This is a genomic window from Variovorax sp. 10N432 (assembly GCF_056394465.1).
Genome location: NZ_JBFTHX010000005.1, coordinates 222,406 through 278,797, shown reverse-complemented (window position 1 = coordinate 278,797; position 56,392 = coordinate 222,406). Strand labels below are relative to the sequence as shown.

General features: G+C 69.3%; 51 protein-coding genes (2 of these 51 running past the window's edge). 31 read left to right on the top strand and 20 right to left on the bottom strand.

Going from position 1 to position 56,392, the window contains the following annotated elements; genetic code table 11:
- The 15 genes from AC1DF3_RS08980 to AC1DF3_RS08910 form a co-directional block, all read left to right on the top strand.
- Nucleotides 1-132, top strand: partial view of a cyclase family protein gene (locus tag AC1DF3_RS08980; protein ID WP_286535397.1) — the 3' end only. It extends 681 nt beyond the left edge of the window; 132 of the gene's 813 nt are visible here — the last part of the coding sequence; its start codon lies beyond the left edge, outside the window; the stop codon is at nt 130-132.
- Nucleotides 129-866, top strand: a complete 738-nt coding sequence (locus AC1DF3_RS08975; protein WP_478139398.1) for an SDR family oxidoreductase — start codon at nt 129-131, stop codon at nt 864-866. Before AC1DF3_RS08980 ends, AC1DF3_RS08975 begins: the two co-directional genes overlap by 4 nt.
- A gap of 146 nt (nt 867-1,012) precedes the next feature.
- The gene (locus AC1DF3_RS08970; RefSeq protein WP_286535399.1) at nt 1,013-2,167 is read left to right on the top strand and encodes an ABC transporter substrate-binding protein; all 1,155 of its coding nucleotides are present in this window, start codon (nt 1,013-1,015) and stop codon (nt 2,165-2,167) included.
- Between the two features lie 153 nt (nt 2,168-2,320).
- Nucleotides 2,321-3,463 carry an ABC transporter substrate-binding protein gene (locus AC1DF3_RS08965; protein ID WP_286535401.1) on the top strand — a complete coding sequence of 381 codons (1,143 nt, stop codon included), beginning with the start codon at nt 2,321-2,323 and terminating at the stop codon, nt 3,461-3,463.
- Nucleotides 3,464-4,774 (top strand): aromatic ring-hydroxylating dioxygenase subunit alpha, encoded by a 1,311-nt coding sequence (locus tag AC1DF3_RS08960; RefSeq protein WP_478139397.1) that lies wholly within the window; start codon nt 3,464-3,466, stop codon nt 4,772-4,774. It begins immediately after the preceding gene.
- Entirely contained in the window at nt 4,771-5,241 is a 471-nt protein-coding gene (locus tag AC1DF3_RS08955) for an aromatic-ring-hydroxylating dioxygenase subunit beta (protein ID WP_301805207.1), read from the top strand. Before AC1DF3_RS08960 ends, AC1DF3_RS08955 begins: the two co-directional genes overlap by 4 nt.
- A gap of 42 nt (nt 5,242-5,283) precedes the next feature.
- Nucleotides 5,284-6,441, top strand: coding sequence for an ABC transporter substrate-binding protein (locus AC1DF3_RS08950; RefSeq protein WP_286535406.1), 1,158 nt, complete (start codon nt 5,284-5,286; stop codon nt 6,439-6,441).
- A gap of 217 nt (nt 6,442-6,658) precedes the next feature.
- Nucleotides 6,659-7,714 (top strand): branched-chain amino acid ABC transporter permease, encoded by a 1,056-nt coding sequence (locus AC1DF3_RS08945; protein ID WP_286526745.1) that lies wholly within the window; start codon nt 6,659-6,661, stop codon nt 7,712-7,714.
- On the top strand, nt 7,711-9,495 hold the full coding sequence (locus AC1DF3_RS08940) for a branched-chain amino acid ABC transporter ATP-binding protein/permease (RefSeq protein ID WP_478139396.1): 1,785 nt from the start codon (nt 7,711-7,713) through the stop codon (nt 9,493-9,495). The genes AC1DF3_RS08945 and AC1DF3_RS08940 overlap by 4 nt, the downstream gene beginning before the upstream one ends.
- Nucleotides 9,492-10,229: an ABC transporter ATP-binding protein gene (locus tag AC1DF3_RS08935; protein ID WP_286535410.1), complete on the top strand. Its 738-nt coding sequence runs from the start codon at nt 9,492-9,494 to the stop codon at nt 10,227-10,229. The genes AC1DF3_RS08940 and AC1DF3_RS08935 overlap by 4 nt, the downstream gene beginning before the upstream one ends.
- A complete protein-coding gene (locus AC1DF3_RS08930) occupies nt 10,219-11,817 on the top strand; it encodes an ATP-dependent acyl-CoA ligase (protein WP_478139395.1) in 1,599 nt (532 codons plus the stop codon). The genes AC1DF3_RS08935 and AC1DF3_RS08930 overlap by 11 nt, the downstream gene beginning before the upstream one ends.
- A 3-nt stretch (nt 11,818-11,820) precedes the next feature.
- Nucleotides 11,821-12,570, top strand: coding sequence for an SDR family NAD(P)-dependent oxidoreductase (locus tag AC1DF3_RS08925; protein ID WP_478139394.1), 750 nt, complete (start codon nt 11,821-11,823; stop codon nt 12,568-12,570).
- 56 nt (nt 12,571-12,626) lie between these two features.
- A complete protein-coding gene (locus AC1DF3_RS08920) occupies nt 12,627-13,400 on the top strand; it encodes an SDR family NAD(P)-dependent oxidoreductase (RefSeq protein ID WP_286535414.1) in 774 nt (257 codons plus the stop codon).
- Complete coding sequence (locus AC1DF3_RS08915) at nt 13,400-13,936, top strand: MarR family winged helix-turn-helix transcriptional regulator (protein WP_286535699.1); 537 nt, start codon at nt 13,400-13,402, stop codon at nt 13,934-13,936. Before AC1DF3_RS08920 ends, AC1DF3_RS08915 begins: the two co-directional genes overlap by 1 nt.
- Nucleotides 13,933-14,367, top strand: coding sequence for an acyl-CoA thioesterase (locus AC1DF3_RS08910; protein WP_286535415.1), 435 nt, complete (start codon nt 13,933-13,935; stop codon nt 14,365-14,367). The genes AC1DF3_RS08915 and AC1DF3_RS08910 overlap by 4 nt, the downstream gene beginning before the upstream one ends.
- A gap of 10 nt (nt 14,368-14,377) precedes the next feature.
- Here the strand turns inward: AC1DF3_RS08910 and AC1DF3_RS08905 are convergent, their stop codons facing one another.
- Both AC1DF3_RS08905 and AC1DF3_RS08900 read right to left on the bottom strand, forming a co-directional pair.
- Complete coding sequence (locus AC1DF3_RS08905; protein WP_286535417.1) at nt 14,378-15,439, bottom strand: phenylacetaldoxime dehydratase family protein; 1,062 nt, start codon at nt 15,437-15,439, stop codon at nt 14,378-14,380.
- A gap of 25 nt (nt 15,440-15,464) precedes the next feature.
- Nucleotides 15,465-16,514: a carbon-nitrogen hydrolase family protein gene (locus tag AC1DF3_RS08900; protein ID WP_286535418.1), complete on the bottom strand. Its 1,050-nt coding sequence runs from the start codon at nt 16,512-16,514 to the stop codon at nt 15,465-15,467.
- 171 nt (nt 16,515-16,685) lie between these two features.
- Here AC1DF3_RS08900 and AC1DF3_RS08895 point away from each other — a divergent pair, with 171 nt between their 5' ends.
- Both AC1DF3_RS08895 and AC1DF3_RS08890 read left to right on the top strand, forming a co-directional pair.
- A complete protein-coding gene (locus tag AC1DF3_RS08895) occupies nt 16,686-17,651 on the top strand; it encodes an AraC-like ligand-binding domain-containing protein (protein WP_286535419.1) in 966 nt (321 codons plus the stop codon).
- A 67-nt stretch (nt 17,652-17,718) separates the two neighbouring features.
- Nucleotides 17,719-19,158: a DUF2252 domain-containing protein gene (locus AC1DF3_RS08890; protein ID WP_286535420.1), complete on the top strand. Its 1,440-nt coding sequence runs from the start codon at nt 17,719-17,721 to the stop codon at nt 19,156-19,158.
- 11 nt (nt 19,159-19,169) lie between these two features.
- Here AC1DF3_RS08890 and AC1DF3_RS08885 read toward each other — a convergent pair whose 3' ends face one another.
- The 7 genes from AC1DF3_RS08885 to AC1DF3_RS08855 are packed head-to-tail and all read right to left on the bottom strand — an operon-like array spanning nt 19,170 to nt 28,906.
- Entirely contained in the window at nt 19,170-20,387 is a 1,218-nt protein-coding gene (locus AC1DF3_RS08885) for a CaiB/BaiF CoA transferase family protein (RefSeq protein ID WP_478139393.1), read from the bottom strand.
- 5 nt (nt 20,388-20,392) lie between these two features.
- A complete protein-coding gene (locus AC1DF3_RS08880) occupies nt 20,393-21,379 on the bottom strand; it encodes a tripartite tricarboxylate transporter substrate binding protein (protein ID WP_478139392.1) in 987 nt (328 codons plus the stop codon).
- A 16-nt stretch (nt 21,380-21,395) separates the two neighbouring features.
- Nucleotides 21,396-23,216: an acyclic terpene utilization AtuA family protein gene (locus tag AC1DF3_RS08875; RefSeq protein ID WP_478139391.1), complete on the bottom strand. Its 1,821-nt coding sequence runs from the start codon at nt 23,214-23,216 to the stop codon at nt 21,396-21,398.
- Nucleotides 23,213-25,225: an acetyl/propionyl/methylcrotonyl-CoA carboxylase subunit alpha gene (locus AC1DF3_RS08870; RefSeq protein WP_478139390.1), complete on the bottom strand. Its 2,013-nt coding sequence runs from the start codon at nt 25,223-25,225 to the stop codon at nt 23,213-23,215. The genes AC1DF3_RS08875 and AC1DF3_RS08870 overlap by 4 nt, the downstream gene beginning before the upstream one ends.
- 12 nt (nt 25,226-25,237) lie before the next feature.
- Nucleotides 25,238-26,089: an enoyl-CoA hydratase/isomerase family protein gene (locus AC1DF3_RS08865; protein ID WP_478139389.1), complete on the bottom strand. Its 852-nt coding sequence runs from the start codon at nt 26,087-26,089 to the stop codon at nt 25,238-25,240.
- A gap of 16 nt (nt 26,090-26,105) precedes the next feature.
- Complete coding sequence (locus AC1DF3_RS08860) at nt 26,106-27,272, bottom strand: acyl-CoA dehydrogenase family protein (RefSeq protein WP_478139388.1); 1,167 nt, start codon at nt 27,270-27,272, stop codon at nt 26,106-26,108.
- Nucleotides 27,273-27,286: 14 nt separating this feature from the next.
- Nucleotides 27,287-28,906, bottom strand: a complete 1,620-nt coding sequence (locus tag AC1DF3_RS08855; protein WP_478139387.1) for an acyl-CoA carboxylase subunit beta — start codon at nt 28,904-28,906, stop codon at nt 27,287-27,289.
- Nucleotides 28,907-29,174: 268 nt separating this feature from the next.
- Here AC1DF3_RS08855 and AC1DF3_RS08850 point away from each other — a divergent pair, with 268 nt between their 5' ends.
- The 3 genes from AC1DF3_RS08850 to AC1DF3_RS08840 all read left to right on the top strand — a co-directional run bounded on the left by AC1DF3_RS08850 (nt 29,175) and on the right by AC1DF3_RS08840 (nt 33,883).
- Complete coding sequence (locus tag AC1DF3_RS08850) at nt 29,175-31,388, top strand: eCIS core domain-containing protein (protein WP_478139386.1); 2,214 nt, start codon at nt 29,175-29,177, stop codon at nt 31,386-31,388.
- A gap of 27 nt (nt 31,389-31,415) precedes the next feature.
- Nucleotides 31,416-32,816, top strand: coding sequence for a DUF1254 domain-containing protein (locus AC1DF3_RS08845; RefSeq protein WP_478139385.1), 1,401 nt, complete (start codon nt 31,416-31,418; stop codon nt 32,814-32,816).
- Nucleotides 32,817-33,115: 299 nt separating this feature from the next.
- Nucleotides 33,116-33,883, top strand: coding sequence for an IclR family transcriptional regulator (locus AC1DF3_RS08840; RefSeq protein WP_478139384.1), 768 nt, complete (start codon nt 33,116-33,118; stop codon nt 33,881-33,883).
- Nucleotides 33,884-35,079: 1,196 nt separating this feature from the next.
- Here the strand turns inward: AC1DF3_RS08840 and AC1DF3_RS08835 are convergent.
- Entirely contained in the window at nt 35,080-35,412 is a 333-nt protein-coding gene (locus tag AC1DF3_RS08835; protein WP_478139383.1) for a hypothetical protein, read from the bottom strand.
- 583 nt (nt 35,413-35,995) lie between these two features.
- On the opposite strand from AC1DF3_RS08835, the gene AC1DF3_RS08830 reads away from it, so the two are divergent.
- The 5 genes from AC1DF3_RS08830 to AC1DF3_RS08810 all read left to right on the top strand — a co-directional run bounded on the left by AC1DF3_RS08830 (nt 35,996) and on the right by AC1DF3_RS08810 (nt 39,965).
- A complete protein-coding gene (locus AC1DF3_RS08830; protein WP_478139382.1) occupies nt 35,996-36,925 on the top strand; it encodes a DUF6502 family protein in 930 nt (309 codons plus the stop codon).
- On the top strand, nt 36,922-38,268 hold the full coding sequence (locus tag AC1DF3_RS08825; RefSeq protein WP_478139381.1) for a DUF5666 domain-containing protein: 1,347 nt from the start codon (nt 36,922-36,924) through the stop codon (nt 38,266-38,268). The genes AC1DF3_RS08830 and AC1DF3_RS08825 overlap by 4 nt, the downstream gene beginning before the upstream one ends.
- A gap of 123 nt (nt 38,269-38,391) precedes the next feature.
- On the top strand, nt 38,392-38,574 hold the full coding sequence (locus AC1DF3_RS08820) for a hypothetical protein (protein WP_286535436.1): 183 nt from the start codon (nt 38,392-38,394) through the stop codon (nt 38,572-38,574).
- A gap of 111 nt (nt 38,575-38,685) precedes the next feature.
- Nucleotides 38,686-39,489: a DUF2092 domain-containing protein gene (locus AC1DF3_RS08815; RefSeq protein WP_286535438.1), complete on the top strand. Its 804-nt coding sequence runs from the start codon at nt 38,686-38,688 to the stop codon at nt 39,487-39,489.
- Nucleotides 39,490-39,509: 20 nt separating this feature from the next.
- Nucleotides 39,510-39,965, top strand: a complete 456-nt coding sequence (locus AC1DF3_RS08810) for a hypothetical protein (protein WP_286535439.1) — start codon at nt 39,510-39,512, stop codon at nt 39,963-39,965.
- 305 nt (nt 39,966-40,270) lie between these two features.
- Here AC1DF3_RS08810 and AC1DF3_RS08805 read toward each other — a convergent pair whose 3' ends face one another.
- Entirely contained in the window at nt 40,271-42,595 is a 2,325-nt protein-coding gene (locus AC1DF3_RS08805; RefSeq protein ID WP_478139380.1) for an acyl-CoA dehydrogenase, read from the bottom strand.
- 155 nt (nt 42,596-42,750) lie between these two features.
- Here AC1DF3_RS08805 and AC1DF3_RS08800 point away from each other — a divergent pair, with 155 nt between their 5' ends.
- The 6 genes from AC1DF3_RS08800 (at nt 42,751) to AC1DF3_RS08775 (ending at nt 49,283) form a co-directional block, all read left to right on the top strand.
- Entirely contained in the window at nt 42,751-43,533 is a 783-nt protein-coding gene (locus AC1DF3_RS08800; RefSeq protein WP_286535441.1) for a citryl-CoA lyase, read from the top strand.
- An 11-nt stretch (nt 43,534-43,544) separates the two neighbouring features.
- Nucleotides 43,545-44,408, top strand: coding sequence for an HTD2 family dehydratase (locus tag AC1DF3_RS08795; protein WP_478139379.1), 864 nt, complete (start codon nt 43,545-43,547; stop codon nt 44,406-44,408).
- Between the two features lie 5 nt (nt 44,409-44,413).
- The gene (locus AC1DF3_RS08790; protein WP_478139378.1) at nt 44,414-45,574 is read left to right on the top strand and encodes an acyl-CoA dehydrogenase family protein; all 1,161 of its coding nucleotides are present in this window, start codon (nt 44,414-44,416) and stop codon (nt 45,572-45,574) included.
- Nucleotides 45,574-46,764, top strand: a complete 1,191-nt coding sequence (locus AC1DF3_RS08785; RefSeq protein ID WP_478139377.1) for a CaiB/BaiF CoA transferase family protein — start codon at nt 45,574-45,576, stop codon at nt 46,762-46,764. Before AC1DF3_RS08790 ends, AC1DF3_RS08785 begins: the two co-directional genes overlap by 1 nt.
- A gap of 32 nt (nt 46,765-46,796) precedes the next feature.
- Nucleotides 46,797-48,164 (top strand): MmgE/PrpD family protein, encoded by a 1,368-nt coding sequence (locus AC1DF3_RS08780; protein ID WP_478139376.1) that lies wholly within the window; start codon nt 46,797-46,799, stop codon nt 48,162-48,164.
- Between the two features lie 294 nt (nt 48,165-48,458).
- Nucleotides 48,459-49,283 (top strand): HpcH/HpaI aldolase/citrate lyase family protein, encoded by an 825-nt coding sequence (locus AC1DF3_RS08775; RefSeq protein ID WP_478139375.1) that lies wholly within the window; start codon nt 48,459-48,461, stop codon nt 49,281-49,283.
- Between the two features lie 13 nt (nt 49,284-49,296).
- Here the strand turns inward: AC1DF3_RS08775 and AC1DF3_RS08770 are convergent, their stop codons facing one another.
- From AC1DF3_RS08770 to AC1DF3_RS08730, 9 genes are all read right to left on the bottom strand, one after another.
- Nucleotides 49,297-50,004: an arylmalonate decarboxylase gene (locus AC1DF3_RS08770; RefSeq protein ID WP_478139374.1), complete on the bottom strand. Its 708-nt coding sequence runs from the start codon at nt 50,002-50,004 to the stop codon at nt 49,297-49,299.
- Between the two features lies 1 nt (nt 50,005).
- Entirely contained in the window at nt 50,006-51,016 is a 1,011-nt protein-coding gene (locus AC1DF3_RS08765) for a Bug family tripartite tricarboxylate transporter substrate binding protein (protein WP_478139373.1), read from the bottom strand.
- A gap of 32 nt (nt 51,017-51,048) precedes the next feature.
- Nucleotides 51,049-52,203, bottom strand: coding sequence for a mandelate racemase/muconate lactonizing enzyme family protein (locus AC1DF3_RS08760; protein ID WP_286535450.1), 1,155 nt, complete (start codon nt 52,201-52,203; stop codon nt 51,049-51,051).
- A gap of 108 nt (nt 52,204-52,311) precedes the next feature.
- On the bottom strand, nt 52,312-52,683 hold the full coding sequence (locus AC1DF3_RS08755) for a hypothetical protein (RefSeq protein ID WP_478139372.1): 372 nt from the start codon (nt 52,681-52,683) through the stop codon (nt 52,312-52,314).
- Nucleotides 52,684-52,714: 31 nt separating this feature from the next.
- Nucleotides 52,715-53,608 carry a LysR family transcriptional regulator gene (locus AC1DF3_RS08750; RefSeq protein WP_286526433.1) on the bottom strand — a complete coding sequence of 298 codons (894 nt, stop codon included), beginning with the start codon at nt 53,606-53,608 and terminating at the stop codon, nt 52,715-52,717.
- A gap of 5 nt (nt 53,609-53,613) precedes the next feature.
- The gene (locus tag AC1DF3_RS08745) at nt 53,614-54,516 is read right to left on the bottom strand and encodes a LysR family transcriptional regulator (protein WP_478139371.1); all 903 of its coding nucleotides are present in this window, start codon (nt 54,514-54,516) and stop codon (nt 53,614-53,616) included.
- A 31-nt stretch (nt 54,517-54,547) separates the two neighbouring features.
- Entirely contained in the window at nt 54,548-55,453 is a 906-nt protein-coding gene (locus AC1DF3_RS08740) for an SDR family NAD(P)-dependent oxidoreductase (RefSeq protein ID WP_478139370.1), read from the bottom strand.
- A gap of 100 nt (nt 55,454-55,553) precedes the next feature.
- Complete coding sequence (locus AC1DF3_RS08735) at nt 55,554-56,375, bottom strand: thioesterase family protein (RefSeq protein WP_478139369.1); 822 nt, start codon at nt 56,373-56,375, stop codon at nt 55,554-55,556.
- Nucleotides 56,376-56,385: 10 nt separating this feature from the next.
- Nucleotides 56,386-56,392: the end of a class I adenylate-forming enzyme family protein gene (locus tag AC1DF3_RS08730; protein WP_478139368.1), read on the bottom strand. The gene runs 1,502 nt beyond the window's last position; the window shows 7 of its 1,509 coding nt (coding positions 1,503-1,509); the start codon falls outside the window, past its right edge; its stop codon occupies nt 56,386-56,388.

Genomic DNA, 56,392 nt, shown 5'->3' with positions numbered 1-56,392 from the left:
GGCCTGCAGTGCTTGAGCAACCTCGACCTGCTGCCGCCCGCCGGCGCGGTGCTGATCTGCCCGCCGCTCAAGATCGAGAAGGGCAGCGGCAGTCCGCTGCGCGTGCTCGCCCTGGTGGGAGCTGCCGCATGACGCCTGTGTCCGCCAACAAGGTCGCGGCCGTCACCGGCGGCAGCGCCGGCATCGGCAAGGTCATCTGCGAAGACCTGCTCGCGCAAGGGTACGAAGTCGTCTCGCTGGCACGCCGGCATTGCGATATCGATCATCCGAAGCTGCACAGCATCGAGGTCGACCTGGCCGATCGCGCCGCCACTGCGCAGGCCGCGGCCGAACTGGTGCGGCGCTTCGAAGTGACCACCGTGGTGCACAACGCCGGCGTCATCCGCCCGGCGCTGATTTCCGACGTCAAGCTCGACGACCTCGACGCACTGGTCGACCTGCACCTGGGCTGTGCCATCCAGCTGGTGCAGGCGGCACTGCCGGCGATGCGCGCGCAGCACTTCGGCCGGGTGGTGCTGCTTTCGTCGCGTGCGGCGCTGGGGCTGCAGACGCGCACCAGCTATTCGGCGACCAAGGCCGGCATGCTGGGCATGGCGCGCACCTGGGCACTCGAGCTCGCGCCCGAAGGCATCACGGTCAACGTGGTCGCGCCGGGGCCGATCCGCACCGACATGTTCTACGACGTCGTCGAGGCCGGCAGCGAGCGCGAGCGCGCGCTCGCCGCATCGGTGCCGGTGCGACGCCTTGGCGAGTCCGCCGACGTGGCACGGGCCGTGCGTTTCTTTGCCGATCCCGTGAACGGTTTCGTCACGGGGCAGGTGCTGTACGTGTGCGGCGGAACGAGCGTCGGCAGCCTCGCGCTCTGATACCGATCGACCGCGAACTCAGGGGTTCTTTCGCTTGCCATCGCAGCATTGCTTCATTAGCATTCTTGACACTTAAACATTTCATAAATCATGTTCTTGTTTGAAGTCCCCGCTTCGTCGTTTGCATCCAACCTGAGGAGGTTTGCATGAAAGTCTTGACCCGACTCTGCGCACTGGCGGGCCTTGCGGCCGGCTTCGGCGCCTTCCACGCCACGGCACTGGCCGCCGACCTCAAGGTCGGCTTCATCACCTCGCTGTCGGGGCCCGTGTCCTCGCTGGGCATCCCCTACGAGAAGGGCATGAAGGCCGCGGTGGCCTACAAGTCGGAGCTCAACGGCCGCAAGATCCAGCTGGTGCAGCTCGACGATGCCTCGGACCCGTCGACCGCTGCCCGCAACGCGCGCAAGATGATCGACGAGGACAAGGTCGACGTCATCATCGGCACCGCCGGCTCGCCCGGAGCGCTCGCGATCGCCGCGGTGGCGCGCGAGACCAAGACGCCGTTGATCTCTATCGCCAACGCCAACCTGCCGGGCGACGACGGCGCCTGGATGGTCACGCTGCCGCAGCCCGCGCCGCTGATGGTCAGTGCGGTGGTCGAGCGCATGAAGAAGTCGGGCGTCAAGACGGTGGGCTACATCGGCTTCTCCGACGCCTGGGGCGACCTGGTCTACGACGCGCTCAAGAAGAGCGCCGAGCCGGCCGGCATCCAGGTGGTGTCGAACGAGCGCTATGCGCGTGCCGATTCCTCGGTCACGGGCCAGGTGCTGAAGATCGTGGCGCTGAAGCCCGATGCGGTGATCACCGGCACCTCGGGCACACCCGGTGCCTTGCCCTACCTGGCGCTCGCCGAGCGCGGCTACAAGGGCCAGATCTACGGCATGCACGCCCTGATCAACCCCGACTTCGTGCGCGTCGGCGGCCCGTCCGTCGAAGGCCTGCTGGCCCCGACCGGCCCGGTGATCGTGGCCGAGCAGCTGCCTGACTCGAACCCGATCCGCAAGGTCTCGATGGACTTCCGCACGGCCTACCAGAAGGCCAACGGCGCGCCGCCGACCGATGCCTTCTCGGCCTATTCGTTCGATGCCTGGCTGCTGTTCCTCGATGCCGCCGCGCGCGCCAAGGGCGAGCCCGGCACGCCGGCCTACCGGGTGGCGCTGCGCGACGCGATCGTCAACACCAAGGAGCTGGTCGGCACCCACAGCGTCTACAACTTCAAGCCCGACGACCGCTACGGTTCGGACGAGCGCTCCCGCGTCATCGTGAAGCTCGAAAAAGGCCAATGGAAGCTGGTTCCTTAGCTCGCCCCCAGGTTGGCTCACTTCGTGTAGCCGCCCACCCCCGACCGGGGGCAATACCAGCGGCCCGGCATAGCCGGTTCCGCGGTATTCCTGGAATGTCCCTTGCATTGAGTGCGGGCGGTTGACCGCTTTGCATACCGGAACAAATTGATCATGCGTCCCTTCCTTCGATTTCTCAGCGCCACGGCAGTTGCCTTCGCTGCTGCTCAAGCCACAGCCGCGGACCTCAAGGTCGGCTTCATCAGCTCGCTCTCGGGGCCGGTGTCGGCGCTCGGCATTCCCTACGAGAAGGGCATCCGCGCCGCGATCGCCGAGCACCCGGCGCTGGCCGGCCACAAGGTCGAGCTGATCGTGCTCGACGATGCCTCCGATCCGACCACCGCCGGGCGCAATGCGCGCAAGCTGGTGGTCGAGGACAAGGTCGACGTGCTGATCGGCACCTCGGGCGTGCCCGGCGCAATGGCGATCGCGGCGGTGGCGCGCGAGCTCAACACGCCGCTGATCTCGCCGACCCCGGTCACCATTCCCGGGCCCGAGGGCGCATGGACCGTGACCGTGTCGCAGCCCTTCCCGCTGATGGTCGCGGCGGTGGTCGATCGCATGAAGAAGTCGGGCGTGAAGACGGTCGCCTTCATCGGCTTCTCGGACGCGCTCGGCGACCTCGCCTACGACTCGCTCATGAAGAGCGCCGAGGCGGCCGGCATCAAGGTGGTGGCCAACGAGCGCTATGCGCGCAGCGATTCCTCGGTCGCCGGCCAGGTGCTCAAGATCATCTCGACCCGCCCCGACGCGGTGTTCGCGGGCAACTCCGGCACGCCCGGCGCGCTGCCCTACCTGGCGCTGGCCGAGCGCGGCTACAAAGGACAGATCTACGGCACGCACGGCCTGATCAACGCCGACTTCGTGCGCGTCGGCGGCGCCTCCATCGAAGGTCTCCAGGTGCCGAGCGGCCCGGTGCTGGTGGCCGATCAACTGCCCGACAGCAACCCGATCAAGAAGGTCTCGATGGCCTTCCGCAGCGCCTACCAGAAGGCCAATGGATCGGCGCCGAACGACGCCTTCTCGTCCTACACCTACGACGCCTACCTGCTGCTGGCCGACGCGGCGTCGCGCACCAAGGGCGAGCCCGGCACGCCGGCCTATCGCACGGCACTGCGCGATGCGATCGTCAGCACCAAGGAGCTTGCCGGCACCCACGGCATCTACAACTTCAAGCCCGACAATCGCTACGGCTCCGACCAGCGCGCGGTGGTGATCGTGCGCAGCGAGAAGGGCCAGTGGAAGCTGGTTCCGTAGATGAACTATCGCGACCGGCCCGATGCGATTGCCGCGCTCGTCCAGGACGATCGCGTGCATCGTGACCTGTACCTGAGCGAGGAGCTGTTCGCGCTCGAGCAGGAGCGCCTCTTTGCCCGCACATGGCTCTACGCGGGCCATGCGAGCCAGGTGCCGAACAGCGGCGACTTCTGGTCGCTGGAGCTGGCCGGCCGGCCCGTGATGATGGTGCGGCAGGCCGATGGCGCGGTGCGCGTGTTCTACAACCGCTGCGCCCACAAGGGCAGCCGGCTGGTCACCGACGAGAGCGGCAACACCGGCAAGTTCTTTCGCTGCCCCTATCACGCCTGGACCTACAAGCTCGACGGCGCGCCGCTCGCGATCCCGCTCAAGAGCGGCTATGAAGGCACGCGGCTGAAAGAGTGCGAGTCGGGGCAGGGCCTGACCGAACTGAAGCACACGGCTGTGTACCGCGACTTCGTTTTCGTGCGGCTGTCCGACGAGGGGCCGGGCTTCGAGGAATTCTTCGGCGAGGTGGTGGGCGCGATCGACAACATGGTCGACCGCTCGCCCGAGGGCCGGCTCGCTGTCGGCGGCGGCGTGCTGCGCAACATCATCCACTGCAACTGGAAGATGTACCTCGAGAACATCAACGACACGGTGCATCCGATGTCGACCCACGAGTCGGCCACGCAGGCGGCCGATGCGCTGTGGCAGGGCCGCGCGCCCGATACGCCCAAGCCGATGGCGATGGAGCAGATCCTGCCCTTCGGCTCGGGCTACGACTTCTTCGACAAGATGGGCGGACGGGTGTTCGCCAACGGTCACAGCGTGCTGGGCGTCAACTTCAGCATCCACTCCAACTACGCCCAGCTGCCCGACTACGAGCAGGCGATGCGCGATGCGCACGGCGCCGAGCGCGCCGTCGAGATCCTGCAGCGCTCGCCGCAGAACTCGGTGTTCTTCCCCAGCCTGTCGGTCAAGGGTTCGCCGCAGGCGATCCGCGTGATCCGGCCGCTGGCCGCCAACCGGACGCTGATCGAGGCCTGGAGCTTCCGCGCCGCCGGCGCGCCCGACCTGCTGTTCGAGCGCGCAATGAACTACAACCGGCTGGTCTTCTCGCCGATGTCGGTGGTGGCCCACGACGACGTGCACCTGTTCGAGAGCATGCAGCAGGGCCTGCGCGCCGATGGCAACGAGTGGGTCAGCCTGCACCGCGATTTCGATCCCTCGGAACTGCAGCAGTCGACGATCACGACCAACGGCACCAACGAACTGCTGATGCGCAATCAGTTCCGCGCCTGGGCCCGGTACATGGCGGCTGCCGCATGACGACGCCGGAAGACTTCGTCGCGGCCGAGGCCGCCTTGCTCGACGCCGGCCGTTTCGACGACTGGCTGGCCCTGTTCACCGAGGACGGCCACTACTGGGTGCCGCTGCAGGGCGCGGCGCAGGCCGACCCCTACTCCCACAACTCGATCGCCTACGAGGACCGGCTGTTGCTGCAGCTGCGCATCGAGCGTCTCAAGAACCCGCGCGCCCATTCGCAGCATCCGGCGAGCCGGTGCCAGCACGTGCTGCAGCGTTCCCGCATCGAGAGCGACGACGCCGCAGGCGGCGAGCTGGTGCTGCGCACCCCCTTCCTCTATGTCGAGGCCCGCGGCGAGCAGCAGCTGATGCTCGCCGGCAGCTATCGCCATCTGCTGGTGCGCACGGCCTCCGGCTGGGCGATCCGGCAGAAGCGGGTCGACCTTCTCAATGCCGGGCAGGCGCTGCCGGCCATCCAGTTGTTCATCTGAGCGATCCGCTCATTTCATTTCCACCCACCAGGAGCCCACGACATGAAGAGCTTGATGCAGACCTTGACCCGCAGCGCGCTGGCGGCCGCGCTGGGCGTCGGCCTCACGGCGACGGCGATCGCCGCCGACCTCAAGGTCGGCCTGAGCGTGTCGCTCTCCGGCCCCAACTCCTCGCTCGGCGTGCCATACGCCAAGGGCATGCAGGCCGCGCTGGCCTACAAGCCGGAGGTCAACGGCCGCAAGATCCAGCTGATCGTGCTGGACGACGGCTCCGATCCGACCACCGCCGGGCGCAACGCGCGCAAGCTGGTCGAGGAGGACAAGGTCGACGTGCTGATGGGCACCTCGGGCGTGCCGGCCGCGATCGCGATGGCGCAGGTGGGCCGCGATGCCAAGGTGCCGATGATCGGGCTGACGCCGATCCAGCTCGATGCGGCCGAGAACCCGTGGGTCTTCACGGTCGCCCAGCCGACCCAGCTCATGATCGACGCGGTGGTCCAGCGCATGAAGAAGGACGGCGTCAAGACGGTCGGCTACATCGGCTTCTCCGACGCCTGGGGCGACCTGGTCTACAACGCGCTGATGAAGTCGGCCCCCGAGGCCGGGATCAAGGTGCTCGGCAACGAGCGCTATGCGCGCGCCGACGCTTCGGTCACCGGCCAGGTGCTCAAGCTGGTGGCGATGAAGCCCGACGCCGTGATGACCGGCGGCGCCGGCACGCCGGGTGCGCTGCCGTTCCTGGCGCTGACCGAGCGCGGCTTCAAGGGGCCGGTGTATGGCCAGCACGGCCTGATCAACCCCGACTTCGTGCGGGTCGTCGGCGCCTCCGGACAGAACGCGCTGATGCCCACCGGCCCGGTGATCGTCGCCGAGCAGCTGCCCGAGGGCTACCCGACCAAGAAGATCGCGATGGACTTCCGCGCCGCCTTCCAGAAGGTCAACAACGCGCCGACCAGCGATGCCTTCTCGGCCTACTCCTTCGACGGCTGGCTGGTCTTCACCGATGCCGCCGCGCGCGCCAAGGGCGAGCCCGGCACGCCCGAGTTCCGGCTGTCGCTGCGCGACGCGATCGCCAGCACGAAGGAAGTGGTGGGCACGCATGGGGTCTACAACTTCAAGCCAGGCAATCTGTATGGCGTCGACGAACGCGCCCGCGTGATCGTCAAGCTCGACAACGGCCAATGGAAATTGGCGCCATGAGAAAGGCTGAGAGTGGTGCGGACATAGGCCGGCGCCGGGCCGCCCCAAGGCGGCCTGCGGCCCCCTCGGGGGGCAGCGACCCACACGAAGTGGGGGAGCGTGGGGGCCACACAGGCCGGCGCCGGGCCGCCCCAAGGCGGCCTGCGGCCCCCTCGGGGGGCAGCGACCCACACGCAGTGGGGGAGCGTGGGGGCAACATTTTTCGAAGGGCATTTCAATGACATGGGACGTGGCGCTCATCCTGGGCATCGACGGGCTCGCCAATGGCGCGGTCTATCTGCTCGCGGGGCTCGGGCTGGTGCTGATCTTTTCCGTCACGCGAGTGGTCTTCGTGCCCTTCGGCGACATCGCGGCCTTTGCCGCGCTGACCCTGGCGGCCTTCGAGACCGGCCGCCTGCCGCCGACCATCGGACTGGTGATGGTGCTGGCCGCACTGGCCACGCTGACCGAAGTCGGCAGCCTGCTGCGGCGCGGCGAAGGGCGCAAGGTGCCGAAGGCGATCCTGGCCTGGGGCGTGCTGCCGCTGCTGCCCTGCCTGCTGGCCTGGGCCACCTCGCGGCCCGGCATGCCGGCGGCGGTGCAGATCGCGGTCACGGTGCTGCTGGTGGTGCCGATCGCGCCGCTGCTGGCGCGCGTGGTGTTCCAGCCGATTGCCGATGCGTCGGTGCTGGTGCTGCTGATCGTCTCGCTGGCGCTGCACTTCCTGCTGTCGGGCCTGGGCCTGCTGTTCTTCGGGCCTGAGGGCTCGCGCACCCAGCCGCTCGCCAGTGGCAGCATCGCGCTCGGCGACGGCTTCTCGGTCAGCGGCCAGGTGGTGCTGATGGTCGGGGCGGCGATCGTTCTGAGCGGCCTGTTCTTCCTGGTGTTCGAGCGCACGGTGGCGGGCAAGGCGCTGCGCGCCACCGCCGTCAACCGGGTCGGTGCGCGGCTGGTCGGCATCCGGCCGGCGCGCACCGCCTTGCTGGCCTACGGCAGCGCCTCGTTGCTGGCCGGCCTGATCGGGGTGCTGATCGCACCCGTCACCACCATGTATTACGACTCCGGCTTCATCATCGGCCTCAAGGCCTTCGTGGCCGCGATCATCGGCGGCCTCGTGAGCTACCCGATGACCGCCATCGGCGCGCTCGCGGTCGGCGTGGTCGAGAGCTTCGCCTCGTTCTGGAGCGGCGCGCTCAAGGACGTGATCGTCTTCAGCCTGCTGATCCCGGTGCTGATGCTGCGCTCCTTCATGAGCGTGCATTCGGAAGAGGAAGAAGACGAGGTGGACCAATGAGCCTCCTTCGCAACCGCAACTTCTGGATCGGCGTGATCGTCGTCGCATTGGCCATCGCGCCGATGCTGGCCGGCAACTTCACGGTCTCGCTGCTCAACGACATCGGCATCGGCGCGCTGGTCGCGTTGGGCCTGGTGCTGCTGACCGGCATCGGCGGCGCCACCTCCTTCGGGCAGGCGGCCTTCGTCGGCATCGCGGCCTATGCGACCGCCTGGCTCACCACCACGCAGGGCATGTCGCCCTGGATCGGCCTTCTGTTCGCGCTGCTGCTGACCGGCCTTTCCGCGCTGGCCATCGGCATGCTGACCCTGCGCCTGGGCGGCCACTTCCTGCCGCTCAGCACCATCGCCTGGGGGCTGTCGATCGCGATGCTGTTCGGCAACGTCGATGCGCTGGGGCGCCACACCGGGCTGTCGAACATCCCGCCGCTGCGCTTCGGCGGCTGGTCGCTGGCCGATCCGCGCGCCATCTACTACCTGATCTGGGTGCTGGTCGGGCTGGCCTTCCTGTTCAGCCAGAACCTGCTGCAGTCGCGGCCGGGCCGCGCGATCCGCAGCCTGCGCGGCGGCGCCACGCTGCTGGCCAGCGTCGGCGCCGACGCCTACCGCGTGCGGCTCACGCTGTTCGTGACGGCGGCGCTGTTCGCGGGCCTGGCGGGCTGGCTCTATGCCCACATGAACCGCTTCGTGAGCCCGTCGCCCTTCGACGTCCGGGCCAGCATCGAATACCTGCTGATGGCGGTGGCCGGCGGTCTCGGGCAGCTTGCCGGTGCCTTGGTCGGTTCGGCCCTGGTGCTGGTGCTCAAGAACGGCTTGCAGGACGTGCTGCCGATGCTCACGCAGCGCGCCGGCCAGCTCGAGGCGGTGGCCTTCGCGGCGCTGTTCATCCTGCTGCTGCATTTCGCGCGCGGCGGCCTGATGGGCTTCGTGCGGCGCTGGACCCGCGGCCGCTTCAGCGCGGCGCCGGCGCAGGCGTCGGCGACGCCGGTCGAGCCGCTCGCGCACCGCACGCTGCCCGATCGCGGCTCGCCGATCCTGACGGTGACCGGGGCGGTCAAGCGCTTCGGCGGGCTGGTGGCGGTCAACGACGTGAGCTTCGACGTCAAGGCGGGCGAGATCGTCGGCCTGATCGGACCCAACGGCGCCGGCAAGTCGACGATGTTCAACCTGCTGACCTGCACCTTGCCGATGACCGCGGGCCAGGTGCGCTTCCTCGGCCAGGACATCGCCGGCCTGCCGCAGCGCACGGTGGCGCGCCTGGGTCTGGCGCGCACCTTCCAGCACGTGAAGCTGCGCCCGCACATGAGCCTGCTCGACAACGTGGCGCTCGGCGCCCACTCGCGCACCAACGCCGGCGTGCTGAAGGCCGGCCTGCGGCTCGACCGCGCCGAGGAGCGCCAGATCCTGCAGGAGGCGCAGCGGCAGCTCGACCGCATCGGCCTCGGCGACCGGGCGCATGAGCTCGCAGGCAGCCTGCCGCTGGGCACCCAGCGCATCCTCGAGATTGCGCGGGCGCTGGCGGCCGACCCGGTGCTGCTGGTGCTCGACGAGCCCGCCGCCGGCCTGCGGCGCAAGGAGAAGATGGCGCTCGGCGAGCTGCTGCGCAAGCTGCGTGAGGACGGCGTGACGATCCTGATCGTCGAACATGACATGGACTTCGTGATGAAACTGGTGGACCGGCTGGTGGTGATGAACTTCGGCTCCAAGCTGGTCGAGGGCGTGCCCTCGGCGGTGCGGGCCGATGAACGGGTGCAGGCGGCGTATCTGGGGAGCGTGGTATGAGCGGCTCGACCATGCTTGAAATCGGCGACCTGCACGTGTCCTACGGCCAGGTCGACGCGGTGCGCGGCGTCACGCTGAAGCTCGAGCACGGCCAGATCATCTCGGTGATCGGCCCCAACGGCGCCGGCAAGACCACCTTGCTGGCCGCCGCGATGGGCCTGCTGCCGAGCAAGGGCATCCTGAAGTTCGAGGGCGAGGACCTGCACGGGCTCGATGTCGAGGCGCGGGTCGAGCGCGGCCTGTGCCTGGTGCCCGAGAAGCGCGAGCTGTTCGGTGAGCTCAGCGTGCTCGACAACCTGCAGCTCGGGGCCTACTCCAAGCGGCTGGCGAGCGCTGCGCTCAAGCGCCAGCTGCAGCAGGTCTACGAGCGCTTTCCCCGGTTGGCGGAGCGGCGCTCTCAGCGCGCCGACACGCTGTCGGGCGGCGAGCGCCAGATGCTCGCGGTCGGCCGGGCGCTGATGTCGGCGCCGCGCCTGCTGATGCTCGACGAACCGAGCCTGGGCCTGGCGCCGCTGATCGTGCGCGACATCCTGGCCATCGTGCGCAAGCTGCGCGACGACGGCGTGTCGATCCTGCTGGTCGAGCAGAACGCGCGCGCCGCGCTCGAGAGCTCCGACCACGGCTATGTGCTGGAGACCGGAGAGATCGCGCTGTCGGGGCCCTCGGAGCAGCTGGAGAGCGATCCGCGCGTGCAGGCCACCTACCTCGGCGGAGGCACCCACGATGACGATTGAGCCGCGCCAGCTGCCGGCGGCGCAGCGCACCCTGCCTGCGATGCTGCAGCGGCAAGCGGCCGAGTTCGGGCAGCGGCCCCTGCTCAGGGTCGCGGGCCGCAGCTGGTCGCATGCCGATGCGGCCGCGGCCGCCGCCATCCGCGCCGGGGCGCTGGCGCAATGCGGCGTGACGCGCGGCGACCGCGTGGCGCTCATGAGCGGCAACCGCATCGAGTTCGTCGAAGCCTTCCTCGGCGCCGGCTGGCTCGGCGCCGTGGCGGTGCCGGTCAACACCGCGTCGATGGGCCCCCAGCTCGAATACTTCCTGGCCAACAGCGAGGCCAGGCTGCTGGTGATCGAGGCCGATCTGCTCCAAAGGCTGCACACCGCCGACCTGGCGCGCACGGCGTTGCAGACGATCTGGGTCATCGGCGAAGCGACCGGCAGCTGGCAGCCTCCCGAAGGTATCCGCCTGGTGCCCTGGCCGGCAGGCGCCGAGGCGATCGCGCCGACCGCGGTCCAGCCCGGCGACCCGCTCGCCATCCTCTACACCTCGGGCACCACCGGCCCGGCCAAGGGCGTGGTCTGCCCGCATGCCCAGTATTTCTGGTGGGGCGTGAACAGCGCCGAGGTGCTCGGCGTCGGCGCCGACGACGTGCTGTGCACCACCTTGCCGCTGTTCCACATCAATGCGCTCAACACCTTCTCGCAGGCCGCGCTCACGGGCGCCGAGGTGGTGTTCGAGTCGCGCTTCTCGGCCTCGGGCTTCTGGCCTTCGATGCGGGCCTGCGGCGCCACCGTGGTCTACCTGCTCGGCGCGATGGTGCCGATCCTGCTGGCCCAGCCCGAAGGGCCCGGCGAGCGCGAGCACCGCGTGCGCACCGGGCTCGGGCCCGGCGTGCCGACGGCGGCCGGGCAGGCTTTCTTCGCGCGCACCGGCGTGCGGCTGCTCGAAGGCTACGGCTCGACCGAGACCAATTTCGCGATCGCCACCGCCCCCGATTCACCGCGCAGCGGTGTCATGGGCTGGTTGCGGCCGGGCTTCCAGGCCCGGGTCGCCGATGCCGACGACGCTGAACTGCCAGCGGGCGAGGCCGGCGAGCTGCTGCTGCGCGCCGACGAGCCCTACGCCTTCGCGAGCGGCTACTTCAACATGCCCGAGAAGACGGTCGAGGCCTGGCGCAACCTGTGGTTCCATACCGGCGACCGCGTGCTGCGCGAGGCCGACGGCGCCTTCCGCTTCGTCGATCGCATCAAGGACGCGATCCGCCGCCGCGGCGAGAACATCTCCTCCTTCGAGGTCGAGCAGGTGCTGCTGAGCCATCCGGACGTGGCGGCCTGCGCGGTCTACCCGGTGGGCTCCGAACTGGCCGAGGACGAGGTGATGGCCGCGCTGGTGGCGCGGGACGGCAGCGTGATCGAGCCGGCCGAGCTCATGCGATTCTGCGAGTCGCGCCTGCCGTACTTCGCGGTGCCGCGCTATGTCGACCTGCTCGACGACCTGCCGCGCACCGAGAACGGCAAGGTGCAGAAGTACAAGCTGCGCGAGCGCGGCGTGTCGGCCGCCACCTGGGACCGCGGGCCGGGCGCCCCACGCGCCAAGGGCTGAGCCATGTTCTCCCTCGATGGCCAAGCGGCGTTCGTCACGGGTGCGGGGCAGGGCCTGGGCGCCGCGATCGCGCTGGGGCTGGCGCAGGCGGGCGCCGGCGTGATGCTGACCGATGTCGACGCTGCGGCCGCCGAGGCGGTGGCGGCGGGCCTTCGCGACGCCGGCCACCGCTGCATCGCGATGGCGCTCGATGTCCGCGACGAGTCCGCGTTCGAACGCAGCTTCGAGGCCGCCGTGCAGCACTTCGGCGCCATCGACCTGATGGTCAACAACGCCGCGCTGACGCCCTCGACCTCGCTCTGGGACATCACGGCCGGCGAATGGGACGAGGTGATGGCGGTGAACCTGCGCGGCAGCTTCTTCGGCTGCCGCATCGCCGGACGCCACATGCGCGAGCGCGGTGCGGGCCGCATCGTCAACCTGACGTCGATCGCCGGCCAGCAGGCCAGCGCGGCGAGCGGCGCCCACTACGCGGCCTCGAAGGCCGGGCTGATCGCGCTGACCCGCTCGTTCGCGCAGGCACTGGCGGCCGATGGCGTCACGGTCAATGCGCTGGCGCCGGCGGCGATCCGCAGCCCCTTGCTCGACGCCATGGCGCCGGAGCGGCAGCAGGCGCTGCTGCGCGGCATCCCGCTCGGCCGCTTCGGCGAGGCGCAGGAAGTGGCGGCAGCCGTGGTCTACCTGGCCTCGGCGGCCGGGGCCTTCGTCACGGGCACGACGCTCGATCTCAATGGCGGCCGGTTGATGCGCTGAGCCCCAGAAAAAGCACCCGTGGTTAAAATGTTTAGTTGTCAACGGTTTTGCTAGCCATGAAAAATTCACTGAATGGGCGCCACGCGGTCGTGACCGGCGCGGCTCGTGGAATCGGCGCCGAGATCGCGCGCACCCTGGCGGCCGAGGGCGCCCGTGTCACGCTGCTCGGCCGCGACAGCGCCGCGCTGGAGCGCGTGCGCAGCGAACTGGCGGGCAGCGGGCACGGGGTGGCCGCGGTCGATGTCGCCGATGCCGAATCAGTGCGCGCGGCCTTCGAGGCCTTGCGCGCGGCGTCGGGCCCGGTCGAGATCCTGGTCAACAACGCCGGCCAGGCCGAGAGCGCGCCTTTCCTCAAGACCTCGGTCGAGCTCTGGCAGCGCATGCTCGGCGTCAACCTCACGGGCAGCTTCCTCTGCGCGCAGGCGGCGCTGCCCGACATGCTCGATGCCGGCTGGGGCCGCATCGTCAACATCGCCAGCACCGCGGGCCAGAAGGGCTATGCCTACGTCGCTGCCTACACCGCGGCCAAGCACGGCGTGATCGGGCTCACGCGCTCGCTGGCGCTCGAGGTGGCGCGCAAGGGCGTCACGGTCAACGCGGTCTGCCCCGGCTACACCGACACCGACATCCTGCGCAACAGCGTCGCCAACGTGGTCGGCAAGACCGGCCGCAGCGAAGCCGATGCGCTGGCCGAGTTCGCGGTCGTCAATCCGCAGCGCCGCATCGTGCAGCCGGCCGAGGTGGCCGATGCGGTGCGCTGGCTCTGCGGCGAGGCTGCGGCCTCGGTCACCGGCCAGTCGATCTCGGTGTCGGGGGGAGAAGTCACGTGATCGACAGCACCAACGACCCGTCGCACGCGGCGCTCAGCGACGCCGAGGAACTGGGCCACGAGGCCCGCGCCGGCAACGACGACCACGCCGTGCTGAAGCTCTGGCTGCGCATGCTGGCCAGCACGACGCAGATCGAGGCCGAGATCCGCAAGCGGCTGCGCGAGCGCTTCGACATCACGCTGGCGCGCTTCGACTACATGGCCCAGCTCTACCGCTACAAGGACGGGCTCAAGATGCGCGTGCTGTCGCGCTACCTGATGGTCACCGGCGGCAACGTGACCGGGCTCACCGACGAACTCGAGCGCGAGGGCGTGGTCTCGCGCACCGCCAGCCCCGACGACCGCCGGGCCTGGATCGTGAGCCTCACGCCCAAGGGCCGGCGCAGCTTCGAGGCCATGGCCAGCGAGCACGAGCAGTGGATCCTCGAGATGTTCTCGGGGCTCGACATGAAGACCGTGAAGCAGCTGCACAGCCAGCTGGGCCAGTTGCGCGTGCACGTGATGCGCAACGAGGCCGGCGGCGAGGAGCCGGCGTGAGCGATGCCGCCGCCGCAGCGTTCCGCCGTGAACGGCTGATCCGCTTCTCGGACTGCGACCCGGCGGGCATCGTCTTCTATCCGCAGTACTTCGTGATGTTCAACGGCCTGGTCGAAGACTGGGTCAATGCGATGGGCGTGGGCTACCAGCGGCTGATCGTCGAGCAGCGCATCGGCCTGCCGACCGTGCGGGTCGAGGCCGATTTCCGCGCCGTGAGCCGCTTCGGCGACAGCGTGACCTTGGCGCTCGTGGTCGAGCGCCTCGGCACGCGCTCGCTGACCCTGGCGCTGCAGTGCGTGGGCGCCGACGGCGAACTGCGCATGCAAATGCGGCAGGTGCTGGTGACGACCTCGCTCGAGACGCATCGCGCGCTCGAGATCCCCGCGGCGCTGCGCGATGCGATCCTGCGCGGCGTGCCCGACGAGGGCTGACAGCCCTCGCTCAGGCCGCGAGGCCGTTCATGAGCCCGGTGCGCGGGTGGCAGTTGATGTACTCGTAGCTCTGCTCGTCCATCTTCAGCACCGACACCTCGTGGTACACGCGCAGCTGCAGCTCGAAGTTGAGCTCCTGCACATAGCGCATGAAGCTGCCGAAGATCGCCACGTGCGTGGGATGCGACTCGGCCCAGCGCTCCATGTCGGCCAGCGAGCGCCAGAAGCTCAGGCCGAAGGACTTCTGCAGCGGCGCGCCCCTGGCGTCGAGGTGGTGCATGTAGCGGTTGCTGTAGCAGCCGATCGCGAGGCCCTGGTCGCGCAGGAAGTCCATGCCCTCGCGCAAGGTCGGCTCCATGTCCTCGAGGTAGAGGGTGCGCTCCTTGCCGGTGGTGTCGGTCCATTCCTGGCCCGAGCGGATCATCGCCACGTTGGGGTGGCCCGCGATGCGCACGCGCTGGCCCGGCGCGGGCGTGGCCGGGATCGCGCTGCGGCTTCCCGATGCCACCATCGCATCGGTCTGCGACAACGGGATCCGGTCGCGCATCGAACCCCAGTAGCCGTGCTCCCGGATCTCGCCGCTGACCCCGCCGCCCATCACGACACCCACGCCCTCGAAGCGGTCGGGCGTGCTGAACATGGTCTCGTAGTGCTCGGCCCGCGGCGAGGCGATCTCGCGGAAGTAGCCCAGTCCGTCGTCGAGCCGCGCCGGCGAGCGCCACCAGTCGTCGATCTCGGGCGTGGCGCACCAGCGTCCGAAGGCGGCCGGGTCGCTCCAGTAGGCGATCGCGATCATGTTGTCGCAGCCCTCGGCGTCGACGAAGTGGGCCAGGTCGTGGTGGCCCGGCCCGTCGGCGAGTCCGAAGCTTTGCGCGATCTTCATCAGGGCGGCGCAGGCGCGGCCCTGGAGCTCGGGCCCGCGCGACTGCACGCCGAAGTAGCCCATCACCACCTGGCCCACGCCGGCGGCTGCGCGAGCCGACCAGACGGGGTAGGGCGGCGTGTAGTCGTCCTCCACCCGGCGGTGCCGGGTGCGCGGACATTTCAGGTGTTCGGCAATGGCGGATTCCATGGCGCTTCCCCTGTGAGGCGGCGGCTCAGGCCACGACCGGCTGGCGGGCGGCGGCCGCAGCCGCTTCGACCGGCGTGGACACCGGCTCGGCGACCGCCTTCTCGGGCTCGGCCGGGCCCTGCAGCACCACCGGCTCGCGCCGCTTCCTGTTGAACAGGAGCTGCGTCACGTCGGGCCGCGAATAGTGGCCGGCCGGGTCGCCGGCGGCCTTGGCCAGCGAGATCATCCCGAGGTCGATGTCGGCCACCACCAGCCCTTCCTCGTCCTCGGCCAGGTTCTTGCCGAGCGGCGAGCCGTCGGGTCCGTAGATGCGCGCGAAGCCGCCGCCGACCAGCAGCATCTGCTGCTTGCCGGGGTCGGTGCACAGCAGGTCGTGCATCGCCTTCGAGACCGTGGCGCAAGGCGCCACCACGAAGCACTGGCCCTCGGCCGCGTACACCTGGCTGGCGGCGTTGTTGACTTCGGCGCCGAGCGCGTAGGCGCCGCCGCGGTAGAGCGAGAAGCTGGGCCAGGCGCCGCAGTGGATCTGCTCGTTCTGCGAGTACATCGCGTACTTGCTGAGCGGCTGCAGGTGCTCCCAGCACGACAGCGAGCCGATGTTGCCGATAGCCGTCTCGACCACGGCGAGGTCCGAGCCGTCGCCTTCGCCGAAGACGGTGCGCTCGACGTGCGTCGGCTTGAGCTTGCGCCGGGTCTGCAGCGTGTTGCCCTGGTCGTCGATCAGGGCCTGGGCGATGTAGAGGCTGCCGGCGGCCTTCTCGCTGTAGCCGAGCGAGACCCAGATGCGGTGCTTGCGCGCGGCCTCGCGGATGCGGTCGAACTCGGGCGAGCCGACGACCAGGGCGTTGTCGTGATAGCGCTGCACGAACTGCATGCCCCAGGCCGGCGAATCGAGCCAGATCCACCACGGATAGCCGGGCACCCAGGTCTCGGGAAAGGCGATCAGCTGCACGCCCTGGCCGGCCGCCTGGGCCATCAGGTCGATGGTCTTGTCGATGGTGCCGTCGAGGTCGAGGAAGACGGGGGCGGCTTGCACCGCGGCGACGCGCAGGCGGGGATGGGTGGTGCTGGACATGGCGTTTCTCCAAAGGGGTGGCAGGGACCCGCGGCATCCGGGTTAGCGCGGTGGCATGCGGGTTGCTTGAAGCGTAAGTTCGCCGCCTGGAAGCGCCTTGTCCGGAATTCGCGGCGTTCTTGATCCAGCGTTGCAAGCGGCCCGTTGGCGCACCTCCCCGGAAGGATCCCCATGACCCAACTGCTCAGCACAGCCGTCGTTCCGCGCGAGCAGCGGCTCGCCTACTGGACCGACATGATCTGCAACGTCTACGTGCAGCTCGGCTGCGATCCGGTGCCGGGGGATCGCCCCCGGGGCGAATTCGACGGCAGCATCCGCCAGCACACGCTGCCCAGCCTCGATGTCTCGGTGGTCACGTCGGGGCCGCAGAAGGTGATGCGCACGGCCGGCCACATCGCGCGCTCGTCGGACGACTACTTCCTGGTCAGCATCCAGGCCCGCGGCCGCGGCGTGGTCCGGCAGGACGGCCGCGACGCCGTGCTGTCGGTGGGCGATTTCGCGCTCTACGACAGCACGCGGCCCTATCAGCTGCAGTTCGACGACGCCTTCGAGCAGATCGTGCTCAAGCTGCCCGGCGAGCGCCTGCGCAGCGAACTGCGCCAGACCGAGGCCCTGACCGCCACCACGGTGTCGGGCCGCGAGGGCGCCGGCCACCTGCTGCTGGGCATGATCCGCACCTTGCACGAGGACATCGACGCGCTGCAGCCGGCATCGGCGCTGGCGGTCGCCAATGGCGTGCTCAACATCCTGGTGGCCGGGCTGCAGACGCTGCCGGCGGCGCGCGCGCCGGCGCTGAGCAACCTGACGGCCTTCCACCTGGCGCGGATCAAGCGCCGCATCGACGAGCAGCTCGACGATCCGGCGCTGTCGGTCGGCACGCTGGCGGCTGCGCTCGGCCTGTCGGTGAGCCAGATCCACCGCGTCTTCAAGAGCGAGCCGGTGACGCCGGCGCAGTACATCTGGGAGCGAAGGCTAGAGGCCTGCAGCCGCGATCTGCTGGACCCGCGCGCCGCCGGCCGCACGGTCGGCGAGATCGCCTATGGCCGCGGCTTCAGCGACGCGGCGCATTTCAGCCGGGCGTTTCGCGAGCGTTTCGGCTGCTCGCCGCGCGAGTGGCGCCAGCGCATCGCGCATTGAATCGGCGCCCGGCTGCCGGGCATGGGATTGCGGCATGATGCGCGAAAGAGCCACACCGGAGACACCCATGGCGCGCGCCGACAGAGCCGACCCCGACGAAGAACTGGACCGCCGGGCACGCGCCCTGGCGAGCGCCTTCACGACGCCCCGGCCCAGTGTCGAGGAGCGCATGGCCATGGGCAAGGCGCTGCGAGAGCGTCTGCCCCGGGCCAGCCATGGCGCCTTCGAGCGCTCACCACAGGTCGATCCGGTGGCGATCCTGCTGGCGCAGGCGAGCACCCGGATAGCGGACTTGGTGCCGGTGCGGCACGCCCGCATGCTGCAGTCGCCGTTCGCCTTCCTGCGCGGCGCGGCGGCCGTCATGGCGGCCGACCTGGCGCCGAGCCCGAACACGGGGCTGCAGGTGCAGGCCTGCGGCGACATGCATGTCGCCAACTTCGGCGTCTTCGCGTCGGCCGAGCGGCAGCTGGTGTTCGCGATCAACGATTTCGACGAGACCCAGCCCGGGCCCTGGGAATGGGACGTCAAGCGGCTGGCGGCCAGCGCCTATGTGGCGGCCGATCATCTGTCGTGCGACAAGGCCGGGCGGGAAGCCGCCGCGCGGGCCGCGGTGGAGAGCTACCGCAGCCGGATGCGCCGCTATGCGGGCATGGGGCAGATGGAGGTCTGGTACGACACGATCCACAGCGACCGGCTGCTCGAATCGCTGCCGCCGGCCATGCGCGGGAGCGCCGATGCCGTGCTCGACAAGGCGCGCAAGCGCACCCACATGCAGGTGCTCGACAAGATGACCGACCTGGTCGACGACCAGCACCGGATCATCGAGCAGCACCCCTTCATCGTGCGCGCCAGCGTGACCTCGATGGGGCGGCCGGTGGACGAGGCGATCGGGCACTGCCTGGCCCACTACCTCGAGTCGCTGGCCCCGGACCGGCGGCTGCTTCTTTCGCGCTACCGCGTGCTCGACGCGGCGCAGAAGGTGGTCGGAGTGGGCAGCGTCGGCACCCGCTGCTGGATTGTCCTGATGCAGGGGCGCGATTGGGACGACCCGCTGTTCCTGCAGCTGAAAGAAGCGCAGCCCTCCGTGCTGGAAGCCTATGTGGGCTGCGCGGCATCGCCCGACGCGCCCACCAATCATGGCGAGCGCGTGGTGCGCGGGCAGCGGCTGATCCAGGGCTCGCCCGACATCTTCCTCGGCTGGGGCGAGATCGACGGCGTGCACTTCTACATCCGGCAACTGCGCGACATGAAGGGCGGCATCGAGATGGAGCCGGGCCAGACCACGCAGGCCGGCTTCATCGAGTACTGCCGCCTCTGCGGCTGGGCGCTGGCGCTGGCGCACGCCAAGTCGGGCGACGCAGCGATGATCGGCGGCTACCTCGGCAAGTCGGACGTGTTCGACGATGCGCTGGTGGCGTTCGCCGCCGCCTATGCGGCGCAGACCGAGGCCGATCATGCGAGCTTCGCCGCGGCGGCGAAGGAGGGGCTGGTGGAGGTGGCCGAATAGGTCCGCAGGCGTCAGACGATCGCGCGCTCGCGCAGCGCCTGCAGCCGCTCGGCGTCCAGGCCCAGTTCCGCCGCCAGCACCTGCGCACTGTGCTCGCCCAGCATCGGCGAAGCCCGGTGCACCACCGGCGTGCCCGAAAAACGCAGTGGGCTGCGCAGGCTCGGCACGTCCACGCCCCGGCCGTGCGGCAGGCGCAAGGCCAGTTCGCGGTGCCGGGTCTGCGGGTCCTCGAACACGCCCCGCATGTCGTTGATCGGACCGCAGGGAACGCCGGCAGCTTCGAGCGCGGCGAGCAGCTCGGCCCGCGGCCGGCCGGCCAGTGCCGGTGCCAACAGGTCGCGCAGCGGCCCCCGGTTGGCGACCCGCAACGCGTTGCTGCCGAAGCGCGGATCGTCGGTCCACCCGGGGCTGCCCAGCGCGCGGCACAGCGCCTGGAACTGGCCGTTGTTGCCGGCCGCCACGATCAGGTGGCCGTCGGCGCAGGCGAACACCTCGGACGGCGAGGCGATCGGGTTGGTGTTGCCCACCCGCGGCGGCACCTTGCCGTTCATGAGGAAGCCGAGCGCCAGATGGCCGTTGAGCGCGACCGAGGCATCGAGCATGGCCGCATCCACATGCTGTCCTTCGCCGGTCTCGCGCCGGTGGTAGAGCGCTCCCACCACGCCGATCGCGGCATAGAGCCCGGTCACCACGTCGGTGATCGGGATCGCGGTGCGCATCGGTTCGGCGCCCGGCGTGCCCTCGGCCTGGCCGCAGGTGCTCATCACGCCGGCCGGGCCCTGCAGGATGAAGTCGTAGGCCGGCCGGCCGGCGTAGGGGCCGCCCTGGCCGAAGCCGGTGACCGAGCAGTAGACGATGTCCTGGCGCAGGCGGCGGATGCTGGCCTCGTCGAGCCCGTAGCGCGCCAAGGTGCCGACCTTGTAGTTCTCGACCACCACGTCGCAGCGCGCCGCCAGCTCGCGCGCCAGCGCGGCACCCTCGGGCGTGGCGATGTCCAGCGTGACCGATTGCTTGCCGCGGTTGTAGGCCAGGTAGAGCGCCGAATCGTTGCTGTCGGCGCCCTCGGCATCGGGCAGGAACGGCCCCATGCGGCGGGTGTCGTCGCCCTCGCCGGGCTTCTCGATCTTGTAGACCGTGGCGCCCATGTCGGCCAGGATCTGCGTGCACAGCGGCCCGGCGATGACCCGGGTCAGGTCCAGCACCTTGATGCCTTCGAGGATGGCTGCCATCGTTCTCACTCCAGCCGGATGTCGGCCTTCTTCACCACCTCGGCCCAGCGCGCGGCCTCGCTGCGGATGAAGGCGTCGAACTGCTCCGGTGTCCCGCCGACCGGGTCGATGCCGTAGTCGATCAGCTTGTCGCGGATCTCGGGCAGCTGCAACACCTGCTGCAACTCGGCCGACAGCTTGTGGACGATCTCGTTGGGCGTCTTGGCGGGTGCCAGCAGGCCGATCCAGCTGCCGCCGGTCATGCCCGGGTAGCCGGCTTCGGCCATCGTCGGAACGTCGGGGGCCGCGGGCCAGCGCTTGGCGCTGGTCATCGCCAGGCCGCGCAGCTTGCCCGCCTTGATGTGCGGCATCATGGTCTGCACCGAGTCGAAGATGACCGAGACCTGGCCCGCGAACAGGTCGGGCAGGGCCGGCGCGATGCCCTTGTAAGGCACGTGGGTCATCGGCACGCCGGCGGTCTGGGCGAACTGCTCGGCCACCAGGTGCGCGCCCGAGCCGGCACCGCTGGAGGCGAAGGTGGCGCGCTGCGGGTTGGCCTTGGCCCAGGCCACGAAGCCCTTGAGGTCGGCCGGAGGCAATTGCGCGCTGGACACCATCAGCAGCGGGATGGCGCCGAACTCGCTCACGCCGCGCAGGTCCTGCAGCGGCGAGTAGCTCATCCTGGGATAGAGACTGGGGTTGATCGCGTGCGCCGCCACCACCACCAGCAGCGTGTAGCCGTCGGGCGCTGCCCGTGCCACCGCGGCCGAGCCGATCTGGCCGTTGGCGCCGCCCTGGTTGTCGACCACCACCGTGGCCTTCAGGCGATCGGCCAGCTTCTGCATCACCAGCCGGGTCACCGCGTCGGAGACGCCGCCGGGCGTGTAGGGCACCACCACCCGGATCGGCTTGGAGGGATAGGCCTCCTGTGCCGATGCGCTGCCGCCGGCACCTGCGATCGCGAACAGCGCCAGGGCGGCAGCCAGTGCCTTGCGGCGAACAATCGATGTCATCGTGTCTCTCCTTGGGTTATGGGTGGGAAGCGTGGTCCGGCGCCGGGCCGGTCACCAGCCCTTCGTCGATCCAGCGTCGAGGGATCCGGACCGGGTGGTCGAGCAGCATCTGGGCGAAGGACTTGCCGAGCGGGTCCGAGCGCAGGCTGGCGACGACGCCGCCGCCCAGCGCCCGCTGCAGCACGAAGTTCAGCGCGTGCAGGCCGGGGACCTCGAAGCGCTCGACCTCGCCGTCGACCAGGTGCGCGAAGTACGCGCGGAGCTGCGCCGGCCCGAGCTGTGCCCGCAGCAGCGGCAGGAATTCGGGGCGGCGCGCGATCACGCCGATGTTCTCGTCGTCGCCCTTGTCGCCGCTGCGGGCCCAGGCCAGCGCCACCAGGGGCACGCTCACGGCGTCGTCGCCGGGCTCGATCAACGTGGCGTCGACGTCCAGCGGCAAGGGTGCGGTGGCAGGGCCCTGCGCCGGCGGCGCGACGGCCTCGCTCCTGTCGTCGAGCGCGACCCGCAGCGCCAGCCGCGCCTTCGGCACCAGGAACGAAAAGACCTTGATGACCGGCTGCACGTCGGCGCGGCCCGCGAACGAGGAGCGCGTGCCCGGTCCCATCGAAGTCCCGGCCGAGGCGCACTCGCGCTGCAGGAAGGCCAGGCCCTGGGGGTCGGCATGGCGCGCCGCGATCCGGAGCACCACTTCGCGGGTCGGCAGGCTGCGGGCGTGGGCGCCGTAGAGTGCCTCGCAGCCGAGCAGCTCGACCCGGGTCTCGGTGTAGTCGGCCAGCCCGCGGCCGCGCAGCTGGGCCCGGGTGCGCTCGAGCAGGGCGTCGGCGGTCTTGCGCGCCTTGGCGGGCGCATCGATGCCACGGATCGCCATCAGCAACTGCAGCTGCCAGCCGTCGCGCCAGGTGCCGTTGGCCTTGTAGCTTGCGGTCGGGGGCCGGCCGCGGGCGCCGCTCACGCGCACCCGGCCCGGCGCCTCGGCCTCGACCCGCACCTGGCGGAAGTCGCAGCTGACGTCGGGCATCAGGTAGTGGGCCGGGTCGCCCACTTCGTAGAGCACCTGTTCGGCGACTGCGCCGGGGTGGATCAGGCCGCCCGTGCCTTCGGGCTTGGACAGCACGAAGCTGCCGTCGGCGGCGCAGTCGATCACCGGATAGCCCATGTTGGCCCAGTCGGGCACCTGCGCCCAGTCGGTGAAGAGGCCGCCGGTGGCCTGGGCGCCGCATTCGATCACGTGGCCCGCCAAGGTGCCGGCGGCGATGCGGTCCCAGTCGTCCCAGCGCCAGGCGAACTCGTGCGCCAGCGCGCCGACCACCACCGCGCTGTCGACGCATCGGCCGGTGATCACGATGTCGGCACCCAGCGCCAGGGCCTGCGCGATGCCGCGGGCGCCCACGTAGGCGTTGGCCGAGTAGAGGCCGGCCGGCGGTGCCTCGCCGGTGTGCAGGTCGCGCAGGCCCTGGGCGCGCAGCGCTTCGAACTGCGGCATCAGGTCGTCGCCCGTGACCACGGCGATGCGGGGCGCCAGCCCCTGCTGCCGCGCGACCGCCGCCAGCGCGTCGCGGCAGGCTTCGGGGTTCAGCCCGCCGGCGTTGGCGATGACGCGCACGCCGCGGGCGCAGATCGCGCCCAGGTTCGGCGCCATGGCGGCGTGCACGAAGTCGGTGGCGTAGCCTAGTGCGGGGTCCTTGGCGCGCGCCCGCGCCAGGATCGACATCGTGGTTTCGGCCAGGTAGTCGTAGACCAGGTACTGCAGGCCCGGGACCCGCAGCAGCTGCGGGGTGGCGATGGCGGAATCGCCCCAGAAGCCGCTGGCGCCGCCGATGCGCACCGCCCTCGTCATGCCCGGGCCTCGATGCGCAGCAGCAGAGCACCCTTGGCCGACTGGCCGCCGGCCAGCACGCAGACTTCGGCCACCACGCCGGCCTGCGGGGCGGTCAGCTGGTGCTCCATCTTCATGGCTTCGAGCACCACCAGCCGCTGGCCGGCCTCGACCGCGTCGCCGGCGCGCACCGCAACCTCGACGATGCGGCCGGTCAGCGGCGCGGTGATGGCGCCGGTGCCGCCTTCGGCGACGCGGCTCTTGCGCTCGCTGGTGCGCTCGAAGCGCCAGGCGCGGCCGGCGTGGAACAGGTGCAGCGCGTCGTCCTGGGCCGCGACCACCGCGCTCTCGACCATGCCGTCGCATTCGGCGCTGAAGGCGCTTCGGCTGCCGTCGTGCCAGCGCGCATCGCGCAGCACGAGACGCTCGGGTGCCGCATCGCTGCCCTGCACCTCGGCCACCCAGTGCGTGCCCTGGCCGGCCAGGCGAACGTCCCAGCGGACGCTGCCCTGGGCCAGCGCGATCCGCGCCGGCTGCTGGCCCAGCGCGTGGGTCGCGATCGACAGCGAGCCCGCCGCGCCGGGCATCGCCTCGGCCAGCGCCGCAAAGGCCGCCAGCGCCACGGTCCGCGAGGTCGGCACCGCGCGTTCGGCCAGGGCGGCACCGAAGCGCTGCGGCACGAAGCCGGTGTTGACCTGCAGGCCGTCGGCGAACACCGGATCGGCCAGGCAATCGGCGATGAAGCCCTGGTTGCTCGGCAGGCCGAGCAGCACGCAGTGTTCGGTGGCCCGCAGCAGCTTGCGCAATGCTTCCTCGCGCGTGGCGCCGTGCGCCACCAGCTTGGCGACCATCGAGTCGTAGTGCGGCGACACGGCCCCGCCCTCGGCCAGCGCATGGTCGACCCGGACGTCGTGGCCGTCGGCCGGCGGCCGCCAGCGCAGCACCGGGCCGGTCTGCGGCAGGAAGCCCGCGGGCACGTCTTCGGCCGTGAGTCGGACCTCGATCGCATGGCCGTCGAGCCGCACCTCGGTCTGCTGGATCGCCAGCGGCTCGCCGGCCGCGATGCGCAACTGCCATTCGACCAGATCGAGGCCGGTGATCGCCTCGGTCACCGCATGCTCTACCTGCAGGCGGGTGTTCATCTCCATGAAATAGAAGCGACCGTCCCGGTCAAGCAGGAATTCCATCGTGCCGGCACCGATGTAGCCGATCGCCCGGGCGCTCTTGACCGCTGCTTCGCCCATGCGTGCGCGCAGGGCGGCGTCGACGGCGGGCGAGGGCGCTTCCTCGATCACCTTCTGGTGGCGCCGCTGCACCGAGCAGTCGCGCTCGCCGAGATGGATCACGTGGCCGTGGCTGTCGGCCAGGATCTGGATCTCGACGTGGCGCGGCGCGACCACCGCGCGTTCGAGGATCAGTTCGCCGGAGCCGAAGGCCACCTCGGCCTCGGAGCGCGCCGAGGCCAGGGCCTGCGGCAGCGCGGCGGCGTCCTCGACCAGCCGCATGCCGCGCCCGCCGCCGCCGGCCGCGGCCTTCACCATCACCGGGAAGCCGATGTCCGCGGCCGCGTGCACGAAGGCAGCGTCGCGCTGGTCCTCGCCTTGGTAGCCGGGAATGCAGGGCATCTCGGCGGCCATCACGAGCCGCTTGGCCTGCGCCTTGTTGCCCATCGCGCGGATCGCCGCGCCCGAAGGGCCGATGAAGACCAGCCCGGCGGCATCGACCGCGTCCGCGAAGTCCTCGTTCTCGGCCAGGAAGCCGTAGCCGGGATGCACCGCGTCGGCGCCCGTGCGGCGCGCCGCTTCGAGGATGGCGGGAATGTTCAGGTACGAATCGCGCGGCGCCGCGCCGCCGATCAGCACGGCGCGGTCGGCGGCCCGCACATGGGGGCTCGAACGATCGGCTTCGGAGTACACGGCGACGCTGCCGTAGCCCATGCGGCGCACGGTGCGCAGGATGCGGATCGCGATCTCGCCGCGGTTGGCGACGAGCACGGTGTGGAAGGGGCGGATCTGTTTGCGCGTGGTCATGGAAGTTGTTCCTCAGGCGGCGGCGGAGGCCGGCATGGCCTGCGCTTCGCGGATCTCGGCGGCGCTGAATTCGCGATGCCATGCGGCGGCGCGCTTCTCGCGAAAGGCCGCGATGCCCTCGGCGCCTTCGCTGCGCATGCAGCCGGCGAACTGGCGGGCCGCGTCGTCGAGCAGCGATTCATCGCTTTCACGCCCGCAGCGTTGCAGCAGCGGCTTGAGCACGCGATTGGCCAGCGGCCCGCAGGCGCCGACCCGGCCGAGCCACTGTGCGAGCAGTTCGTCGAGTGCCGCACCATCGGCTGCGAGTTCATCGACGAGGCCGAGGCGCAAGGCCGTGTCGCCGCTCACGCGCTCGCCGCTGAGCCCGAGCCGGCGCGCGATCCGATGGCTCAGGCGCGCCACCACGAAAGGCGCGATCTGCGCCGGGATGATGCCGAGCGAGGTCTCGCTCAGCGCGAAGCGCGCATCGCGCGTCGCCAGCACGATGTCGGCCGCACAGGCGAGGCCCATGCCGCCGCCCATCGCCGCGCCTTCGACGACGGCGATCACCGGCACCGGCAGCGCGGCCAGGCGCTGCATGAAGCGGCCGAACTCGCGGTTGCGCGCGGCCACGGGGTCTTCGCCGCCGCTGGGGTCGGCGTCGAGCCGCGACTGGAAGCTGCCGACATTGCCGCCGGCGCAGAAGAAGCCCTGGCTGCCGCGCAGCACCAGCGCCCGCACGGCCACGTCGGACTCGGCGAGGCCGATCACTTCTGCGAGCTCGGCCACCACCTCGGGCGAGAGGGCGTTGCGCGTCTTCGGCTGGTGCAAGGTCGCGAACAGCACGTCGTGCCGGCGCCGGAGCAGGAGGTGCCTGTAGTCCATGGTCGGGGCCATCGCTTCAGGCGTCCATGTTCATGAGGCCCATCTGGCGGGCGATGACCATCAGCATCACTTCATCCGCGCCGCCGCCGATGGAGCCGAGCCGGTAGTCGCGGTAGGCGCGCGACACCGGGTTGTCCCAGGTGTAGCCCATGCCGCCCTGGAACTGCATGCACCAGTCGGCGATCTCGCGCGACAGCCGCCCGGCCTTGAGCTTGGCCATCGAGGCCAGCTCGACCACGTCGCCGCCCTCGATGTAGGTCTGGGTCGCGACGTAGACCAGGGCGCGCAGGGCTTCGAGCTCGGTCTTGAGCTCGGCCAGCTTGTACTGGATGAACTGGTTGTCCAGAAGCGGCCGGCCGAAGGCCTGGCGCTGGCGCAGGTAGTCGGCGGTCTCCTGGATCCAGGCCATGGCCGACAGGCGCCGCGCCGCGCCGTCGAGCCGCTCTTCCTGGAACTGCTTCATCTGGTAGATGAAGCCCATGCCTTCTTCGCCGATGCGATGGCGCACCGGCACGCGCACCTCGTCGAAGAAAATCTGCGCCGTGTCGGAACTCCACATGCCGAACTTCCTGATCTTCTGCACCTCGATGCCGCGCGTGCGTTTCCCGTCCTGCATGAGCGGCACGATGATCAGCGACTTGTTCTTGTGCGCCGAGCCGCCTTCGGAGGTGTTGCACAAGAGGCAGATCCAGTCGGCCTGGGTGCCGTTGGTGATCCACATCTTCGAGCCGCTGATCACGTAGTCGTCGCCGTCGCGCCGGGCCCGGGTCTTGAGCGAGGCGACGTCCGAGCCGGCACCCTGTTCCGACACGCCGATGGCGGCCACCATCTCGCCGGCGATCGCGGGCGCCAGGAACTCGCGCTTGAGATCGTCGGAACCGAAGGCCGCCAGCGCCGGCGTCGCCATGTTCGACTGCACGCCGATGGCCATCGCCACGCCTTGGGCGCGCGCGTAGCCCATCGCCTCGGCGGCCGCCAGTGCATACGAGAAGTCGAGGCCCAGGCCGCCATAGGCCTCGGGCTTGGTGATGCCGAGAAAGCCGAGGCCGCCCATCTTCCGGAACAGGTCGTGCGCCGGGAAGATCTCGGCGGCTTCCCATTCGTCGACGAAGGGGTCGATCTCGGAGGCGATGAAGCGGCGGATGCTCTGCATCAGTGCGTGGTGTTCGGATGTGTAAAGCATGGGAGTCCTCGGGGCTAGAAGCGCGCGACGCCGAACTGCATCGGGCGGGTGGTGCGCTGTTCGGCTTCGCGCGCGGTCGCGAGCACGAAGGCCAGTACGTCGCGCGTGCGGCGCGGGTCGATCACGCCGTCGTCGAGCAGATGGCCGCTGGTGTGGAAGGCGCTCGCCTGGCGCTCGAAGTTGGCGACGATCTCGGCCTTTTGCGCCGCGAGCTTCGCGTCGTCGACGGTCGCGCCTTTTCGTTCGGCCTGCTGGCGCGCCACGATCTCCAGCGTGGTCGCGGCCTGCTCGCCGCCCATCACGGCGGTGCGCGCGTTGGGCCACGAGAAACAGAAGCGCGGATGGAAGGCGCGGCCGCACATGCCGTAGTTGCCGGCGCCGAACGAGGCGCCGCAATAGACCGTGACCTGCGGCACCTGCGAATTGGCCAGCGCCTGGATCATCTTGCTGCCGTGCTTGATCATGCCGGCCTCTTCGGAGCCTCGGCCGACGATGAAGCCGGTGGTGTTCTGCAGGTAGACGATCGGCGTGCCCGACTGGTTGCACAGCTGGATGAACTGCGCCGCCTTGGTCGCGCCGGCGGGGTCGATCGGGCCGTTGTTGGTGACGAAGCCGACGTTGTGGCCTTCGATGCGGCCATTGCCGCAAATGGTGGCCGGCCCGTAGTCGGGCTTGAAGTCCATCCAGCACGAATCGTCGACGACGCGCGCGATCACCTCGCGCATGTCGATGGGCTTCCGGTGTTCCAGCACCATCGCGCCCGCGAGTTCCTCGGGATCGAGTCGCGGCGGCTGGAAGGCGGCTCCCGCATCGTCGGCGGCGCGCCGCCAGCCGAGGTTGGCGACGATGTCGCGGGCGACCGCGATGGCGTGCGCGTCATCTTCGGCCACGTATTCGGCGAGGCCGCTGACGCTGGCGTGCATGTCGGTGCCGCCGAGTTCTTCATCGGTCGCGATCTCGCCCGTGGCGGCCTTGAGCAGCGGTGGGCCGGCGAGGAAGGCCTTGGCCCGGCCGCGCACCATCACGACGTAGTCCGACAGGCCCGGCATGTAGGCACCGCCGGCGGTCGACGAGCCGTGAACCACCGTCACGATCGGCAGGCCGGCCGCCGAGAGGCGTGCGAGGTTGTAGAACATGCCGCCGCCGCGGATGAATTTCTCGACCCGGTACTTGCGCAGGTTGGCGCCGGCCGATTCGACCAGGTGGACGAAGGGAAGCTTGTTCTCGAGCGCGAGCTCCTGGCAGCGCATCAGCTTCTGGTTGCCCGACTCGGTCAGCGCGCCGGCGTCGATGCCGGAATCGGTCACCACCACCATGCAGCGCACGCCGCTCACGAAGCCGATGCCGGCGATCTGCGAGCCGCCCGGCACGCAGGAGGCCGGATCGGGGTCGTCCATGCCGTAGCCCGCGAGATTGGCGATCGGCAGAAAGGGTGCTCCGGCGTCGAGCAGGCGGCTCATGCGCTCGCGCGGCAGCAGCGCGCCGCGCTTCTCGAAGCTGGCGGTGGCGCGCGCGGAGGCATCGGCGGCGCGCTGCTCCAGCGCGCGCAGCTCGTCGATCAATGCGAGCATGCCGGCGCGCTGCGCCTGGAAGGCCTCGGACGCCGGATGAAGGCGGGATTGGAACGGAGTCATGGGTGGGGACTTTCGCAATGAAGTTGCGACGGGACGATCTGCATCTGGTGAAGGGGGTCTTTGGCGGCTGGGGCTTCTGCAGGGGTGAACGCATTGCAGACGAGTCCCTGCGGGTTCGCAACGACAAAGTGCCCAGGTGTGCACAATGTGCACAAATGGGCACTGCGTTGCGGGATTACCCTTGATGGGCGGCAGCGAGGTGGGCCTTGACCTTGCTGCCGAGGCGTTCGAGACTCGTGTCCTTCCAACGAAGGCCTCCGGAGGATGCATGCAAATGCTCAAAGTCCCGGCCGCGAAGCCGATGGCCGGCCTGTCTACGACCCGATCGTCCGTTTACCGCGAACTTCAAGCCAAGCTTGAGATCAGCGAGCCGGGCGACGTCTGCGAGCAGGAGGCCGATCGCATCGCCTCGCAGGCAGTCAGGGCCGGTGGCGCAGCGGCACCGCTCGCGATTCAGCCTTACTCGTCTCGAACAGGCGGCCCATCCGAACAGGTTCCCGCGAGCGTCATGCAAACCCTGGCGAGCGCGGGCGGTCCCCTCGAGCCGTCGGTTCGACGCGACATGGAGCATCGCTTCGGCTACGACTTCACGCGGGTCCGTGTCCATTCCGATGCCCTTGCCGCCGGCTCCGCGCGTGACGTTCATGCCCATGCATACACGGTCGGGCACGATGTCGTGTTCAACGAAGGGCGCTACTCGCCGGGCACGCAAGAAGGCCGCCAGCTGATTGCCCATGAGCTCACGCACGTCGTTCAGCAGAACGCCACGAAGGCGCTGCAAAGAAACAAGGTTCCGGAAGGTGTCATTCACGAGAAGTCGATGCAGTTTCTCGAGGACTCTCTGCGCCAGTTCTATGAAGCGCTGCCCCGCAAGGTCCGGATCGAGCTCAAGGCGGACGGCGTCATTGCGATCGCCATGGTCAGCCAAAGGAATACCGGCCAGGACCCGAGGCTCGTGTATGCCGTCGCCGGCATCCCGAACGGGCCCGATATTCGCAAAGCCGCCGAGAAGCTCAACCTCGTCTACGTGGGAGACACGGAGCAGGGTATCTCGGAAAAGAGACCTCAGGGACCCGCCCGGCAGTATGGGCCGAATGACGGTCCGCCCCCGGGATCGGGCGGACTCGAGCATGCAGAACAACTGATCAAGGCCTACAGACAGGAAAGAGGCGTGGACATTGACGGTTTGGTGGTGTCGCGCCCGTTGTGTCATGACTGCGTTCGTGTCATGCCGCGCGAAAAGGGGGGGCGAATCATGATCTCGGTGATCGTCGACCCTGACAAGACCCTCCCGAATCCTCGCAACGAGGCCATCAAGAACAAGGAAGCAGCGAAGGCCAAGGAAGTCGGAAAGACGGCGGGTCCTCCGGAGATTCCCGATGCCATCGAAGCCGAAGGGCGCGGCCGGACGAGGTCAACCAGTGATCGTTCGCGCGGCCGAGCTCCGACAACCGACCGAAGCCTCGGCGGACGGGGAGCCAAGACCGAAAAGACCGGCTCCCTCCGCGGAGGCAAAGTGTCCGAAGTCGCCAATCGCCGCGGCGGAGGCGGCGTGACCCAAGAGCCGTTCGCGGTTCGGTCCACCGGCCCCTTCGAGGGACGGGGCCAGGTGGTCGAGCCCATCCGCGTTCCCGAGCCAGCGATCGCCCAGCAGGATATCAAGGGAGGCGTCGAAGGGGCGGCTGCCATGATCAACGCGGGCCTGTTCAGCGCTTTGCAGGGCCATGAAGTCCAGCTGGCAGTCGATCGGCTCAAGGAGCTCACTCCGGAAATCGAGAATTGGCGCCAGCGGGGATATGGCGTGGGGGTCACCATGGTTGTCGAAGTGCCGGATCAACCCGACGTGCTCGCCGGCCCCACCGGCGTGCACTCTACCGGCGACATCGTCCATTTCAAGAAGATGTACATCAGCAGCATCGCGAGACCCGTCGGAGACGTCCCGGAGGGCCAGCAGGTGATGACTGCCGACTACGCGCGGGGCGATCCCAAGCCCAGCCCGAGCGATCCGTCCAACAAGGCGCGCAAGGGATTCCATCTGAAAACGGGATTTGTCGCGTTCCCGGCGCCGCCGCGCGCCAAGACGGAAGCGAAACTGACTCCGGTCGACTTGCGAGGTCTCCCCGGCTCTTATAAGTCGGAGTACCAGAAACTCTTCACGGGAGATCCGATGATTCTCGGACTCTTCGCCGCACGCACGCTTCGGATCGGCCTTGCGAACGATGGCAAGCTCACGGCACAAATGCGGCTGGGCTCACAGGAATTCAATTACCAGGCGCAAGAGCCGAGGGGAAAGCAACTCTTGTTCGGCCGTTTCAATTTTGGTGGAAAGGACGGGCCGGTCTTCACCAGTACATTCACCTACGAACCCGACAAGAACCCGAATGTTCTTCTTGAGTGGTTCGGCGCGCTGGAACCGGATGCGCAACCTGACCAGTACTGGAAGAAGATGTGGGACGGTCTGATCAGCTGGCGCAAGATCTAGCATCACGTCATATTCAAAGGTTCTCGCATGAAAAAGATCCTCACGCTCGGCTTGGTGCTCGGCGCCGCCGCCATGACCGCGCACGCACAGACCCTTTCCGCAGTCGAGCTGCGGCGCCGAACGGTCGAGCGTCGGGCTGTCGAAGCCGTGATCTGGGGCATGCCCGCCGTCAACTATGAGCGCATGCTGGACGCGGCGAGCGCCAATGGAGCAAAGCTGAACCAAGTCGTCTATTGGTCGCGTCCGGTGAACTGGAAGAACCAGACGCTCACCCCCAATCCGGACACGATCTACCTCAATCCTTTCTATGACACGTCGAAGGGTCCGGTGGTGGTGGAGATTCCGCCGGCCGACGAGGACCATGTGATCGTGGGCAGCTTCGACGTCTCATGGCAGAACGCGCTCGCCGATGTCGGGCCGGCCGGAGAGGACAAGGGCAAGGGTGCGAAATACCTCATCCTGCCGCCGGGCTACACCGAGAAAACGCCGGACGGCTACATCGTGCTGCAGTCGGAGACCTACCGGGGCTTTGTCATCTTGCGCTCGAACTTCAAGAGTCGCAGCGACGCCGACATTCAGTCCGCCGTCGATCACGGCAAGCGGGTAAAGGTCTATCCGCTGGGCGCCAATCCCGATTCGACGGTCTTCGTGGACGTCTACGACAAGCCCTTCGACGCGACCATTCCCTACGACGCGACATTCTTCGAATTGCTCAACCGTTTTGTGCAGGCCGAACCCTGGCTCACGCGCGACAAGGTGATGATCGATTCGCTCAAGTCGCTGGGTATCGAAAAGGGCAAGCCCTTCAACCCTGACGCCAAGACGAAGGCGCTCTTCAGCAAGGCGGCGCGGGAGGCGCACCAAGTCATTGGCCTCAAGTATGAGAGTGGTTTCGTGCCGCCGTTCTACGATGGAACGCGGTGGTCGGTGCCCGTGCCGCCGGAGACCCGAGACGGACTGGGCAACAAGTTCGCCGACCCCGACGAGTACGGCCTCGACGGCCGCGCAGTGATGTACCACATGGCGTACTTCAGCCCGAAGGTCTTGGGAGGCGCCCAGTTCTATCTCATGAATACCAGCGATAGCGCCGGCAGGCCGCTGGAGGGCGGAAAGACCTACCGGCTGAAGGTGCCGGCGAATGCGCCCATCGAGCAATACTGGTCGGTGACTGCCTACGACCGCGAGACGCATGCGTTGATCGTCGGGATGTCTCGTCCGAGCCTCGCGTCGAACGCCACGGCGGTGCAGAAAAACGCCGACGGCTCGACGGACGTGTACTTCGGCCCGCAGGCGCCTGTCGGAAATACGTCCAACTGGGTGCCGACCGATCCTAAACGGCGGTTCGAACTCCTGTTCCGCCTCTACGGCCCGAAGAAGGAACTCTTCGACAAGACGTGGACGTTGACCGACGTCGAGGCAGTGAAATGATCACATGCGGTCGATTGTTGGCGCCGGCCTTCAACGCCTCGATTCCGAACGAAGCCATTGAATGAAGGCCAGTGCGGCTGATTGGCTCATTGCTTGTTGAGTCGAGAAAACCGAGTAGCTCTGGGTGTCCTTCTGGACGTGCGGATGGGCCTGCATCAAGAGGGATCAACGGCGTGAGCGAGCCGCTGCTTCGCCCCCGCAAATGACCTCGTCGAGCGCCTCCCTTGTTCGAGTCGCCCCGGTCGCGCCCCGTTGTGCACAATGTGCACACCCGAACTCTGCGCCACGCGACTGCCTCGATGACTGCTGCGACTGAATCCTCTTCCCGCGCGGCCCCGGTGGTACGCGGCGCGCAAAGCATCGACCGGGCGATGCAGCTGCTGCAGTGCATCGCCGCGCAGCACGCGCAGGGCATCGCGCTGCCCGAACTGGTGGAGGCCGTGCGGCTCGACCGGACCACCACCTACCGCATCGTGTCTTCGCTGGTGCGGGCCGGGCTGGTCGGCCGCGATGCCGCCTCCGGCTTGTACCGGCTCGGCATCGAGGCCATGGCGCTCGGGCTGGCAGCGATGCAGCGCGCGCCGCTGGTCGAGCGCTGCCTGCCGGCCATGAAGGCGCTGGCGCGCCGCTCGGACGAGCATGTGTTCCTGGTCGTTCGGTCGGGCGACTACAGCCATTGCCTGCACCTGGAGCAGGGCGCGCATCCGATCCGGAGCTTCTTCGAGACGGTGGGCAGCATGCGCCTGCTGGGGCTGGGCATCCCGAGCTTCTCGCTGCTGGCGACGATGAGCGACGCCGAGATCGCCGCGCACTATGCGCGGCACGAGGCGGAATACCAGGCCCACCACATGAGCGCGGCCAAGCTGCAGCGCTGGATCCGCCAGACCCGCGAACTGGGCCATGCGCAGATCGTCGCCAAGGGCATCGCGGGTGTCGGCATGCGTTTCGCGATGGGTTCGTGCGGCGATGCGGCGCTCGGCATCGTGGTGCCGGCGTCGCGCTTGCCGCGCTCGCGCGCGGCGGTGCTGGCTGCGATGCTGCGGGGGGAGGTTGGAAGGCTGGGCTAGCGCTGTTGCGCGTGGGGGGCTATCGCCCGGGCCCGCCGCCACCAGGGCCGCCGCCGCCCCCGGGACCACCGCCACCGCCAGGACCACCGCCACCGCCAGGACCACCACCACCCCCAGGGCCACCGCCCCCGGAGCCCCCGCCTGATCCGCCCCCGCCACCGCCCCCACCACCTCCGGGACCAGGACCTCCAGCCCCGCCGGCTGCCCCCGCGCTTGAACTTGCACCGGCCGCGCCTGCGCCGCTTCCCACGCTGGCCGAGGACGCCGCGCTGGACCCCGCAGAAGCAGAGGTGGTGCTTCCACCAGGATCAGCGCTCGAAATGGCCGCCATTGCTCGGCTGCCCACACCGGTCACCGACACGTGTCGATTGACTGGTCCTGCCGCCGCTGCACCCAGGCAGACGCGTTCTCCGAACGGGTTGTAGCGATCGCATGGCGGGTTGCTCGGCATGACGAGGACGGCGGCTCTTCCCGGATCCGTCCTCGAGCGCTTGACCTGCAGCGCCTCGACGTCATCCGGCTTGAGGTTCGAAGCCTGGGCAGCCGCGGGTGCGCTCACCCCCCGGCGACCCGTCTCGACAACGGCCGCGGTCGTCACTGTGTCGTGGCTTCGTTTCGGCGTGGCTGCCACGGCCTGGCTTCGTCGACGCGGTGCCGTCCGCTGCGAAGGTGCGGGGACCTGCGGTTCGGGACTTGTTTCCAGATCGGGTTGATCTTGCTGCGCCGGAGCCACCAGGGGCGGCGGCAGGTCGGGCGGCGAGAAAGTCACCAGCGTTGTCTGCGCCGCCGCTGGAGACTGAACCGATACCAGCGGCGGATCGAGAATGCGTTGTGTCCGGACCGGAGAGCGACTCGCGTACCAATAGACGAAGGCGCCTGCAAGCAGCGGCAGCGCGAGCACCAGGAGCACCAGCGAGATATCGATTCCAGCCGGCAGTCCGAACTTGCCGCGATGATGCGCCTTCGCTCCTTCGGCTGGTGCGCGAGTCAGCCCGTCCCGCGGCCTCGCCGATGGCATGGATGCCGCGGCATGCGCGTCGGGCAGTGTGTGGGCAAACGCAGCCGCATCGAAGCGCACACCTGAGAACTTGCCCGCACAACCACGGCAATACCTGGCTCTGTCCCGGTTGGGCGCGTGGCAAGCCTCGCAGTATTTGGTCATTGTGTCTTCCCACGCCGGGCGAGCGACGGCCGCGCTACGGCACAGGAATGAGACTGGTGACGAGCACAAGTGAATTGATCACGATGAAAAACGCCACGAAGTCCAGCGCCGACGCGCGTCGCGGCACGGCGAGCCCATCCCATTGCGGTGCCGCCATGGTCCCCAGTCCCTTGGCGACATAGAAGCCCGCCAGCTTGTGGGAGCAGCATTTGCAATAGCGCGCCGAGCCGAGGTTGATCGTGTTGCAGGCATCGCATACCTCGGCCGAACTGGCACTGATCCGCAGCCTCACCAGATCGATCAGGCTGCCGAAGGCGGTGCTGGACGGCGCCGGGGCGGTCCAGTCGGACGCTTCGACGGCCATCATCGGAAGTCTCCCAGGCGCCCGAGTCCTGCAACTCGCATGGACGACGTTGCCGAGCTGCAGCATGGATGGACCCTGGCCCGCCGGAAGGCTCGCCTGAGCCTTTCCTCGGCGACGGCGATCCGGGCGAACAGACGCAACTCTATATCGGTCGGTCCGGGCCCCCGGCCCTCAACCTGCCTGCGAAACGCGGCGACGATGCGAAGGTGGATCGCCTGTCTTGCCCGCACGGCGGCATTCCAGGCCCTGCGCGCGCTCATCTCGCCGGGTCGCAGCGAGTCTCGCGCAGATGCTCCTCGGCGGCGGATCGATACCGAGGCCCGGCTGGGCTTCCGACTGGCCGGCTTTCCGTCGTGTGTGCTGCTTGACATGGGGTCTCTCCAGTTGGATGGGAAGTTTTCACATTTAAGCGCTCTTGTCCTATAGTGGTTGCAACGGATTTGTAAGACACAGGCTTGTGACTGTGTCCCAGTGGTAACCGGGCGTTAACAACCCGACAAAGGTCGTGCATGAAGTGCTCCCCAATCCGACGCGCCGCCGCAAACAGCTCGGCTCGGCCCCGCCGTAGCGCGGGCAACTAGGCGCCATGGCCGCTCATCCCGCTGGATCGAAGAACGCCAGGCATCCGCGCGGCCGACCGTCCCTTCGGGAAGGGATCGCCCAGAACAGGCAGGGCCAACTGACTTGGGTGCTCGGGGCTTGGGCGCGCGTGCTGCGACCGCTGGTGCGGCTGGCCCTGGCCTTCGGCGTCAAGCATTCGCATCTCGATGAACTGCTGCGCGACATCATGGTCGATGAAGCGCGCCGCACATGGCTCGAGCAGGGTGTCGAACCCAACATCAGCCAGATCTCGGTGACGACGGGATTGAATCGCAAGGCCGTCACGGTCAAGGTGCGGGAGGAGGGCGCCGAAGACCTGCCGAGATCCGAGCTGTCCGCCGAAGCGAAGACGATCACGCTGTGGCTGCAGATGTTGGCAGACGACCCCAAGCTTCGACGGCTGCCGATCGTGGCCGAAGGGAGCGGGCCTTCGTTCGAGGCGCTGGCCCGCCACGCCAGTCGAGGCAACGTGCACCATCGCACCATCCTCGACGAACTGGTGCGGCTCAACATGGTCAGTGAAGGCGACGGCCGTGTGGCACTGGACGCGGCCGGCTTCGTTCCGGCCGGCGACCTGAAGGAGATGCTTGCGTTCCTGGGTGACAACACGCGCGATCACCTGTCGGCCGCGGTCTCCAACACCTTCGGCGCCAAGCCGCCGCTGCTCGAACGGTCGGTGTTCGCCGGTGGAGTTTCGCTCGAGGACTGCGAGCGGATCCACCAGTTCGTGCGGCAGCGGTGGGGTGGACTGCATCACGACCTGACGCAGGAAATGGCGCGCGCCTACGAAGCCGCCGACAAGAGCGCGACGGGGCGGATCCGGGTCGGCATCTACACCTACTACGAAGACACCACAGCCGGAACCAGCGCACCCGTGCCGGCCGCAACCTCCAGATCATCAGGGAAAAAAGCATGAAGAACCAAGCGCTTCGCATCGGGATCCTGGCGTTGCTTGTCGCCTCGCTCCTTTCCTGCGGGGGCGGGGGCGGCGGGGGCGGCGGCGGCGGGGCAGCGTTCGGCAGTGCCGCGGTCGGCGCGTCGCCCGCGAGTGCCGGCGGCAGTCCAGCGCTGACGACGGACGCCGCGCCGAGCGGCAACGGCCTGGGCGGCATCGCGGCCGACGATGGCAGCAGTTCGACGAGCACCGCGGCCTCTGGCGGCGACGACGGATCGGGAGTCGGCTCGGGAGGCACGGGCGTGAGCACCGCCGACGCCACGGGCATCGGTGCGGTCGACGGCGCGGGCAGCATCATCGTCAACGGGCTTCGCTACGAGACCGGGTCCGCAGTCGGGCACATCGAGGACGCCGCGGGGCTGCAGTTGGGAATGAGCGCGAAGGTCACGGGGCCGGTCAACGCCGACTTCACGAGCGGCATCGCCCGCCGCGTGGACTCGGCGGCCGACATTCGCGGCCCGCTGCTGTCGGTCGACCTGGCCCAGGGCCGCTTCGTCGTCCTCGGCACCACGGTGACCACCGACGAGGCCACCGTGTGGGCCGACGCCACCGGTCTTGCGGCGCTGCGGCTCGGCCAGACGCTGCAGATCTGGGGGCTGCCTGCGGCGCCGGGCGTGCTGCGGGCGACCCGGGTCGAGCAGCGAGACCCCGCTGCGTTCATTCTCACGGGCACGGTGCAGAACCTCGACGCGATCGCGCGAAGCTTCACGCTCGGCGGCCTCGTCGTCGACTACGGCAGTGCCGTGTTGTCCGGCAGCCTGGACGGTCGGCCGCTGTCCGACGGGACCATCGTGCGCGTGCGGGCCGACAGCGCGTCGCCGGGCAGGCTCGCCGCCACCCTGGTGCAGTGGTGGTACCCGGTGCCGACGGCAGAGGGCACCACGGTGCAGCTCGCCGGCGTCATCACGGACTTCGCGGGCACGGGCGCCCTGCGCGTGCTGGGCCTCCGAGTCGACGCGTCATCGGCGCGGATCACGGGCGGGCCTTCGGGAGCCGTCGGCAATGGCGTCAAGGTGGAGGTCGGCGGCAAGCTGTCTGGCGGCGTCCTCAAGGCGACCCAGCTGAAGATCCGCCACATACCCGGTACCGGAGGGCCGGCTTCGTTCGACCTGATCGGAACCGTCGGTGCCTTCCGTTCGGCCTCCGACTTCAAGGTCAGAGGGCAGCCCGTGAATGCCGGTGGCCGGGGTGTCTTGTTCACGAACGGCACTGCGGCCAATCTGGGCAACGGCGTCAAGGTGCACGTGCATGGCGAACAGGTCGCGGACGGCGTGCTGACCGCGACCAGCGTCAACTTCGAATGACGCCGATCCTCGAATTTCAACCGTGTCAGACGACGCCTACGACCTGACAGGTCCATTTCCCGCAAATCAAAATGCGAACCTTTTACCTATACTTCGAGCCCGCGAATCGTAACAATTTATGACATGAAACAGAGCTTCGATGATTGGGAGAGTCAATGGTCCTCGGCGCGTCGGCGCGAGAATCTCGCCACCGAGAGGCAGCACCTCGAGCAGGAGAGATACGTCGCCGGCTGGAAGCGCAACCTGGCCGTCATCGCTGTCCTGGTGGTGGGTCTTGCCGTCTTGCTGGTCCGTCACTATGCCTAGTCGAGGATGGCGCGCCGCTCCGGCGCACCCTCCCTAAAGGGCAATAGACAGCGGGCGCGAGGGCGCAGACAGTGGCGGAGAAGCCATGAGCGCCACCGCTGGAGAGCCCGCATGAACGTCAGCCCGAGACGAATCACCCGACCGCTTGCCTGCGCGCTGCTCGCGGCCTCCGCATCGCTGTGGGCGCCCGGCCTTGCACTGGCGCAAGACAAGGCCGTGCCCGCGGCCGCCCCCGCGAAGGACATCAAGGACCAGCGGGCACTGACGCTCCTCAAGGCCATGAGCGACACGCTGGCCGGCGCGAAGACACTCAGCTTCAAGGTGCGCGGCATCGTGCCGACGCACTCGCCGACCGGTCAGTTCGTGAGCCTCCATGCATCGTCGCGCGTGGTGATGCAGCGGCCCGACAAGTTGTTCGTGTCGGCGCGCGGCGACCTGTTCCCGAGCGACGCCTTCTACGACGGCAAGACCGTGACAGTGGTCGGAGCAGGTGGCAAGTTCTATGCGCAGCGCGATGCGGCGGGCGGCTTCCTCGAGGCGCTCATGAACGGCGTGCAGCCGGGGTCTGACGCCACGGCGCCTTTCCTGGATCTTCTGGTGGCGGACCCGTATGCGTTCCTGACCAAGGATTTCACCAGCGCGCTCTGGGTCGGCCAGACGACGGTCGGCGGCGTCAAGACCGATCACCTGGCATTCACCGCGCCGGGCCTCGACTGGGAAGTGTGGATCGGCACCTCGGACAAGCTGCCGCGCCTGATGGTCGTGTCGTACCGGACGGGCGAGCGTCAGCCGACGTTCACCGTGGAGTTGTCCGACTGGAAGCTCGACGCGGCGGTTCCGGCGCAGACCTTCAAGGCGAGCATCCCGAAAGGCGCGGTGAAGCTCGAGTTCAAGCAGATGGGCCAGGACAAGTGATCAGGCAGAGGAGCAGCGCGATGAAGCCAATCAAGACACTCTTATTCGGCATCGCGGTCGTGGCGGGCGTCTTTGTGCCGCTGTCCGATGCCAGCGCGTGGATTGCTGCAGCGGGAGGCTGGCGGGGCGGCGCCGTCGCGGTCGGCGGCTATCACCCCTATCACCCGTATTACCGACCCGCCGGCTGCTACGGCTGCGGCGCGGCCGTGGGCGCCGTGGCGGGCATGGCGGTCGGTGCGGCCATCGCAGATTCATACCGTCCCGCCGTGGTCGTGCAGCAGCCCGCAGTGGTGGTGCCGCCGCCCGTCTACGTTACCCAGAGCAACTTGCCGCTCGGCACGCAGGTGGCGGCATTGCCTGGCGGGGCGCGCAGCATGGTGGTGAACGGCGTCAACTTCTATCAGTTCGGATCGACCTGGTACAAGCCGTACTTCGGATCGAGTGGCGTGTATTACGAGGTCGTTCCGGCGCCGTAGTCGGGTCGGGGGCCTGGCGGGGACGCGTTCGGGGCGCGTGCCGAGGGCACCGGGTGGCCCCCTCCGCGAATGTCCCCCGCCTTCGGCTCCTCCTTTATTTCGCTGCGGGGGCCACCCGGTGCCCTCGGCACGGGTAGCAGGAGGTGGTTCCAGCCGATGAACGACGGCCGTGACGGCTCGCGCCGATGGTGTGCTCTGCGCAGCGAAATAAAGGAGGAGGCCGAAGGCCGGGGGACATTCGCGGAGCAGAGCACACCGTCGGCGTGAGCCCCGCCCCAACTCCACCAGACGACGGTTGCTGGACCTCAGCCCGGCAGGTCGAGCACCTGCCGCGCGAGGATGTTCCGCTGGATCTCGTTGGTGCCGCCATAGATCATCGCGGAGGTCGATCCGATCAATGGCGAGAGCGCATTGAAAGGCTGTCCGTCGACGTCGACATCGCCGGCGATCGCGCCTTGTTCCTCGCTGGCCTCGACCAGCAGTGCGCCGATGCGGTGGTAGGTCTCGCTGGCAAAGATCTTCAGCAGCGACACCGAGGAAGGCAACGGCTTGCCGGCCTTCACGATGTTGGCGAAGCCCGCGTACGTGGCAGAGAGGTCGGCGACGTCGAGCCTGAGGGCCGTATAGCGCTGCATGAACACCGGGTCCGCGAACAGCCGCCGCGCCCGCGCCAGCCGCGCCAGCTGGCCCAGCGCGTACTGCGACTGCTTCGGGCTGCCGAGGAAGATGCGCTCGAAGCCCAGCAGCGCCTTGGCGATGGTCCAGCCGCCGTGCAGCCGGCCCACCAGGTTCTCGGCCGGCACCCGCACGTTGTCGAAGAACACTTCGCAGAATTCGGGCTCGCCGGCGAGGGTGTGGATCGGCCGGATCGTGATGCCCGGCGTCGCCAGGTCGCACAGCAGGAAGCTGATCCCTTCCTGCTTCTTGGCGTCGCGGTCGGTGCGCACCAGCATGAAGATGTGGTTGGCGTCCTGCGCGAGCGTGGTCCAGATCTTCTGGCCGTTGACGATGAAGTGGTCGCCCGCGGCATCGCGCGCCTGCAGCGCCTCGGTGCGCAGGCCGGCGAGGTCGGAGCCGGCATTGGGCTCCGAATAGCCCTGGCACCACACATGCTCGCCGCTCAGGATGCGCGGCAGGAAGCGCTGCTGCTGGGCCGGCGTGCCATGCTGGATCAGCAGCGGCCCGATCATCACGATGCCCTGGTCGGGCGCGCGGGCCACGCCGTGCTGCTCGAGTTCCTCGATCCAGGCGATCATCTTGTCGGCCGGCAGCCCCATGCCGCCGTGCACCTGCGGCCAGGCCGGCGCGACCCAGCCCTGTGCCGACAGCGTCAGGTACCAGTCGCGCATCTCGCTCCAGCGCGCGCGGTGCGACAGGTAGCGCAGCCGTGCCGGGTAGCGCTGCTGCAGGAAGGCACGCACCATGCGCCGGAAGTCGGGCTCGGGCATCGCGCCCCAGTCGGCCGTGCGCGGGAATTCGCCGGTCCAGGCGATCGCCTCGTCGGCCCGGGCGCCGGCCTCGGCCAGGGCGGCATAGCGGCGCTGGTGCGCCGTGGCGTTGCCGAGCCAGGCCGCGAGCCGCAGCGTGCGCTTGTAGAACAGGCTCAGGTCGCATTCCTGCGTGTAGCCGATCGCGCCGTGCAGCTGCACCGCCGAGCGCGAGATCTGCAGCGCGGCCGCGCTGCAGCGTGCGTTGACGCGGCTGGCCTCGGCCTCGAGCCGCTCGATCGGCAGACCCGGCTCGGCCGCCAGCGCCAGCACCTCGGCCAGGGTGGCGCGCGCCACTTCGAGCTGGATGAACATGTCGACCGCCCGATGCTGCAGCGCCTGGAAGCTGCCGATCGGCTTGCCGAACTGCGCGCGCGTGCGCAGGTAGGCCAGGGTCTGGTCGAGCATCGCCTGCGCCGTGCCCGTCAGTTCGGCGGCCTGCAGGATCTGACCGGCGGCCAGGGTCTGGCGCAGCGCCTCGCGGGCGGTGCTGCCTTCGGCCAGCACGGCTTCGGCGGGCAGCGAGACGCGGTCGAAGCGCAAAGTGGCCGCCTGTTCGCCATCGACCAGCGGCGTCAGCGTCTCGGTCACGCCGGCGGTGCCGCGCGGCACCCACAGCAGCACGGTGTCGTCATCGCCGCGCGCCGACACCAGCCAGCCGCTGGCGGCCGCCCCCGGCAGCACCATCATCTTCTCGCCCTGCAGCAGCAGGCGGCCCTGCGGATCGGCTTCACAGCCGCAATCCAGTGGCACGTCGCTGAGGTCGCCTGCGCTTTCCTGCCAGGCCAAGGCAGGCAGGCTCCGGCCTTCGACCAGTTCGCACAGCAGCCTGCTGGCGGCGGCACCGTCCAGCCGCCGCAGCAGCAGGGCGCCGAGGCCGGCCACGGCCAGCAGTGGCTCGGGCGCCACGTGCTCGCCGGCGGCGCGCAGCAGTTCCGCGGCGCCGGCCAGGTCGAAGGCCAGGCCGCCCGCGGACTCGGGCGCCAGCATGCCGGGCCAGCCCAGTGCGACCAGCGCGGACCAGGCCGCCGCTTGGGCGCCTCGCGGGCTTTCGGTCAGTGCGCGGCAGCGGCGGATGCTGCCGCTGCGCTCGAAATAGTCCAGTGCCGCTTCGCGGATGGCGGCCAATGAGTCGTGGTCCATGGTGTCCAGCTTGGTGAGATCCGGGTTGGGAGCGTGCCAGAGCGGGCGCGCACCGACGTTCACGATTGCCGAAGGGAGCCTTCGGCAATCACAGACCGCGATCGCTGCAACGGGACTAGATTCGCGGGGTCGACATTTCGCGCACCCATTCCTCCATGACCAAGATCAAGAAGTCCCTGCACACCGAACTCGGCCACAGCACGCCCGACAAGATCACCGTGCGCGGGCGCGACCTGCCCTCCGAGATCCTCGGCCACCTGAACCTCGGCGACATGGCCTTCCTCGAGCTCACCGGCCGGGTGCCGACCCCGCAGGAATCGATCACTTTCAACGCCATCGTGGTGACGCTGGTCGAGCACGGCATCACGCCGAGCGCGCTGGTCGCCCGCCTGACCTACGCCGGCGCGCCCGAGGCGCTGCAGGCCGCCGTGGGCGCCGGCCTCTGCGGGCTGGGCAGCGTGTTCGTCGGCAGCACCGAAGGCGCCGCGCGCATGCTGTACGAGGCGATCCCGCCCGGCACCCAGCCCACCCGGCCGCTGGCCGACCTGGCGCGCGAGATCGTCGCCGCCTACCGCGCCCGCAAGGAGATCGTGCCGGGGCTGGGCCATCCGCTGCACAAGCCGATCGATCCGCGCACGCCGCGGCTGTTCCAGATCGCGGCCGAGAACGGCCTGTCGAGCCACTACGTGGCGCTGATGCAGGCGGTGCAGGCAGAAGCCGAGCGGGTCTCGGGCAAGTCGCTGCCGATCAATGCCACCGGCGCCATCGGTGCCATCGCGGCCGAATTCGGCTTCCCCTGGCGCATCATCCGCGGCTTCGGTGTGATGGCGCGCGCCATCGGCCTGGTCGGCCACATCCTGGAGGAGATCGACGATCCGATGGGCGTCGAGATCTGGCAGCGGGTCGAGCGCGAGGCCGGGAGCCCGCGCCAAGACTGAAAGGCCAGGCCATGACCGACCCGCTCGACATCGCCCACCTGCAAACCTGGATCGGCCGCACCGAGACCCATGACGACCTGCTGTCGCCCTGGACCGCGAGCGCGCTGGCCGCCACCCTTCGCAACGACGACCAGCCCTGGCCGGCGGGCCGGGCGCTGCCGCCGCTGTGGCACTGGTGCTACTTCCTGCCGACCGCGCCACAGATCCAGCTCGGTCCGGATGGCCATCCGGCGCGCGGCGGCTTCCTGCCGCCGGTGCCGCTGCCGCGCCGCATGTGGGCCGGCAGCCAACTCGAGTTCTTCGCGCCGCTGCCGCTCGGCGCGCCGGCGCGCAAGACCTCGCGCGTGGCTGACGTCACCCTGAAGCAGGGCAAGGCCGGTGCCCTGGTGTTCGTCAAGGTCGCGCACGAGGTGCACGCAGGCGACACGCTGGTGCTGCGCGACCTGCACGACATCGTCTACCGCGAGGCGGCGAAGCCGGGCGAATCGGCGCCGCCGCAAGTTCCCCCGGCCGATGCGGCCTGGTCGGTCGAGCACCGGCCCGACGCCACCCTGCTGTTCCGCTACTCGGCGCTCACCTTCAACAGCCACCGCATCCACTACGACCATCCCTACGTCACGCAGGTCGAGGGCTACGAGGACCTGGTGGTGCACGGTCCGCTGATCGCCACGCTGCTGCTCGAGGCGGCGCAACAGCACAACCCGGGCCGGCAGGTGCTTGGCTACAGCTTCAAGGCCGTTCGCCCGCTGACCTGCGGCCGCCTGCTGCGGGTCTGCGGCCACGCGGCCGATGCCGACGGCAAGGTTGCACTCTGGGCCGAAGACGGCCAGGGCGCGCTGCTGATGCAGGCCAGCGCCGAACTCTCATCCTCCTGACCGCCATGACCGATGCCAATCCCCGCTTCCCCGACATCCGCGACGCCGTGCGCGACCTCTGCGCCCAGTTCCCCAACGAGTATTTCCGCAAGGTCGACGAGGCCCGCGCCTACCCGGCCGAGTTCGTCGACGCACTGACCAAGGCCGGCTGGATGGCCGCGCTGATACCGCAGGAATACGGCGGCTCGGGCCTCGGGCTCACTGAAGCCTCGGTGATCATGGAAGAGATCAACCGCGCGGGCGGCAACTCGGGCGCCTGCCATGGCCAGATGTACAACATGGGCACCTTGCTGCGCCACGGCTCCGAGGCGCAGAAGCGCCAGTACCTGCCGAAGATCGCCAGCGGCGACCTGCGACTGCAGTCGATGGGCGTGACCGAGCCGTCGACCGGCACCGACACCACCAAGATCAAGACCACCGCGGTGAAGAAGGGCGACCGCTACGTCATCAACGGCCAGAAAGTCTGGATCTCGCGCATCCAGCACTCCGACCTGATGATCCTGCTGGCGCGCACCACGCCGCTGGCCGACGTCAAGAAGAAGTCCGAAGGCATGTCGATCTTCATCGTCGACCTGCGCGAGGCCATCGGCAACGGGCTCACGGTGCGGCCCATCCTCAACATGGTCAACCACGAGACCAACGAGCTGTTCTTCGAGAACCTCGAGATCCCGGCCGAGAACCTGATCGGCGAGGAAGGGCAGGGCTTCAAGTACATCCTCGACGGCCTCAACGCCGAGCGCACGCTGATCGCGGCCGAGTGCATCGGCGACGGCTACTGGTTCATCGACAAGGTCACCGCCTACACCAAGGAGCGCGTGGTCTTCGGCCGTCCGATCGGCCAGAACCAGGGCGTTCAGTTCCCGATCGCCGAGGCCTTCATCGAGGTCGAGGCGGCCGACCTGATGCGCTACGAGGCCTGCCGCCGCTTCGACGCCCGCGAGCCCTGCGGCGCCCAGGCCAACATGGCGAAGTACCTCGCCGCCAAGGCCTCGTGGGAGGCCGCCAACGCCTGCCTGCAGTTCCACGGCGGCTTCGGCTTCGCCTGCGAATACGACATCGAGCGCAAGTTCCGCGAGACCCGGCTCTACCAGGTGGCGCCGATCTCGACCAACCTGATCCTGAGCTACGTGGCCGAGCACATGCTGGGCTTGCCGAGGAGCTTCTGATGCGGCCGCTCGAAGGCATCACGGTCCTCACGCTCGAACACGCGATCGCGGCGCCGTTCTGCACCCGGCAACTGGCCGACCTGGGCGCCCGCGTCATCAAGGTCGAACGGCCCGGCAGCGGCGACTTCGCGCGCGCCTACGACCAGCGCGTGCACGGCCTGGCCTCGCACTTCGTCTGGACCAACCGTTCCAAGGAGAGCCTCACGCTCGACGTCAAGCACCCGCAGGGCCAGGAGATCCTCCAGCGCCTCATCGCCGAAGCCGACGTGCTGGTGCAGAACCTCGCGCCGGGCGCGGCCGCGCGGCTGGGCCTGTCGTTCGAGGCCTTGTCGCCGAAGCATCCGGGCCTGATCGTGTGCGACATCTCGGGCTACGGCGACGATGCGCAGAAGCCCGGGCCCTACCGTGACAGCAAGGCCTACGACCTCTTGATCCAGAGCGAGTCCGGCTTCCTGTCGGTCACCGGCACGCCGCAGGACATGGCGAAGGCCGGCTGCTCGATCGCCGACATCTCGGCGGGCATGTACGCCTACAGCAACATCCTGGCGGCGCTGCTGCAGCGCGGCAAGACGGGCAAGGGCTGCCGCATCGACGTCTCGATGCTCGAGAGCATGGTCGAGTGGATGAGCTTCCCGATGTACTACGCCTTCGACGGTGCCGAGCCGCCGCCGCGCGCGGGCGCCGCGCACGCGACGATCTATCCCTACGGTCCGTTCCAGGCCGGTGACGGCAAGCTGGTCATGCTGGGCCTGCAGAACGAGCGTGAATGGCAGGTGTTCTGCGCCCAGGTGCTGGAGCAGCCGGCCCTGGCGACCGATGCGCGCTTTGCCTCCAACACGCAGCGCACCGCGTCGCGCGATGCGCTGCGCGAGATCATCGTGCAGGCTTTCGCGCCCTTCACCGCGGCGCAGATCATGCAGCGCCTCGACGCCGCGCAGATCGCGACCGCGCAGGTCAACACGATGCACGACGTCTGGAACCACCCGCAGTTGGCGGCGCGCGGGCGCTGGACCGAAGTGGGCACCGGCGCCGGCCCGATTCCGGCGCTGCTGCCGCCGGGCGTGCCGCGCGAATGGGATGCACGCATGGATGCGGTGCCCACCCTGGGCCAGCATACCGATGCGATCCTGGCGCAATGCGGCTACGACGCCGACGCCATCGCGGCACTGCGTTCCGACGGCGCCGTGTGAGCAACGAAACATTTTCGACCGAGACCCTTGCCATGAGCACCCACGCATCCGATCACCCGAGCCAGGCGCTCGCCACTTTCGCCTCCGAACTGACGTTCGAGCGCATTCCCGATCCGGTGGCGCGCCGCGCCGAGGACCTGATGCTCGACTGGCTGGGCTCGGTGCTCGCCGCCCGGTCGGCGCGTCCGGTGCAGGCCATCCAGCGCTTTGCCGAGATGATGGGGCCGGCCGAGGGGCCGAGCGAGGTGCTGATCTCGCGCCGTACCACTTCGCCGGTCTTCGCGGCGTTGGTGAATGCCGCGGCCTCGCACTACGTCGAGCAGGACGACGTCCACAACGGTTCGGTGTTCCATCCGGCGGCGGTGGTGTTCGCACCTGCGCTGGCGACCGCGCAGGCGCTGGGCGCGAGCGGCGCGCAGTTGCTCACGGCCGTGGTGGCCGGCTACGAAGTCGGCATCCGGGTCGGCGAGTTCCTCGGCCGCTCGCACTACCGCACCTTCCACACCACCGCCACCGCCGGCACGCTGGCGGCCGCTGCGGCGGTGGGGCGGCTGCTCGAACTCACGCCGGCCCAGATGCTGCACGCCTTCGGCTCGGCCGGCACCCAGTCGGCCGGCGTGTGGGAGTTCCTGCGCGACGCCGCCGATTCGAAGCAGCTTCACTGCGCGCATGCGGCGGCGAGCGGGCTGATGTCGGCCTACCTCGCGAAGGATGGCTTCACGGGCGCGCAGCATGTGCTCGAAGGCGCGCAAGGCCTGGGCGTGGGCATGTCGACCGATGCCGATCCCGCGCGCCTGGTCGATGGGCTGGGCACGCGCTGGACGCTGGCCGAGACTTCGTTCAAGTACCACGCCTCCTGCCGCCACACGCACCCGGCCGCCGATGCGCTGCTGCAGGTCATGAGGCGCGAGCAGCTGCAGCAGGGCGACATCGCGCGCGTCGTGACCCATGTTCACCAGGGCGCGATCGACGTGCTGGGCCGCGTGGTCGTGCCGACCACCGTGCACCAGGGCAAGTTCTCGATGGGCACCGTGCTTGGCCTGATCGCGGTCCATGGCCGCGCCGGCCTGACCGAATTCGACCGCGACTACCTGGCGCCCGAGGTGGCTGCCTTCCGCGAAAAGGTCATGATGGAGCTCGACCGTGAGGTCGACACTGCCTACCCGGCGCGCTGGATCGGCAAGGTCAGCGTCACGACCACCGACGGGCGCACCTTCTCGGGCCGGGTCGACGAGCCCAAGGGCGACCCCGGCAACACGCTGAGCCGGGCCGAGATCGAGGACAAGATGAAGCGGCTCGTTGCGTACGGCGAAGCTGCCACGCCGCAGGAGGCGCAGGCGCTGTGCGATGGCATCTGGTCGCTGGCGGCGGCGCCGCGCTTCGGACGCCTTTTGGCGTAGGTTGGGGCGGGATCACGCCGACGGCGTACTCTGCTCCGCGAATGTCCCCCGGCCTGCGGCCTCCTCCTTTATTTCGCTGCGCAGAGCACACCATCGACGTGATCCGTCACGGCGGTGGTTCATCCTTGGCCAGCACGACACGACGCTACCCGTGACGAGGGCGCCGGGTGGCCCCCGCAGCGAAGTAAAGGAGGAGCCGAAGGCGGGGGACATGAGCGGAGGGGGCCACCCGGCGTCCTCGGCACACGCCCCGGACAACCTGGTGCCCACGGCTCGCATCACTGGAGACTCGACATGACACAAATCGCCCGAAGCCTGCTCTTCGTACCAGGCCATCAACCCACGCGCTTCGACAAGGCCTGCCAGAGCGGCGCCGACGCGGTCGTGCTCGATCTCGAGGATGCGGTGCCGCTCGACCGCAAGGACGAAGCGCGCACGCAGGTCGCCCTCTGGATCGCGGCGCGCGATGTCGATGGCGGCGGTCCGGTCGTCGGCGTCCGCGTCAACGCCGCCGACACCCCGTGGCACGCCGCCGACATCGAGATGTGCGCGCAGGCCGGCGTCGCCGCGCTGATGCTGCCGAAGGCCGAGGACGCGGCCGTGCTTCAGCGGCTCTCCGATGTTCTGCCTCGGGCCGTGCTGTGGCCGCTGATCGAGACCGCGCGCGGCATCGACCAGCTCGGCGCGATCGCGGCGGTGCCCCGGGTCCAGCGGCTGGTCTTCGGGTCGATCGACTTCCAGGCCGACCTGGGCATCGAAGGCGAGGGCGTCGAGCTGCTGCTGTTTCGTTCGCAGATCGTGCTGGCGTCGCGCCTGGCCGAACTGCAGCCGCCGGTCGACGGCGTCAGCACCTCGATCGACGATCCGGCCATTGTCGAGGCCGATGCGAGGCAGGCGCGGCGCCTGGGTTTCGGCGGCAAGCTCTGCATCCATCCGAAGCAGGTCGAGACCGTCAAAAGGGGTTTCTCGCCGACGCCGGCACAGCTCGAATGGGCACGGCGCGTGATCGAAGCCGATGCGGGCAGCCGCGGCGCGCCGGTCGCGGTCGACGGCAAGATGGTCGACCGCCCCGTGGTGCTCAAGGCGCAGGCGCTGCTCGCCGCGGCCGACCGCGGCTGAGCCGCCCGCGCGTTCAGGCGAACAGGCGTCCGTGGCCCGGCGAGCGCGCATCGAGCCCGGCACAACGCACCAGGTCCCAGAAGCCCGCAGGCGAACTCGACACCACCGGCACGCCGAAGCGTGCCTCGACCTCGCGCACCGCATCGAGCGTGACCAGGCCGCCGCACGAGATCAGGATGCCGTCGGCGCCCGGACTCGCTTCGAAGACAGTCGCGCAAAGGTCGACCAGCACGGCGGTCGGCACCTCGCCGACCGCCTGCACGTCGGAGATCGACAGCCCCTGCAGCGCCAGCGGCTCGAAGTCGCTGTCCTCGAGGTAGCGCCGCAGATGCACGTTGACTTCGTCGATGTAGGCGGTGGCCACCGCGACCCGCCGCACGCCGAGGCTGCGCAGGCCGCCGACGATGGCGTTGCTCATCGTGCTGCAGGGCAGCCCGGTGGCGCGGGCCATTTCCTGCTGCAGCTCGCGGTTGAATGCGGCGCCGCGAAAGAAGCTCAGCGAGGTGCCCATCAGCGAGACCGCGGCCACGCCTTCGGCCTTGAGTTCGAGCGCTTTCTCGACCACCGAATCGATCACCTCGGTGTAGCCGCGGGTGGAGATCTCGCCGAGGCCGAGCCCGCGGGCGCTGAAGCGGATGCGCTCTCCGTACAGCAGCGGGCCATCGACCGGCACCGCGCCGGCGGCCGGGGGAACGATCAGGCCCAGGTGCGCTTGCGTCATTTCAGCTCCCTTCGGCCACGATGCGCTGGTCGGTGATGATGCGTTTCCAGCGTGCCGTCTCGTCGGCCAGATCCTTGCGCAGCTGCGCGGGCGGCGCGTAGGCGCGCAAGGTGCCTTGGGCGGCTGCCGCGGTGGCCGCCTCGGGGGTGTCGAGCACCGTCTTCACGGCCGCCGAGATCTTCTCGACGATGTCGTCGGGCGTGCCCGCCGGCGCCAACAGGAAGAGCCGCGGCGCGACGTCGAAGCCCGGCAGCGCATCGGCCAGCGGCGCCACGCCGTCGGCGCCGTCGAGCTTCGCCTTGTTCATGAGCGCCACCGCGCGCAGCTTGCCGGCCTTGGCCTGCGCCATGCCCGCCGTGGCGCTGACGACGCCGATCGGAACCTGCCCGCCGACCACGTCGGGCACGATCTGCGCGGCCCCGCGGTAAGGCACATGCACCACGAAGCTGCCGGTGGTCTGCTTGAGCATCTCGAAGCCCAGGTGCTGCACCGTGCCGACGCCCGAGGTGGCGAAGGAATAGCGGCCCGGATGGGTCTTGAGCTCGGTCACCAGTTCGGCCGGCGTGCGGGCCGGGAAGTCGTTGCCGGTGACGATCATCAGCGGCGAGACGAAGGCGCCCGCCACCGGCTTGAAGCTGGTCAGGGGATCGATCGCGATCTTCGGCTGCAGCAGCTTGGTGATCAGCATGGCGCTGTCGCCCATCATCAGCGTGTAGCCGTCGGGCGCCGCCTTGGCGACCAGGTCGGCCGCGATCATGCCGGTGGCGCCGGCGCGGTTCTCGACCACCACCTGCTGGCCCAGCACCGCCGGCAGGCGGGCGCTCAGGATGCGTGCCGCGGCGTCGACGCCGCCGCCGGCCGAATAGCCCACCACCAGTCGGATCGGCCGGTCGGGGTACTTCTGGGCCCAGGCGGCGCCCGTCATCCCGAGCGCCATGCCCAGCGTCGCCAGGGTCGCCAGGCGCAGGGCTTGACGGCGTGGGGGTCGAGTCGCTTGCTGTCTCTTGTTCATCGTGTCTCCGTTGTCCTTGTCCATGGCCTGCTTCAGGCCTTGCCCTTGCCGTGCGAGGTCGGCAGTTTCGCCAGCTCCCGCACCCGCTCCGCGTTGGGCGCGAAGCCGAGCCCCGGCGTCTCGGGCAGCGTGAGCCAGCCCTGGTCGGGCACCGGCAGGCCGTCGAAAATCTTCTTCAGCATCTCGACCGCGACGTAGTGGTATTCGACCATGCCGCCGTTGGCGACCCCCGCATGCAGGTGCATGTTGTGGAAGGGCCAGGCACCGCCATTGTCGATCGGCACGTTGAAGGCCTGGGCCATGCCGGCGATCTTCAGGCACTGCGAGTAGCCGCCCGAGATCGTCACGTTGGGCTGCAGCACGTCGGCCGCCTGGTTGACCAGCAGGTCGCGGAAGCGGAAGGCCAGGCCTTCGTTCTGCCCGCAGGCCAGAGGGATCGTGGTGCGGCTGCGCAGCTGCGCCATCTGCCGCACGTCGTTCTGCGTCAGCGGCTCCTCGAAGAAGCTGATGCCGTAGGGCTCGATGCGGCGCGCCAGCTGGGTCGCGTGGAACAGGTCGAGGCCGCAGTTGGCGTCGACGTAGAGCTTGACGTCAGGGCCCACGGCCTCGCGGACCGCGGCCACGCGGCGCACGTCCTCGTCGATTACCTCGTCGATCGGACGGGGCTCGTCGCGGCGCGCGAGCGCATGGCCGCCGACCGTCATCTTGAGCCGCTGGAAGCCCTGCGACACCCAGAGCTTTGCCGCTTCGGCCAGCTGGTCGCGCTCGAAGAAGCCGAAGCCGAAGGTGGCATAGACCGGGACCCGCGAACGCGCGCCGCCCAGCAGGCGCCACAGCGGCTGGCCCAGTGCCTTGGCCTTGAGGTCCCACAGCGCGATGTCGAGCGCGGCGATGGCGTGACTCGCGTAGCCGGTCTGGCCGCGCGGCGAGAGCAGCCAGTAGAGCTTCTCCCAGAGGCGCTCGGTGGCCATCGGGTCTTCGCCGATCAGCGCCGGCCCCGCCACTTCGCGCACCGCGGCGGCGATGATCTCTTCCTCGGTGATGGCGGTCATGCCGTGGCCCACCAGGCCGGTGTCGGTCTCGATCTCGGTCAGGCAGAGCGACAGCGAGGTCTGCTTGGCCAGGCCCAGCACGTCGATGGTGACCGGGATGTTCAGCGGCGTGGCGCTGACGCGGATGATCTTCAAGAATGTCTCCTTTGCTTGCTCGGTTGCGCGATTCTTGACGCGCGCGAGCGGGAGAACAATTCGTTTGTGGCGGGCGCGAGGCTTCGCGGGACGCGAAGGCTCGGGCTGCTATGACCAGCGCTGCACGGCCTCGGCGGTATCGCTCGGCCGGGTGTTGAAGCAGATGCGGGAGCCGGGGGCAGCCCGGTGGACCACGTTGATCAGCTGCTCGAAGAGAAGAAAGTAGGCCGGGAGGGTCCGGATGCCGGCACCGATGACCACGCAATCGAAGGCTTTTTCGGACAGCTTCCGGGCCACCACATCGGCAGCCGTCGCGCCGAGGTCGGTCAGGCACAGCTCGGCCTCGTACCCCAGGGCGGCGAGCTTGGCCTGGTCCGCTTCGAGCCCGGCCCGGACCTTGGCGGCGTTCATGTCGGGCATCGCGCTGAAGTCGACCAGCGTGGGCTCCAATCCGATCACCAGCACCTGCGTCTTCGTCATGGGTCTCTCCTTCAAAAAGATCAGGGGCCGGTCAGGCCGGATCGGGCATCCGAAGATGCTCCAGCACCGAACGCGCCGCCGCGGTCAGGTCCTGCTCGCGCCGCACGCACAGCAGGTGGCGGCGCATGGCCCAGGGCGCGTCGAGGCGCAGGCAGCGCAGCCGCAGGATCTGCAGCTGCGGCAGGATGGCGGCGAAGGGCAGCACGCCGATGCCGATGCCCTGCTCGACCATGCGGCAGACCATGTCGAAGCTGCCGACCTGCATCCGCACCTTGAGCGGCACCTGGGCCTCGAGCGCCGCGGCGAGCAGCACGCGGTGCAGCGCCGTGCCTTCGCGAACCACGATATGGTCGTGCCGCAGCACCTCTTCGACGCCGACCCGCTTGCGGCGTGCGAGCGGATGGTCGCGCGCCACCACGACGGCGAGCTCGTCGCTGCGGTAGGCCAGGCATTCGAGCCCGTCGGCCGGCGTGTGGCCCTCGATGACGCCGATGTCGGCCAGGCCGCCGACCACGGCCTTGACCACCTCGGTGCTGGCGCGCTCCTGGAGGTCGATCTTGAGCACCGGATGCAGCCGCAGGAAGGAGCCGATCTGCGCCGGCAGGAACTGGGCGATGGCCGATGCATTGGCCGTGATGCTGACCACGCCGGCCACGCCGTTCTGGAAGTCGTCGAGCTCGGCGCCGAGCCGGTCCATGGCCGACAGCACGGCGCGGGCATGCAGCAGCAGGCCGTGGCCGGCTGAAGTGAGCGTGACGCCGCGCGCATGGCGCACCAGCAACGGCAGCTTGGCCCGCGCCTCGAGGTCGGAGATGCGCTTGCTGGCGGCGGCCAGCGCGATGTGGCAGCGCTTGGCGCCCTCGCTGATGCTGCCGTGGTCGGCCACGGCCACGAACAGGCGCAGCGATTTGAGGTCGGCCGACATCGGGCTCAGTCCGGCTTCGAGGGCTGGGCCAGGTAGTCGAAGAGTTCGCGTGCGGACGCCGGCAGCTGCTCGCGGCTGCGCGCGATGATCTTGAGCTCGCGTTCGGCCCAGGCGTCGGTCAGCGGCACGGTCTTGATGCGCAGCGCGCGCGACAGGCGCCGCGCTGACGAGGCCGGCAGCACGCCGACCCCGACACCGGCCTCGATCATCAGGCAGATGGCCTCGAAGCTGCCGACCTGGATGCGGGGCGCGTAGCCGCGGCCCGCGAGCTCGGCCTTGCGCAGCAGGAAGCGGTGGATCGCGCTGGCATGGTGCAGGCCGACATGCTGCTCCTCGAGGGTGTCGACGAAGGCCATCTCGCTGGCGTCGGCGAAGCGGTGGGCCGTGGGCACCACCAGCACCAGATGGTTGCGGCCGAAGGGGCGGGCGTCGAAGTCGCCGGTGTGGGCGTCGCCCGCGAGGATGCCGATGTCGGCGCCGCCGTCGGCCACCGAGCGCACGATCTCCTCGCTGAGGAATTCACGCAGGTCGACCTGCACCGCCGGATGCTGGGTCAGGAAGCCGGCCAGCTTCTCGGGCAGGTACTCGGTGATCGACGTGGTGTTGGCGAACACCCGCACGTGGCCCTTGATGCCCTTGCCGAAGTCCTGCATGTCGATGCGCAGGTGCTCCATCTGCTGCATGACGCGCTTGGCGTGATAGAGCAGGGCTTCGCCGGCGGCCGTGAGGTTCACGCCCTGGGCGGTGCGGTGCAGCAGCTTGCCGCCGATGGCCTCCTCCATCTGCTTGATGCGGGTCGAGGCGGCCGCGAGCGAGATGCAGGCCTTGTCGGCGCCGCGCGTCAGGCTGCGCGCCTCGGCGACGAATGCGAAAAGCTTGAGGTCGAAAAGGTCGAAGTGCAAGTTCACGGGCAGATTGTCCCGCAAGCTTGGGGGCTCGTCAGATCGGGTCCCAGCTGAACACATCGGCCGAGCGGTCGAGCGGATAGAAGCTGGCCCGCATCGCCGGCATCGCATGCTCGGCGATGGTCTGCGGCGTCCAGCCTTCGGAGCGATGCACCGAGCGCACCGGCCGCGGCTGGCTGATCAGCGAGATCTCGTTGTTGCGCACCGAGAAGATCTGGCCGTTGACCTCGTGGGCGGCATCGCTCGCCAGGTAGACCGCCAGCGGGGCGATCTTCGAGGGCGTCATCTGCTGGATCTTGGCCACGCGCGCCTTCTGCTCGTCGGTGTCGGTCGGGATGGCGCCGATCATGCGGCTCCAGGCGAAGGGCGCGATGCAGTTGGAACGCACGTTGAACTTCAGCATGTCGAGCGCGATCGACTTCGACAGCGCCGCGATGCCGAGCTTGGCGGCCGAGTAGTTGGCCTGGCCGAAGTTGCCGACGAGGCCCGAGGTCGAGGTCATGTGCACCATCGCGCCCGCGTTCTGCTCCTTGAAGAAGGTCGCGGCAGCGCGGCTCACGAAGTAGGTGCCGTACAGGTGGACCTTGATCACCGAATCCCACTCGTCGACCGACATCTTGTGGAAGAAGCGGTCGCGCAGGATGCCGGCATTGTTGACCACCGCATCGATGCGGCCGAAGTTGTCGACCGCGCATTGCACCATGCGCGCCGCGCTGGCGGCATCGGCGACGCTGTCGGTGCTGGGCACCGCCTCGCCGCCGATCGCGTGGATCTCGTCGACCACCTGCTGCGCCGGACCGGTGCTGTGGCCGGCGCCGTCGACCGCGGCGCCGATGTCGTTGACCACCACGCGGGCGCCGTGCCGCGCCATGGCCAGCGCGATGTCGCGGCCGATGCCGCCCCCTGCGCCGGTGACCAGAACCACTTTGCCTTCGACCATCGGATCTCTCCAGAAACTTGCCTGCGGAATCGCCTGCGCAGGATGCCACGGGCGGCGCCGCCCGTGCTTCGGGATTCCGAAAGAGGGGTTTCAGTCCGCCCTAGTTCCGCTCGCGCAGCACCAGCGTCTGGACCGCCGTGCCGATCGGACCCCGCTCGTCATAGAGCCGCGACAGCGTGAGGCCGGCGCCGCTGGCGTCGACCTGGGTTTCCGACGACAGGCCGATCCATTCGCCCGCCGGCGCGCGGTGCAGGTGCAAATTCAGGTCGGCATTCGAGAACAGGAAGCGGTCGGGCGGCAGCACCCAGCTGAGCCCGTTGCCGAAATCGGCCGCGGCGGCGGCGCGCATCGCGGGCGTGTTGGGCACCCCTTGCACCAGCGGCACCGCCAGCCGGAACCATGCGGCGCCCGGGCCAGGCCGGGAGACGTCGCCCTGGGCCGCCAGGGTGTCGACCGCGGTGGCGTAGAACGAGATGCCCTCGGGCAGCCCCGGGATGCGCAGCGGCTGGCTGCAATCCTGCGGCGCTGGAAGCAGGCGCGCTGGCGACGGAGCGGGCAGGCCGTCGGGCAGGGCCAGCGCCTGGCCGCGCAGCATCAGCGCATGGCCGCGCGCCACCAGCGTGTCGCCGGCCAGCAGCTCGATGGTGAGGCGCGTGGTCGAGCGCGCGGACTGCATGCTGAAACGGGTGGCGAGCGGCGCGACCGGCACCGGCTTGACCAGCTCGACGGTCAGGCGCGCCAGCTGCCAGCCGGGTTCGTCGATGGCGCTTTCGGCCACGTGCGCGAGCAGGGCGCTGGGAGCGCCGCCGTGCTGCGCGCGAGGGTCCCAGGGGCCGCGCGCGAGCGCGCTGGGCAGCCAGGCCTCGCCCTCGCGGGTGAACACGGCGGCAGGGCGTTCGGATTCGATCGGCGGATGGGTCATCGCCGTATTCTTACCGC

Coding starts and splice junctions, on each gene's coding strand:
- AC1DF3_RS08835 (WP_478139383.1), bottom strand. CDS start 35,412: ATGATGGCCGTCGAAGCGTCCGACTGGACCGCCCCGGCGCCGTCCAGC.
- AC1DF3_RS08935 (WP_286535410.1), top strand. CDS start 9,492: ATGAGCGGCTCGACCATGCTTGAAATCGGCGACCTGCACGTGTCCTAC.
- AC1DF3_RS08820 (WP_286535436.1), top strand. CDS start 38,392: ATGAAACAGAGCTTCGATGATTGGGAGAGTCAATGGTCCTCGGCGCGT.
- AC1DF3_RS08850 (WP_478139386.1), top strand. CDS start 29,175: ATGCAAATGCTCAAAGTCCCGGCCGCGAAGCCGATGGCCGGCCTGTCT.
- AC1DF3_RS08930 (WP_478139395.1), top strand. CDS start 10,219: ATGACGATTGAGCCGCGCCAGCTGCCGGCGGCGCAGCGCACCCTGCCT.
- AC1DF3_RS08815 (WP_286535438.1), top strand. CDS start 38,686: ATGAACGTCAGCCCGAGACGAATCACCCGACCGCTTGCCTGCGCGCTG.
- AC1DF3_RS08885 (WP_478139393.1), bottom strand. CDS start 20,387: ATGGCAGCCATCCTCGAAGGCATCAAGGTGCTGGACCTGACCCGGGTC.
- AC1DF3_RS08875 (WP_478139391.1), bottom strand. CDS start 23,216: ATGACGAGGGCGGTGCGCATCGGCGGCGCCAGCGGCTTCTGGGGCGAT.
- AC1DF3_RS08805 (WP_478139380.1), bottom strand. CDS start 42,595: ATGGACCACGACTCATTGGCCGCCATCCGCGAAGCGGCACTGGACTAT.
- AC1DF3_RS08955 (WP_301805207.1), top strand. CDS start 4,771: ATGACGACGCCGGAAGACTTCGTCGCGGCCGAGGCCGCCTTGCTCGAC.
- AC1DF3_RS08795 (WP_478139379.1), top strand. CDS start 43,545: ATGACCGACCCGCTCGACATCGCCCACCTGCAAACCTGGATCGGCCGC.
- AC1DF3_RS08800 (WP_286535441.1), top strand. CDS start 42,751: ATGACCAAGATCAAGAAGTCCCTGCACACCGAACTCGGCCACAGCACG.
- AC1DF3_RS08860 (WP_478139388.1), bottom strand. CDS start 27,272: ATGCTTTACACATCCGAACACCACGCACTGATGCAGAGCATCCGCCGC.
- AC1DF3_RS08825 (WP_478139381.1), top strand. CDS start 36,922: ATGAAGAACCAAGCGCTTCGCATCGGGATCCTGGCGTTGCTTGTCGCC.
- AC1DF3_RS08895 (WP_286535419.1), top strand. CDS start 16,686: ATGACCCAACTGCTCAGCACAGCCGTCGTTCCGCGCGAGCAGCGGCTC.
- AC1DF3_RS08920 (WP_286535414.1), top strand. CDS start 12,627: ATGAAAAATTCACTGAATGGGCGCCACGCGGTCGTGACCGGCGCGGCT.
- AC1DF3_RS08970 (WP_286535399.1), top strand. CDS start 1,013: ATGAAAGTCTTGACCCGACTCTGCGCACTGGCGGGCCTTGCGGCCGGC.
- AC1DF3_RS08810 (WP_286535439.1), top strand. CDS start 39,510: ATGAAGCCAATCAAGACACTCTTATTCGGCATCGCGGTCGTGGCGGGC.
- AC1DF3_RS08845 (WP_478139385.1), top strand. CDS start 31,416: ATGAAAAAGATCCTCACGCTCGGCTTGGTGCTCGGCGCCGCCGCCATG.
- AC1DF3_RS08735 (WP_478139369.1), bottom strand. CDS start 56,375: ATGACCCATCCGCCGATCGAATCCGAACGCCCTGCCGCCGTGTTCACC.
- AC1DF3_RS08965 (WP_286535401.1), top strand. CDS start 2,321: ATGCGTCCCTTCCTTCGATTTCTCAGCGCCACGGCAGTTGCCTTCGCT.
- AC1DF3_RS08975 (WP_478139398.1), top strand. CDS start 129: ATGACGCCTGTGTCCGCCAACAAGGTCGCGGCCGTCACCGGCGGCAGC.
- AC1DF3_RS08780 (WP_478139376.1), top strand. CDS start 46,797: ATGAGCACCCACGCATCCGATCACCCGAGCCAGGCGCTCGCCACTTTC.
- AC1DF3_RS08790 (WP_478139378.1), top strand. CDS start 44,414: ATGACCGATGCCAATCCCCGCTTCCCCGACATCCGCGACGCCGTGCGC.
- AC1DF3_RS08740 (WP_478139370.1), bottom strand. CDS start 55,453: ATGGTCGAAGGCAAAGTGGTTCTGGTCACCGGCGCAGGGGGCGGCATC.
- AC1DF3_RS08870 (WP_478139390.1), bottom strand. CDS start 25,225: ATGACCACGCGCAAACAGATCCGCCCCTTCCACACCGTGCTCGTCGCC.
- AC1DF3_RS08890 (WP_286535420.1), top strand. CDS start 17,719: ATGGCGCGCGCCGACAGAGCCGACCCCGACGAAGAACTGGACCGCCGG.
- AC1DF3_RS08770 (WP_478139374.1), bottom strand. CDS start 50,004: ATGACGCAAGCGCACCTGGGCCTGATCGTTCCCCCGGCCGCCGGCGCG.
- AC1DF3_RS08865 (WP_478139389.1), bottom strand. CDS start 26,089: ATGGACTACAGGCACCTCCTGCTCCGGCGCCGGCACGACGTGCTGTTC.
- AC1DF3_RS08855 (WP_478139387.1), bottom strand. CDS start 28,906: ATGACTCCGTTCCAATCCCGCCTTCATCCGGCGTCCGAGGCCTTCCAG.
- AC1DF3_RS08925 (WP_478139394.1), top strand. CDS start 11,821: ATGTTCTCCCTCGATGGCCAAGCGGCGTTCGTCACGGGTGCGGGGCAG.
- AC1DF3_RS08950 (WP_286535406.1), top strand. CDS start 5,284: ATGAAGAGCTTGATGCAGACCTTGACCCGCAGCGCGCTGGCGGCCGCG.
- AC1DF3_RS08755 (WP_478139372.1), bottom strand. CDS start 52,683: ATGACGAAGACGCAGGTGCTGGTGATCGGATTGGAGCCCACGCTGGTC.
- AC1DF3_RS08840 (WP_478139384.1), top strand. CDS start 33,116: ATGACTGCTGCGACTGAATCCTCTTCCCGCGCGGCCCCGGTGGTACGC.
- AC1DF3_RS08900 (WP_286535418.1), bottom strand. CDS start 16,514: ATGTCCAGCACCACCCATCCCCGCCTGCGCGTCGCCGCGGTGCAAGCC.
- AC1DF3_RS08940 (WP_478139396.1), top strand. CDS start 7,711: ATGAGCCTCCTTCGCAACCGCAACTTCTGGATCGGCGTGATCGTCGTC.
- AC1DF3_RS08830 (WP_478139382.1), top strand. CDS start 35,996: ATGGCCGCTCATCCCGCTGGATCGAAGAACGCCAGGCATCCGCGCGGC.
- AC1DF3_RS08785 (WP_478139377.1), top strand. CDS start 45,574: ATGCGGCCGCTCGAAGGCATCACGGTCCTCACGCTCGAACACGCGATC.
- AC1DF3_RS08905 (WP_286535417.1), bottom strand. CDS start 15,439: ATGGAATCCGCCATTGCCGAACACCTGAAATGTCCGCGCACCCGGCAC.
- AC1DF3_RS08750 (WP_286526433.1), bottom strand. CDS start 53,608: ATGTCGGCCGACCTCAAATCGCTGCGCCTGTTCGTGGCCGTGGCCGAC.
- AC1DF3_RS08765 (WP_478139373.1), bottom strand. CDS start 51,016: ATGAACAAGAGACAGCAAGCGACTCGACCCCCACGCCGTCAAGCCCTG.
- AC1DF3_RS08960 (WP_478139397.1), top strand. CDS start 3,464: ATGAACTATCGCGACCGGCCCGATGCGATTGCCGCGCTCGTCCAGGAC.
- AC1DF3_RS08775 (WP_478139375.1), top strand. CDS start 48,459: ATGACACAAATCGCCCGAAGCCTGCTCTTCGTACCAGGCCATCAACCC.
- AC1DF3_RS08880 (WP_478139392.1), bottom strand. CDS start 21,379: ATGACATCGATTGTTCGCCGCAAGGCACTGGCTGCCGCCCTGGCGCTG.
- AC1DF3_RS08945 (WP_286526745.1), top strand. CDS start 6,659: ATGACATGGGACGTGGCGCTCATCCTGGGCATCGACGGGCTCGCCAAT.